Here is a 54,464-nt window from a genome sequence, read left to right as displayed (position 1 = left end):
GCCCGGAACATCTTGCACCTGTACCGGATCGGCCTCGTGGCGATCCCGGCTGCCGGGAGGGCAGTCGTCAGGCGCACCCGTGGCGCCAAGCCCGCCACCGCAAGGTAGGTGGGAACCTCCTTCCTGAGCCTGCGAAGGAAGGAGAGCACTTCAACAGTACGTACGCAACAAGAAGGAAAGAAGGACGAAAGGACGACGCCTTCCGCCGGCTCGCGGAGCGTCTGCACACGCAGGCGCTGGAGCGGGCGCGGCGGGCGGCCGCCGCCGAGGACACCCCCGTGGCCGAGCGCGTCCGAGGTGTCCTGGCCGCCAAACTCGACCTGGTGCTCCGCCTGGCCGGGGACTCTCCGCACTCCGCCGAGCTGCTCGACGCCAAGGCCCGGCTGTTCGGCGACATCTGCCACACGTTCACCGCAGATCTGCGCCGGCTGCTGACCGGCCTGTTCACGGAGGCGGGCACCCCTGCCTCCGTGGCGCCCGCCGAGGCCGCGGACATCTGCATCGCCCTGGTGGTCGGTCTGGAGTCGGTGTCCGACGCGCGGCAGTTGTTCACCCCGGCCGCGGACGCGCTGCTCGCAGGGCTCCTCACCAGCCCCCTGTCCGGGTGCACCCCGCGGGTGACAACGCCCGGCGGCGCGCCGCCCGGATCGGCGACGCACCCCGCCTGACCGGCCACACTGTGCCGACCGCAGGCCACCGCCGCGCTCTTTCCCCCCCACCGCCCCACGCTCGACCTCCCGCTCGACACCCGCCGGGCACCCCCTCGCAGGAGACCCCTCGTGACCGACATCGAAGACCTCGTCGCCCGCCTCCACGCCACCTCCGCCAGTGGCCGCACCAAGCCGCTCGCCTGGCGCAAGGAGCAGCTCACCCGGCTGCGCGCCCTGTTCACCGAGCACCGCGGTGACATCGCGGACGCCCTGTACGCCGATCTGCGCAAGCCGCGCGCCGACGCCTTCGCCACCGAAATCGACTTCCCCGTACGGGAGATCGACCACACCCTGCACCATCTCGACGAGTGGCTTCGCCCCCGGCCGGTGGCGTCCGGGGCCCTCGCCGGCCTGCCCGAGGGTTCGGCCGCAGGAACGCAGTACGACCCGCTCGGCACCGTCCTCATCATCGCGCCCTGGAACTACCCGGTGCAGTTGCTGCTCGTGCCGCTCGTGGGCGCCCTCGCGGCCGGCAACACCGTCGTCCTCAAGCCGAGCGAGGTCACCCCGGCGACGTCCGCGCTGATCGCCCGGCTGGTGCCCGAGTACCTCGACAAGGAGGCCGCCGCCGTCGTCGAGGGCGGCGTCCCGGAGACCACCGAGCTGCTCGCCCAGCGCTGGGACCACATCTTCTACACCGGCAACGGCACGGTCGGCCGCGTCGTCATGCGGGCCGCCGCCGAGCACCTCACTCCGGTCACCCTCGAACTGGGCGGCAAGTCACCGGTGTTCGTGGACCGCGACGTCGATCTGAACCGTGTCGCGGAGCGCCTCACGGGCGCCAAGTTCCGTAACGCCGGGCAGACATGTGTCGCCCCGGACTATGTGCTGACCGACCCGGAGACCGCCCCCGCGCTCGCCGACGCACTCGCCAAGGCGGTCGAGGCGATGTTCGGCACCGACCCGCAGACTTCGGACGCGTACGGCCGCATCGTCAATGAGCGGCACTTCGACCGGGTGTCCGCACTGCTCGACTCCGGGACGACGGCCTTCGGCGGGCAGACCGACCGCGACGACACCTACATCGCGCCGACCGTCCTCACCGGTGTGAAGCCCGACGAGCCGGTCATGCGCGAGGAGATCTTCGGCCCCGTCCTGCCCATCGTCGAGGTCGCCGGGCTCGACGAGGCCATCGAGTTCATCAACGACCGCGACAAGCCGCTCGCCCTCTACGGTTTCACCGAGAGCGAGAACACCCGGCGCCGCCTCGCCGACGAGACGTCCTCCGGCGGCATCGGGTTCGGGCTGCCGATGGCCCATCTCCGCGTCCCCGAGCTGCCGTTCGGCGGAGTCGGCGAGAGCGGCCTCGGCAACTACCACGGCCCGCACTCCATCGCGACGTTCAGCCACCGCAAGGCCCGGCTCGACGTACCGCTGGGCTGAGTCCGGCCGGGCGGGGCGGAGCCAGGCGGCCCGCCCCTCTCGCAGCCGCGAGCCGTGAGTCTCAACTGCCTCGCATACGCGAGTGTGTGGCAGTCATGTGGAGTTTGCCCGCACCGTGTGCCCCGCCCGCCTCCCGCGCCCTAGGCTCCCCGGTTGATCAACTCAATCCGTGCGCCGGGAGGCACCCCCATGGCAGAACAGAGCCGTTCGCCACGCGAGCCCGCAGAAGAGGCCGCACAAGCCGCACAACCTGAACGTCCCGATGGCCCCGGCGGTCCCGGACGGCGCAGGGTCCTCGCGTACCTGCTCGCCGCTCCCACACTGGCCGTCGGCGCGCGCCTCGGCCTGGACGCCGTGGGCGGCGAGTCCGCCGAGGCCGCGGTGCCTTCGCTGCCGCAGCCGGAGGAACTCTTCGACCTCGGTGACATGCAGACCCTGGCGGCGGCGCCCACGTCCGGTCTCATCTCCGTCCAGGTGCACTCGGACGGGACGGCGTCGTTCGCGGTCCCGCGCGCCGAGGTGGGCCAGGGCATGACCACGGCGGTCGCCATGATGATCGCCGAGGAGATGGATCTCCCCCTAACGAAGGTACGGGTGTCCCTGGCCGACGCGCGCCCGGAACTCCTGATGAACCAGCTGACCGGCGGCTCCAACTCGATGCGCAGCATCTACCTCCCGGTCCGCTCCGCGGCGGCCGTCGCCCGCCGGCGGCTCGTCGCCACGGCCGCGCAGCAGTGGGGCGTACCGGAGTCCGAACTGACCACGCGGGAAGGGGTGATCACGCACGGCGCCGCGAAGAGCGCGACGTACGGCTCGCTCGCCGAGGCCGCCGCCAGCGCGCGGACCGTCACCGCCTCCGCCCACCTCAAGTCCACGTCCGACTTCAGGATCCTGGGCACACCTCAGAACCGTATCGACGCAACGGACATCGTGACCGGCCGCAAGAAGTTCGGCATGGACCTTCACGTGCCCGACGCCAAGCCGACGATGGTGCGCAGGCCGCCCACGGTCAACGGCACGGTGGTCTCCGTCGCGAACGCCGACGCCGTCAGGAACATGCCGGGCATCACCGACGTCGTCACCGTCAAGCACGGTGTCGCGGTACGCGGTGAGACGTTCGGCCAGTGCATCGACGCAACGCGCGCGCTCGAAGTGACCTGGGGCCCCGGCACCGTGGACAAGGAGTCGGACGACACCGTCCTCGCCAAGCTCAGAGCCGCGGCGCTGCCCATGGTCGTGCCGCCGCTCCTCACGAAGAAGATCGACGCCGAGTTCACCTTCGCGTTCGCCAGCAACAGCCCCCTGGAACCGGACAACGCGATAGCCGACGTGCGCTCCGACCGCGCCGAGATCTGGGCGAGCCTCAAGGTGCCCATCGTGGCGCAGCGCGACATCGCCGACCGGCTCGGGCTGCCGCAGACGGCCGTCACGGTGCATGTGGTGGAGGGCGGCGGCTCGTTCGGGCGGCATCTCTTCCACGACGTGGCCGCCGAGGCCGCGGAGATCTCGCAGAAGATGGGCAAGCCGGTCAAGCTGTCGTGGTCGCGGACCGACAACTTCCGGCAGGGCAGGACCCATCCGATGTGCGTCTCACGGGTGCGCGCCACCTACGCGCTCGGCAACGTCGTCAGCTACGAGCACCGCCACACCAGTTCGCAGACCGACTTCGGGCACGGGCTCGGAGAGATGATCACGTCGACGGCGGCGAAGCTGCCCGTGGCCGGCAACCTCACGTTCGCCGAGACCATCTTCCAGCTGACCCAGTCCACGCCGTACAACTTCGGTGTCACCACGCAGCTCCTCAACGAGGTGCCGCTGAAGTTCAACACCGGCAGCATGCGCAACATCTACTCGCCCAATGTGGCGTGTGCGCGCGAGCTCGTCGTCGACCAACTGGCCGCGAAGATGGGCAAGGACCCCGTCGCCTTCCGTCGCGAGTTCCTCAAGGAGGAGCGCCTGCGCGCCGTCCTGGACAAGGCGGCCGAGGCCGGGGAGTGGGGCAGGTCGCTGCCCGCCGGTGTCGCACAGGGGATCGCCCTGCACACGGAGTACCGCGGCGCGGTCGCCTCGCTCGTCGAGATCGACTGCCGGCCCGAGACGGTGAACCGCAAGGTCAGGGACGGTGTCACCGGCCCGCGCGTGACCCGCGCCCTCATGGTCGTCGACGCCGGGTTCGCCATCAACCCCCGTGGGCTGGAAGCCCAGATGATGGGCGGGATGAACGACGCGCTCGCCATGGCCCTCACGTCCAGCCTGCACATCAAGGACGGCATCCCGCTGGAGGGCAGCTGGGACCACTACTTCTACACCCGGCAGTGGAACACCCCTCCCGACCTGCGCGTCATCGTCATGCCGTCCACCGGTGACAAGCCGTCAGGGGCAGGTGAGCTGGGGGTCGCGCCCGCGTTCGCCTCCATCGCCTGCGCCTACGCCCGCGCCACGGGCACGCTGCCGACGAGCTTCCCGATCAACCACGCCACCCTCTCCTTCGACCCGCTGCCGCTCGAACCGTCCACACCCCAGTCCCCCACCGACGGTCTCGACCGCGCCTTCTGAGGAGCCCCTCCATGCCCAGTCACACCTTCAAGCTCAACGGCGAGCAGATCACGGTCGAGGCCGAGGACGATGTCCGGCTGCTGTGGGTCCTGCGCGACCTGCTCGGCGTCACGGGACCCAAGTACGGCTGCGGCCTCGGCGTGTGCCAGGCCTGTACGTCGCACATCAACGGCAAGGCGTTCAACCCGTGTTCGGTGCCGGTGTCGAAGATCGCCCCCGACGACGAGGTCACCACCATCGAGGGTCTGCCCGCCACCGTGGGCAAGGACCTCCACCCGATGCAGGAGGCCTGGCTCGACCTCGACGTGGCGCAGTGCGGGTACTGCCAGCCGGGCCAGATCATGACGGCGGTCGCCAAGGTCCGGCGCGCCGCCGAGGAAGGCCGCGACATCACCGACGCGGACCTCGACGAGATCCGCAACATCTGCCGCTGCGGCACGTACACCCGCATCCGCGAGGCGATCAGGGCGGGCGCCGAGAACATGTGAGGAGCCACGACGCCGGCGGCCGGCTACGTCAGCGGCCGCGGCGGCGCGGGTCCCCTGCCGACGTCGCGTACGAGGTCCAGGCCGAGTACCCGGTCCACGTACGCGAAAGTCTCGAAGAGCGCTCCGGCCGGGGCGTCCCCCGAGTGCTCCAGGCGGTGCAGCGTGCGCAGCACCCCGGGCAGGTCGAGGTCGTCCTCCAGACAGTCACGAATGCTGTCGCGGGCAGGTCCCGGCATGGGCCGCGAAGGGCTGTCTGCCCAGGTGGCCACCGCGTGGCGCCAGCGCAGGAGCGTGTGATGGGCGACGGACACCGACGCGGGTGCGAGGCGCAGCGGCTCGGTGCGCGGCTCGGTCAGCAGGGCGAGGCGCAGGGCCAGGGGGTCGTCGGCCCTTTCCGCGACACCGTCGGTGGCGTGGGCGTCGGCGACAGCGAGCCGGATGACGTCCCCGTCCGCCTCGTCCGGTGCTTCCTCGCTCCGGCTCAGACGGACGGCGAACGGCCCGCCCAGCTCACCCTCCACGCCCCGCTCGTCGCCGTGGGCGGCGGCCGGGTGCATGCCGAGTTCGGCGGCCCTCACCTGGAGCGCCGCGCGTCGCTCGTCGGCCCCGTCCGGGCAGATCAGCCCCGTGTACGCGATGGTTCCCGACAGTTCCAGTACGCGGGTCAGGACGTCGGCGACGAGCATCGCCCGCACGTCGGAGAGCGCCTCGCCGCCCTCGGGAAGGGCCACGGGCACACCGATGCGCACCACGCTCCGGTGCATCACCGGAGCGACAGGAAGGCCCGAACAGACATCGACGAGGCGCAGCATGGCGCGAAGCCTATGCGCAACTCCCTCCGCCCGCCGAGACGTGCGGCCGAATCGGGACCTCGCGCGTCGCGGATCAAGGGTCCACGACCGGCACCCGGGCCCAACTGACGGACATCATGCCCGTGTTGGCGGCGCTGTCACTTGTGGCGGGCCCTGAGTCCGGTGACGGCCAGCAGGAGTACGGCCGCGGCCTGGATCGCGGCCACCACGACGATCAGCAAAGGGATCGAGGTGTCGTAGAGCACCCCGGTCAGTGCGCCTCCGGCGAACGCGGCCACACCCACGACCGCGGCGAAGACACCGTAGGCCGTCGCCCTGCGGCCCGGCGCGACGAGATCGGCCACGACGGCGCGCAGGGTGGACTCCTGCACACCGGTCGCCGCACCCCACACCAGGGCACCGAACACGACCGGCGCGAGGGAGTCGGTGAACGCGAGCGCGGGCACGGCCGCCGAGAGGGCCGGCAGGACGAGCAGCACCCGCGGCCCGACCCGGTCGTACACCCACCCGGTCGCCAGCGCGGCCAGCGCGTCGACGGCCATGGCGGCCGCGTAGAGCAGGGGAACGGCGGCGGTCGGGACGAGCCCGCGCGCGACGAGGTGGAAGGAGAGCACACCGAACGTCGCGAAGCCCGTCATCGTCGCGGCGGTGAAGGACGCGTACACCCAGAAGTCGCGCGGCAGCCGGGCGCCGGGTCGCGGCTGCTCGCGGCTGGGTGCGACCGCGCGTTCGTAGGCCGCCGGATCGGGGACCTGGCGCCGCAGCCGTACGAGCAGGGCGAGTACGGCGACGCCGGGCACCGCGAGGACCGCGAGCGCGGGCCCGTAGTCGTCGCCCGTCACAGCCAGCATCCCCGCCACCGTCAGCGGGCCGAGCAACGCGCCCACCTGGTCCAGCGCCTCGTGCACCGCGAACCCCTTGCCGAGCCCGGTGGCCGCCGCCGCGTGCGAGAGCAGCGTGTCCTTGGCGGGTGAGCGCACCGCCTTGCCGACCCGTTCGGCGATGACGAGCGCGCACGCCGCCCACAGCACTCCGGTCAGGCCGAGCATCGGGACGCTGGCGACGGTCAGCGCGTAACCGGCGATCGCCCACCCCCAGAACCGGCCGCTGCGGTCGGCCAGCGGCCCCGAGCCGAGGCGCAGCAGGAGCGCCGCCGCCTCACCCGCTCCCGTCACCGCGCCGACGACGGCCGCGGACGCGCCGAGCGAGGCGAGGAGCGGGCCGGTCACCGAGCGGGCGCCCTCGTAGACGAAGTCGGCGAGGAGGCTGACCACGCCGAACCAGACCACGAATCGCCAGGGCCTCATCGCTGTCGCCTCTTGGGGCATCCGGCTTCCTCCCCACCGTCTTTCGGGTGCGTCGGCGGCGCCCCGGCCGATGATTTCGCGCCGCGCGGGGAGTCTCCCCTCCGACACCACACTCGAGAAGGTGGATCGATGACCAGCTTGCAGGACATTTTCGCGCCGCACGTCCGTGACGGTTCACTGCCGGGGGCAGTGGCACTGGTGGCCCGTGGCGACCGGGTCGAGGTGGCGACCGCAGGCTCGGCCGCCCTCGGTGGCGGCTCCCCGATGGCCCGCGACTCGATCTTCCGGATCGCCTCGATCACCAAGCCCATCACGGCCGCCGCGGTGATGATGCTGGTCGACGAGGGACGGATCGCGCTCGACGACCCGGTCGACCGGTGGCTTCCCGAGATCGCGAAACCGGTCGTGGTCCGCACGCCGGACGCTCCTGTCGACGACGTGGTCCCGGCGGCCCGGCCGATCACGGTGGCCGATCTGCTGACGTTCCGCGCGGGATGGGGCTTCCCGTCCGACTTCTCGCTGCCGGCGGTCCAGTCCCTTCTCGGCCTCCAGAAACACGGCCTCTCCCCCCAGCTCGTCCCGGCGCCCGACGAGTGGATGGCGCATCTCGCCCGTATCCCGCTGCTCGACCAGCCGGGTGAGGCATGGCTGTACAACACGTGTTCCGACATCCAGGGGGTGCTGATCTCCCGGGTGTCGGGGAGCGCGCTGCCGGACTTCCTCGCCGAGCGTGTCTTCGAGCCGCTCGGGATGACCGACACCGGATTCGAGGTACCGGCCGGCAAGCTGGACCGGTTCACCACGTCCTACCGCCCGCGCGCGGAAGGCGGCCTCGAACCGGCGGACGCGCCGGACGGACAGTGGAGCAGCCTGCCCGCGTTCCCGTCCGGCGCGGGCGGGCTCGTCTCCACCGCCGACGACTGGTACGCCTTCGCCAGGATGCTGCTCGCGGAGGGGGTCGCGGGCGGCCGACGGATCCTGTCGTCCGACGCTGTACGGCAGATGACGACAGATCATCTGACGGCTGCTCAGCGCGAAGCCAGCGGCCTGTTCACGGAGGGCCAGGGCTGGGGCTTCGGCGGCTCGGTCGACGTGGCACCCGTCGATCGGTGGAACGTCATGGGCCGCTACGGCTGGGTCGGCGGCACCGGGACCGCGGCGCACCTCGTCCCGTCCACGGGCGCGGTCGGCATCCTGCTCACGCAAGTGGAAATGACCGGTCCGACCCCGCCCGCGCTGATGCGCGACTTCTGGCGGTACACGGCCGCCGAGACCGCCTGACCGTCAGTCGCCCGGCTGCGAGACGGCCGTCTGCACGCGGGCCCACACCGCTCGGCGAGACCCTGGACCGCACCCTCGCGTGGTGCGGCGAGTGGCTCGCCTCGCGGTGACGGACCCGGTGTTCAGTGCGCGATCGAGTCGATCAGCTCACGCGCCCCCTGGCGCAGCAGGGCCACGGCGACCGACGTGCCGAGGGTGGCGGGGTCGAGGGGGCCGGCCCACTCGTGCGCGTTGAGCACGGTCTTCCCGTCGAGGGTGAACACGCAGGCCCGCAGCGACAGATCACCGCTGCGCTCCGCCCTGGCGAACCCTGCGATCGGGCTGTTGCAGTGCCCCTGGAGCACGTGGAGGAACATGCGCTCCGCGCTCGCCTCGCGATGGGCGTCGGGGTCACCGAGCCCCGAGATCGTGTCGATCAGATCGGCGTCGCCCTCGCGGCACTGAAGGGCCAGGATCCCGGCGCCGATCGGCGGGCACATGACCTCGGCCGACAGGATCTCCGTGATCACGTCCGTACGACCGATACGTTCGAGGCCGGCGGCGGCAAGGAGGAGCGCGTCGGCGTCGCCCGCCGCGAGCTTCTCCAGGCGCCGGTTCGCGTTGCCGCGCATGGGCACGCACTCCAGGTGCGGGTACGCGGCGGCGAGCTGGGCGATGCGGCGCACAGACGACGTGCCGATCCGTGTGCCGGACGGGAGTTGATCGAGCGTCAGGCCGTCCGGGTGGATGAGGGCGTCCCTGATGTCGTCCCGCTTGAGGAACGCGGCGAACACCGTTCCGGCGGGCAGGGGGCGGTCGGCGGGCACGTCCTTGACGCAGTGCACCGCGAGGTCGGCCTCACCGGCGAGCAGCGCGGCGTCGACCTCCTTGGTGAACGCTCCCTTCCCCTCGACCAGGGACAGGTCGCCCATCCACTTGTCGCCGGTCGTCTTGACGGGGACGACCGTCGTGCGGATTTCCGGGTGCAGGGCGGCCAGTTCGGCGCGTACGCGCTCGACCTGGGCCAGCGCCATGGGCGAGTCGCGGGAGACGATACGGATCAGTTCAGGGGCGGACATGGCCCCAGGATAGGGGGTCATGTCCGCCCCGCCCGCGTGACGGGTTCAGCCTGCGGGCGTGAACTTGTCACCCGTCACCGTGACCTGGCGCCCGGCCGGTGTGTCGGTCGACGTGCTGCTGAGGCAGCTGCCGGACGTGGGGTCGGTGACGGTCGGGAGGCTTCCCGTGTACGTGTTACCTCCCTCCGCCCCTACGGGCTCGCCGTAGGTGACGGTGACCTGCTGCGCGCAGCCCGCCGTCAGATACGGCTCGATGAACCCCTGGTCGGCGGCCTTGAACCGGCCGGACGCCACCGGGAGCCTGAAGCTGCCGATGTGCGCGACGTCGGCGCCGGTCTCGGTGTTGACGACGTCACCGTTCATCAGCTGTGTCGTGCCGTCGTCACTCACACGCGAGAGCTCGACGGCGTACATCGTGCCCTTCGTGTAGGGGAACTGGACGGCGCAGCTGACGCCCGCGCCTCCGTCGGCGCCGTACGCGCAGTGGCTGTCCGTGGTGGTGGCGCTGGCGTTGAACGAGCTGAAGACGGCCTGGAGAGTGGGCTTTCCGTCGACGGCCGGCTTGGGCTGGAAGCCCGCGTACGGCCGGGTCCCGCTCTCCAGGGTGGTGTAGTACGCGAAGTAGATGCCGGACGCGTCGGGTGCCGACTCGAACGACATCGGCAGGGTCAGCTCGGTGACGGGCGTCGGTGCGCCCGTCGTCCAGCGGACGGTGGGCGTCGAGGCCCAGCTCTCGCCCGCCGCGCCCAACGTGAGCAGTACGGCGGCTCCGGCGGCTGTGGCCAGACGTAGCGGCTTCATCGTCTCTCCTCGGACTCGGTGGTGTGCGGGCTGCGCGACAGCATGTAAGCGTTTGCTATCCACTCGCAAGAGGGCTTGGAATGTTTCTGTCTTTTACTATGGCGGCGGGGATTTGACGGGTAGTAACCGCTCACATCGAGAGGGCGGGCCCGCACACCCAGCACCGGCACACGAGAGACGGGAAGTCCGTGGACGCGAGCCAGGCCCGGCACACCGACGGCGGCCTCACGGTCCGCAAGGGAGGGGCCGAGTTCATCGACCGCCTCGCGCCCCTGTGGCTCGCGCTGCACGCACATCACCGGTCCGCGCAGCCCGGGTTCACCTACTTCCCCGACGACAGCTCCTGGGAACTGCGCCGCGGCTGCTACCGGCGCTGGATCCTCGACGAGGGCTCGTTCGTCCTGCTCGCCGAACGGGACGGACAGCCCGTCGGCTACGCATTCGTACAGATCGAGGAAGGCCCCGACGACACCTGGGTGACCGGCGACCGCATCGCCGAACTCCAGACGCTGGCCGTCCTTCCGGCCGAGCGCGGCCACGGCATCGGCACGCTTCTGCTCGACCTGGTCGACGCCGAACTGGACCGCATGGGCGTCGCCGACCTGCTCATCGGCACACTGGCCGCGAACACCGGGGCGCAGCGCCTCTACGAACGCCGCGGTCTGCGCCCGGTGTTGGTGTACTACGCCCGGTTCGGCGCCGACGACGCGAAGCCGGCGTAGGAACTCATCCCTCGCTCGGCCGTGCCCGCACGTGGAGCCGTTCACCCTGGGGGCCGAACAGGGAGAGGAACTCGACCGGGTACGTGCCGGCGTTGGCGAAGCCGTGCGGGGTGCGGGTGTCGAATTCGGCGGCCTCGCCGGCCGTCAGGACGAGGTCGTGCTCGCCCAGGGCCAGATGCAGGCGGCCGGTGAGCACATAGAGCCACTCGTAGCCCTCGTGCGTCTTCTGTTCGGGCCGCACGCCCTCGCCGAGTTCGCGCACCGGCATGATCTGTTTGTAGGCGTGCAGGCCGCCGAGGTGCCGGGTCAGCGGGATGAAGGTGTGGCCGTGGCGGGTGATGGGGCGCGGGTGGATCCGGGGGTCGCCCGTGTCAGGGGCGCCGACCAGCTCGTCGAGCGCCACGCGGTGGGCCTTGGCCAGCGGCAGCAGCAGTTCCAGCGTGGGCTTGCGCTGCCCGGACTCCAGGCGCGAGAGGGTGCTCAGCGAGATCCCGGTCTCCTCGCTCAACTGGGCCAGGGTCGTCCCGCGCTCGTGCCGCAGGGCGCGCAGCCGCGGCCCCACGCCGGCCAGGACCGGGGTGAACTCGTCGTCGCTCATGCCTCGATTTTGCTCTTACGGCAAAGAACTTTGTCAATCGGAGCGGGGTCGGCGCAGTCTCGGTGGCGAATGGAGGCGATCCCCATGAGTGATCACCTGAGCGAGCAGGTCAGCCGGCAGACGAGGCAGCAGATGACGGGGCAGCAGATGGAGCCGACGGTGAGCGTTCACCCTTCGCAGGACGAGCAGCGCTACGACGTCGTGGTGATCGGCGGTGGAGCCGCCGGGCTGAGCGGGGCCCTGACCCTGGGGCGGGCCCGCCGCTCGGTCCTCGTGATCGACGCGGGCGAGCCGCGCAACGCCCCGGCCGACGGCGTGCACAACTACCTGGGCCGCGAGGGCACACCCCCCGGCGAGCTGGTGGCCGCCGGCCGCGGGGAGGTGCGCCGGTACGGCGGGGAGATCGTGGCGGGCCGCGTCACCACGGCCGAACGCGACGGCGACGGATTCCGGGTCGTGCTCGACGACGGCGGCGAGGTGCGGGCCTCCCGCCTGCTTGTCACGACGGGCCTGGTGGACGAGCTGCCCGAGGTGCCCGGCCTTGCCGCACTGTGGGGCTCGGACGTCCTGCACTGCCCGTACTGCCACGGCTGGGAGGTCCGCGACCAGGCGGTCGGTGTCCTCGGGACGGGACCGGCCGCGGTGCACCAGGCCCTGATGTGGCGGCAGTGGACCAAGAGCGTCACCCTCTTCCTGCACACGGCGCCCGAGCCCGGCGACGAGGAGTACGAGCAGCTCGCCGCCCGCGGCATCAGTGTGGTCGACGGAACGGTGAGCGCGCTGGAGAGCGAGAACGGCCGGCTGGCCGGGGTGCGCCTGGAGCGCGGGACGCTCGTGCCGGTCCAGGCGATGGTGGTCGCGCCCCGGTTCACCGCGCGCGCCGGCTTCCTCGGTGCCCTGGGGCTCGAAGCGACCGCGCAGGAGATGAACGGCATGGTGATCGGCACGCGCATCCCCGCCGACCCCACCGGTCGGACCGCGGTACCGGGCGTGTGGGCGGCGGGCAACGTCACCGAGCTCACCGAGCAGGTCATCGGCTCGGCCGCCGCGGGACTGCGTGCGGCCGCGGCCATCAACGCGGACCTGACGGCGGCGGAGACCCGGGCCGCCGTCGAGGCGCGGCGCGCCGACTTCTCCGCTGCGTCGGACGTCTCCGGCTTCTCCCCCGAGGCCGAACGCCGGGTGTCCGAGCGGGTTCTCGGCAGCCGGCGTCACGGCCTGTGACACGGGGAGGCCTCCTGTGCCCGCCCGACGTGAGCCGCGCATCGGCGCAGTGCGGCGCGCGTCCCGTCGTCCATGAACCCCGGCCTCGACGGCGGCCCATGGCGAGCGCGCGATGACAGCGGGCGTCGCGGGGGCCACCCGCGGACGCCTGCTGTCCCTGGCCCCGTCCGTCCCGCTGCTGATTTTCACCCGGACCGCGCAGCACGGCGGCCGGGCGGCCTGTCTCGCGAAGTGCATCGTCCGCGCCGGGGAACGGCTCTCGGTCAACCGGCCGCCGCAGTCGTAGGACGCCCGACGGGGCCCGCTACGGGGGCCGCGCGGCGTGACGGTCAGCCGCCGCCCAGCCCGCCCTGCGCGGCCACCATCGTCATGCCGAGGCCGCCGATCGCCTTGCCCAGGCCGGGGGTCACGGCGTCGAGCCGTCCCGTCAGTTCCTCGATGCGTTCCTTGCGGGCGTGGGCGTCCGCGCGGGAGACGACCGACCGGATGCCGCCGACAGCGGCCAGGGCCACCAGCGCGGCGTCGGCGGGCGCGATCAGCGCGGCGGGCTCGGTGCCGTGCAGGAGCCCGGCCGCCGTGGCCTGGAGCGAGGTGACGGCGGACGCGTCCCGCACCGTCACCTCGCGCCGGGACCGGCCGAAGGACCTCTTCTCCTCGACGGCGAGCACCCCCTGGGCGACGAGCCGGTCCTCGACCGCGAGCAGCGTCTCCCTGCGGTCGTGCCTGATCCAGGACTTCCAGCCGCGCCGGTCGCGCGCGACATGGTCGAGCGTCAGGTCGAGGACCGGGTCCCCGGTCGGCCCCGGCTCCGCGACGGACACATCGCCGTGGGAGGCGACGAGGTTCCCCCGGATCGCCAGCTCGGCCAGGACGGCGGCCCGCAGCAGGAACCCGGTCCTCGTACGGTCGTAGAGGTCGTGGGCGGGGGTGTCGTAGGCCGTCAGGTAGATCCGGCCGTACAGGGTCTGCGTCATGGCATCGACGCTACGACGCTCGTGGGCGGAAGTGATCCGCCCAGCGGGTGGAACGGCCCTGGGCACAACGGATGAGTGGGCCGCCGGGCGCTCGTCCTGACGGATGAGTCACGCCACCGGGTGTCAGGCAGTTTCCTTGACGTAGGCCTCCAGCCGGTCCACCAGCTCCATCGGGTGGCTCAGCGCCGCCAGATGGCCGCCCGGCACCTCGTCCGGGATGATGCCGAGCCGGTCCTCCGCCACCCGGCGCTGGAAGTCGGCGGGGAAGAAGCGGTCGTCGCGGCCGGTCACCACCCGGGTCTCCACCGCCGGCCACACGTCGAGGGTGAACGGTGTGGCGAAGGCCGCCTCGGACTCGTCCTGGTTGTGCTCCGCCGACGCGTCGATCTGTGCCTGCGACAGGTCGTGCAGGAAGTACGTCTGCAGGTCGGTCTCCGCGTCGGGGTCGCGGCCCTCGCGCGCGTCGTTCGCGCGGCGGGCCGCCTCCTGGCCGGTGTTGGCCCACCACTCCCCCGGTGTTTCGCCGGGCCGCGGGATCATCCCGTTGACCAGTACGAGGAGGGACACGGGCAGGCGCGGGCAGACCAGCGGCGCGGTGAACCCGCCGAGGGACTGCCCCACGACCACCAGGTCGGTCCGGTCACCGACCGCGTCGACGACCGTGTCCACGTACTCCGGAAGACCCGCCCGGACATCGTCCCCGGGCAGGTCCACGGAGACGACGTCCCGCCCGCGGCGGCCGAGCTCGTCACTGACCCCGTGCCAGTACCAGGCCGAGCCGCCGGCTCCGGGGATCAACACGTACGTGGTCATGGTGCACCCTCCACGATGGGACCGTCCGTCGTCTGTGTGACCGTCGCCGTGACGACCGTCCTCTCTCTGACTGTCGTTCCCCGCGGAACTCACCGCATGTCGACAGGCCTCTCCTTGGACTCGAACGGGAAGCGGCGGCGGAAGTCGTCGGCCGCGTCCTCCAGGGTGCAGAAGGAGACTCCCTCGTGGGCCGAGACGTAGTCGATGAAGCGTTCCAGCATCAGCAGCACCTGGGGGCGGCCCGAGACGTCCGGGTGCAGGGTCACCGGGACGACCGCGTAGTCGAGCTCGCGGTGGACCCAGTCGAACTGGTCCTTCCAGTCCTGTTCGAGCGCGCGCGGGGACACGTAGCCGTGGCTGTTGTGGGAGTGCTTGTTGAACATCATGGGCGGGAGGTCGTCCACGTACCAGTTGCCGCAGAACTCGACGAGGTCGACCTCGTGGCCGTGGATGAGGGGCTTCATCCAGTCCTTCGCCTCACCGGAGTAGTCGATCTTCGTCCAGGAGTCGCCGACGCGGGCGTAGAAGGGGGTGAAGTCACGGTAGTTCTGGGAGTGGTCGTAGGAGAAGCCGTACTTGTGGAGCAGTGCGGCGGTGGACTCGGACATCTCCCACCAGGGGGCGACGTAGCCCTTGGGCCTGCGGCCGGTGAACTGTTCGATCAGTTCGACGGACTTCGCGAGGACGTCCTCCTCCTGCTGGGGAGACATCGCGATGGGGTTCTCGTGGCTGTAGCCGTGCGCGCCGATCTCGTGGCCCGCCTCGACGACCATGCGGGTCTGCTCGGGGAACGTCTCGATCGAGTGGCCGGGGATGAACCACGACGTGCGGATGCCATGACGTTCGAACAGCTTGAGCAGGCGCGGGGTGCCGATCTCGCCGGCGAAGACACCGCGCTGGATGTCGTTCGGGGAGTCCTCCCCGCCGTAACTGCCGAGCCAGCCGGCGACGGCGTCGACGTCGACTCCGAGGGCGATCTTGATGTCCTTCATGGGGGCTGCTCCTAGCTCACAGGGCGGTACGGATGCGGGCGACGGCGTCGTCGAGCGCCGCGGTGTCGGTGGGCGTCCAGTCGCGTTCGGTCATGCTGTGGACGGAGATCCAGCCGGTCATGGCTCCGCCCGTCTCCACGGGGGCGAGCATCTGGGCCTGCACCCCGTAGACGTCGATGAGGGCCTGCGGCGGGTGGGGGTCCCCCTGGAAGTGGGGCTGGATCAGAGGCTTCCGGTGCTGTTCGAGCCACACGACGGTGTTCAGATTGCGCTGGTCGAGCGAGGCGTCGCGGCGGATCGGGCGGATGCCGGGGCGCAGCGCCTCTCCGGCGGTGAGGTCGACGTGCAGGCCGAGCTCGGGCAGGTCGACGCGGAACGTGGTGCGGTCGGCGCCGGTCGCGGCGAGGAGGCCGGTGAGGGTGTCCTGGATCAGGGCCCGCAGGCTGCCCGAGCGGAGCAGGTCGCCGTGGCCGGTGACGCGGGGCGCGACGCCCGCGAGGTCGAGGGCCTTCCAGAGGGTGACGGTGACCGAGTCCAACACCGGTATGCGCAGGGTCTGTTCGAGGCGTTCGGCCGCCGGTGCGCCGTGCACGTTCGTGCAGAGGACGGCCACCGCGTGCGTGTCGTCCTCGGCGGCCTGCTCGATCCGGCGGGCGACGTCGGCGGCGGGGATCCGGGCGAAGGCCTCGTTGTCGTCCTCGCCGAACGGCTCCGCGAGGGAGCAGGTGATCCCCTCCTTCGCGTAGGTGTCGACGATGCGCTCGCACACGTCCCGGGTGTAGGGCAGCGCGAGTCCGAGCCGGGTGACGCCGTACGCGGCGCAGGCGTCGAGGAGGGCGAGCGTGGAGGTGGTGGCGGGGATGCCGGTCTCGGCGGTGATCGCGGCGGCGAGTGCGCGGTCGCGTTCGATGCCGAGCCATGAACCCGAGGTGCCGTTCCACGCGATGACGTCGACCTTGGCGTCGGCCAGTCCGCGGGCCGCGGTCAGCATCGGGCTGGGGTCGAACTGGGCGTCGCTGTCCCCGTCCAGGGCGATCCGGGTGACCGGAACGCGCGCGAAGTGGGCACTCGCGGCGTTCGTGCCGTGCAGGAGGGCGTAGGTCTCCGGCTCCAGGGCGGTGTTGGACGACGGTGTGAGCATCCCGAGGCGGGGCGGTGCGTGACTGGTCATCGGGTGACGAGCCTCCTGGAGTAGTCGATGACGAGGGACGAGACGGTGAACAGGACTCCGGCGCCGACGAAGTAGAGCAGCGCCCAGGTGTAGGAGCCGGTGCCGCCGACGATGAACCCGACGGCGATGGGCGTGACGATTCCGGCGATGTTGCCGGAGAGGTTCATGGCGGCGCCGACGACGCCCGCGTTGGCCCGGCCGCCGAGGATCGAGGGCAGGGACCAGTACAGGCCGGCCCAGCGCAGGAAGAAGAGCACGCCGGAGAGCAGCGCGACGGCGGTCAGGGCGTCGGGGACGAGGACGACACCGAGGAGCCCGGCGACGACGGCGGCGCCCGCGATGCCCATCAGGGTGCGCATCACGCGGTTGGCTCCGGCGCCGGTGGCCTGCCAGCGGTCGGAGATCCAGCCGCCGGTCAGCTCGCCCACGAAGCCCGCGCCGAAGATGGCGAGGGTGGACCAGCCGATGGTCTTGATGTCGAAGCCCTTGGTCTCCGAGAGGTAGAGCGGGCCCCAGGTGAGGATGCCGTAGAAGACGCCGTTGAAGCCCATCCAGCCCAGGCACATGCCCCAGAACGAGCGGTACTTGAGGTAGGCGCCGAGACGGGCGCGGCGGTCGGTGCCGGCGGCGGCGTCCTCGGCGGCGTGGGCGCGGTCGATGTAGTCGGCCTCCGCCGCGTTGACGCGGCGATGGGCGCGCGGGGTGTCGCGCAGGAACCACAGGGCGAAGAAGCCGATGGCCGCGGTGAGGACACCGGCGACGACGAAGCTGATGCGCCAGCTGCCGGTCCAGGCGATGAGTCCGGAGATGGCGATGCCGCCGAGTGCGGAGCCGAGCGGTGCGCCGCCGTCCATGAGCACGGCGCCGCGGCCGCGTTCCTTCGCGGGCAGCCAGTTGGCGTTGAGCTTGCCGCCCGCGGGCATGACCGGGGCCTCCACCGCGCCGAGGAGCAGGCGGAACCCGAGGAGGGAGCCGACGCCGGTGGCCGCGCCGGTGAGTCCCGTCGCGACGCCCCAGCCGATGCAGGCGCCACCGGCCATGTAGCGGGGCCCGAAGCGGTCGATGAGCCAGCCGCTGGGGATCTGCATCAGGGCGTACGTCCAGAAGAACGCGCTGAGGACGAAGCCGGTGACCTCCTTGGAGAGGTGGAGGTCCTCGGTGATGAGGGGCAGCGCCACGGAGACGGAGCCGCGGTCGATGTAGTTGAGGGCCACGACGGCCAGGAGAAGGACGAAGACTTTCCAGCGGGTGCGTGTGGGCCGGGCGGCGGGGGCGGGCCCCGCGTCGGCCCCGGTTCTTTCATCTGTGCTGTGTACGGGGTTGACCTGCGACATGGCGGACCCTCGATTCGGCAGACTTCGGGTACGTGCTGACGTGCAACTTCCGCGCTATGGCATACCAAACAATGAAGGGAACCCCGCGGCCTCGTCAAGCGTTTGGTATACCGTAAGAGCAACTTTTCGGGGAGGACACATGACACAGGGCCAGACCCGGGACACCACGTCCCCGACCGGGACGGGGTGGCTGCGCGACCAGGTCTGCGAGGGGATCCGCGACCAGATCATCGGCGGCAGGCTCAAGCCGGGCGACCGCCTCGTCGAGCGGGACGTGGCCGAGGAGTTCGGCGTCTCCCGCATCCCGGTGCGCGAGGCCATCCGCGTCCTGATGAGCGAAGGGTTCCTCCAGGCCCTGTCCCCGCGGCGCATCGTCGTCAAGGAACTGTCACGCCAGGACGTGGCGAACCTCTTCGACCTGCGCGAGGCACTTGAGGTCCTCGCGGCGCGCCGCGCGGCGGAGAACGCGGACGAGGTTCAACTACGCCAGATGCAGCGCCTGCTGGAGAGCGCCCGCAAGGCCACGCTCGCCGGGCGCCCCGAGCGCGTGTCGCGCGCCAACACCGCGTTCCACCACCACATCGTCGAGATGGCGGGCAACGAACTCCTCGCCGCGACCCTCGAACCCCTGGAGGGCCGGCTGCGCTGGCTGTTCCATCAGATCGACGACCCCACGTCGGTGTGGGAGGAGCACCGACGCCTCTACGAGACGATCGCCGCGGCCGACCCCGAGGCGGCGGCCTCGTGCGCGCTCCGGCATGTGCGCCACTACAGGGAGGTGGCGCTGCGCCTCCTGTTCGACGCGCCCGACACCTACTGAGCCGCGGGGCCGGCCGCCCACCGGTCGGCCCACCGCGGCATCCCCTTCAACACCGCGCCGGCGCACAGGGCTTGGGCGTCGCGCCACGCGGAAGGACTCAGAAGGCGCGGGCGGTCAGTGTCCCGCGAGGAGCTTCACCCCCACCACACCGACCCCGATCACGGCGTCTACCACGGCCGCCAGGCTCGACGCGAGCAGCCCGCCGCCCATCCGGCGGCCCCCTTCGAAGCCCCAGGCGGCGAGGCCGGCGACGCCCACGCCGGCCGCGATCCACAGAGCGGTGTCGAGTTCGAGGGCGCCCGCCGCGGACAGGGCGTCCATCACCAGCGGGCCGGCCGCGGACGACAGGAGAGGGCTGCTGACGTACAGCATGTGCCGCGCCTCGGCGCGCGCCGGGAACCGCTTGTGCACGACGCGGTGCGACTGCACGTCCGCCACCAGCGTGGCCAGCCACAGGCCGACGGCGGTACCCGTCACATAGGCGGCAGCGGTCCAGTGCCCGGTGTGCGCGTTCTGCGCGAGGCCCACGACCACCGCGAGCATCGTGATCGCGGCGTAGATCCGCTCCTTCAGCCGCTCGCGCAGGGTGTTGAGCAACTCCCCTTTTTTCTCCACGTTCACTGCCATGCGCGAACAATAAATGCAGCGCCCGCCGGGAGATCACTCCCGCCGGACGCTGCACCGGTGTCCGCCGTGATGGGCCTACGGCTTGCGCGCCACCACGGCGTAGATTCCGCCGTCCTCCGCGAGCGGGGCGACCGTGCCCCGGAACCACTCCGTCGCCGTCACCAGGCCCGGCTCCACGAGTTCGAGCCCTTCGAAGAAGCGGCCGACCCCGTCGCGCGAACGGAACCCGAGCTCGATCCCGCCCTTGGCGTACTCGGCCGTCACCTGCGCGGAAAGCTCCGGAAAGATGTCGGACGACGCGTGCGACAGCACGAGATAACTTCCCGAGGGCAGCGCTTCCACCAGGGTGGAGACGATGTCGTACGGCTCCTGCTCCCCGGGCAGGAAGTGCATGAGCGCGATGAGCGAGAGCGCGATCGGCCGGTCGAAGTCGAGCAGCTTGCGGGCGTGGTCGAGGATCTCCCGGGGCGCGCGCACATCCCCCTGGACGTAGTCGGTCACGCCCTCGGGGCTGCTGACCAGCAGGGCCTCGGCGTGCCGCAGCACGATGGGGTCGTTGTCCGTGTAGACGACGCGCGACTCGGGGCGGATCCCCTGGACGATCTGGTGCAGGTTCGGCGCGGTCGGGATCCCGGTGCCGATGTCGAGGAACTGGTCGACGCCGTTGCCCGCCAGCCATGCGACGGCGCGGTGCATGAACTCACGGTTCTGGCGCGCCGCGTCCCGCGCCTGGGGAGGCAGTTGCTCCCCCACCTCCTCGTCGACGGGATAGTTGTCCTTGCCGCCGAGGAGATAGTCGTAGACACGGGCCGGGTGGGGCTTGCTGGTGTCTATCCGGGGGGTGGGTGGTGTCTCTGCCGTCATGGCCACGCAGTCTGCCACAGCAACTCGCTTGTCAGTACGGACGGTTGGCGGGTGACCTGCGGTCGGTCAGCTCACACTGACCGATGTGTCGTCGACGACGAACGACGTCTGGAGGGTGGACCCCTCCGTGCCGGTCAGTTTCACGGTCACCGACTGCCCCGCGTACGCGCCCAGGTTGAACGTCTTGAGCGCGTAGCCCGAGGCCGCGTCGAGGTTGGAGTACGTGCCGAGCGTCGACAGGACCGTGCCACCGCTGTTGAGGACCTGCACCTTGAGCGTGTCGTACGCCGTGGTGGCGGTGGTCTCGGCCGTGTCGATGTGGAGGTAGAGGCTGAGGGTGGCCGCGCAGCCGGTCGGGATGTTCACCGTCTGCGACAGGGTGTCGGTGTGGGCGGAGCCGTAACCGTCCATCCAGGCCTTGTAGGTGCCGGTGCGCGCGGGTTCGCCGGTGTCGTCGGTGATGACGCCGCTGGAGGCGGTCCAGGTGCTGCCGCCCGACTCGAAGCCCGGGTTGCCGAGGAGCTGGGCGGCGGCGCAGGTGCCACCGCCACCCCCGCTGCTGCCGGTGGCTCCGGAGAGCCACTCGGTGGCGTTCAGGGCGAGGGGCGCGTTCGTGCCCGCCGGGTCGTTCCAGCCGTCGTAGAGCGTGTTGCCGGACTGGCCCGTGCCGTCGTCGATCGGGGAGCTGTCGCCCCAGAACGCGACGCGGCCGCTGCCGAACGTGCTGGTGGCGAAGAAGGCGCCCGTGTTGCCGGAGGAGCCGGTGCGATAGACGAGGCCCTTGACCGAGGAGTTGTCGGCCGGCTTGAGCGTGGCCGTGGTGCCGCTGCGGATGATGCTGCCGCCGACCTTGCCGAACGACCCGTTGATGACGGGGTCGGTGGTGGAGGCGATGGCCTTCGGGTTGTCGGTGCTGATGCTCAGCGTGTCGACGGAGAAGCCGAACGGGTCCGTGGAGTCGACGGAGTTGTCGGTCATGAGGTCGTTGATGACCTCGACCGCGTCGATGCCGTCGTTGTTGCGGTCCGCGCCGGTGTGGTCGGAGATGAGGAAGAGACCGCCGCCGTTCTGGACGAACTTCATGACGGCGGTCTTCTCCGCCGCGCTGAGCAGCACGTTCGGCTCGGGCAGCACGAATGTGTCGAAGTTCTTGAGGTCCAGGGCCGACGAGGTCCCGTACGTGATGGTGTTGCCGGACGGCAGTGTCTTGAGCGCGTAGTCGCCGGTCTTCTGCAGGCCGACGCCCCATGCGGAGAGCGCGCCCGTCCAGTCGTTCTCGGCCGAGGGGGTCGCGTCCTGGCCGAGCGGGTCGGGCTGGCTGGTGCCGATGATCCAGTCGGCGTTGCCGGCGGTCTCGGCCTTGGTGTTGTCGAAGAGCACGCGGTGGGGAGTCGCGGCGGCGGCCGGGGGGGCGGCGGTCGCCCGACCTGCCGTCACACCGGCGAGGAGCATTCCGAGGACGGCGGCCGCGCAGGCGGCGCGGCGGCGGGGACGTCTGGATCCGAGCATCCGTCATACCTCCGTGAGGGGTGGGGAGAAGGCGGTGCGGGCGCTGAGTCTGCGCGCGTAGAACACCGACCGTGAGGAGGGAGAGCCACGCATGGTTGAACAGTACATGGCAATTCCGTGCCTCGACAGGGCATCGCCGGTCGACCGTCCGCGTCACCGCAAGCCGCGCCCCCGGGTCATTGCAGGCCGATACGCCGCGCGATCTCCTCGGTGTGCCGCAGGCGCGCCGGCGCGTCGTCGCCGAGCGCCGCGACAACTCCGGCGATGACGGTCTCGACCACGGCGAGGGTGGGCACGAAGCTGTCGTACGGCGACGGTGTCGTGACCAGACTGGACAGCACGACCTCGGCGTGCGCGGAGACCGGGGACAGCCATTTGTCGGTGAACAGGACGACCTTCGCGCCCTGCTCCAGGGCGAGTTGGGCCAGGGTGACCTTGTCCTGCTCGTAACGGCGGTAGTCGAAGACGACAAGGACGTCGCGGCGTGTGAGCCCGCCGAGTGCCGCGGTCCGCTCGACGTCGCCCGCGGGCAGGAGCCGGATGTCACCGCGCAACTGCATGAGGTGCAGCCCGAGGTACTGGGCGAGGAGATGGGTGAAGCGGCCACCGGCCAGGGTGATGCGCCGCTTGCCGTCGGCCAGGAGCGAGACGGCGTGTTCCAGATCGTGCGGCGGGAGTTCGGTGAGGGTCTGGGCGACGGCGGAGCTGAACAGCCGGCTGCCCCGCCCGAGAAGGGACGCGTCGCCGTCCGCCGCCTCGTCACTGCGGGAGCGGTCGGCGGATTCGTACAGGGACAGGGGTGAGGCGTTGCGTTCGTCGAGTTCCTCGCGCAGGGCGCTCTGGAAGTCGGGGAAGCCACGGTAGCCGAGCCGGTTGACGAAGCGGATGACGGTCGGGGCGCTGACGCCCGCCCGCTCGGCGAGGACGGCGACGGTCTCGAAGCCGGCGGAAGGGTAGTTGACCAGGAGGACGCGGGCGACTTTGCGCTCGGCCGGGCTGAGGTCGCCCAGCTTGTGCCGGATCACGTCGGCGAGTGCGCCGGAGGCCATCGCGGATTCCTTTCTCGGTCGTCGCGGGCGTGGGCCCGTGTGCCGAGCCTAATGCCGGTCGTCGGAGCCGCGGTCCCGGCCGTCGCCGCGCCCCGGGGCCACGACGGGTGCTCCCGCACCGGGCAACGGCGCGATCGAACCGGTGCGGGAGCGTCAGGGGGCAGCGTCAGTCGCTGCGGCTGTCACCGAGGTCGGCGATGAGAGAGGCGAGCAGGGCGACCCGGGCCGGGACCGAACTGACGTCGAGCCACTCCTCGGGGGTGTGGTCGGCGCCGCCGACCGGTCCCAGGCCGTCCAGTGTCGGGACTCCGGTGCCGGCGATGGTGTTGGCGTCCCCCACGCCACCCGTCGCCGTGGCCCCGAAGGACAGGCCCAGGCGTGCGCCGATGTCCTTGGCCCGGCCGAGCATCCGGCGGGAGGCGTCGGTGTCCTCCATCGGCGGGCAGGATTCGAGTTCTTCGACGGTGACGCGGGTGCCGGGGACGACAGGCCGCGCGGCGGCCTCCTCGATGGCGGCGGTGGCCTCGCGCATACCGCTGTCACTGGCCGAGCGGATCTCGACGAGGAGTTCCGCCTCGGGGCAGACGATGTTGAAACGGCTGCCCGCGCGGACGACGCCGACATTGAGGGTGACGCCCTCCCACATGCCGTTCAGCGCCTGGATCGCGATGACGAGGTGGGCGGCGGCCAGGGCCGCGTTCGCTCCGCGTTCGGGTTCGATGCCCGCGTGTGCGGCGCGTCCGGTGACGGTGAGCCTGAAGTCGGCCACGCCCTTCCGGGCGATGACCAGGTCGCCGTTCTCCCGGGCGCATTCGAGGGCGAGGGCGTAGTGCGCCCCCTCGGCGGCCCGCCGGATGACCGGTCGGCTGGCGGGTGAGCCGATCTCCTCGTCGGGCGTGGCGAGGAAGACGAGCTCCGCGTAGTCCTCGACCCCGGCCCGGGCGAGGATCTCGAGGGCGGCGAGTCCTGCGACCAGTCCTCCCTTGTCGTCGCTGACGCCGGGTCCGTGGGCGAGGGATCCGCTGAGGGAGAAGGGGCGTTCGGCAGCGGCCCCGTCGTCGAAGACGGTGTCCATGTGCGCCGCGAGCAGGAGTCTGCGGCCTCCATCGGCGACGGCGAGGCGACCGTGTCTGCGCCCGATGAGCACATCTCCGGTGCGGTGTCCGTGGGCCGGCGGCAGCGGGACGCGTTCCACGGAGAAGTCCAGCCGCTCGAGGCGGGCCCGGACCAGGTCGGCGACCCGGTTGACGCCGTCGGCGCTGTACGAGCCGGAGTCGATCGCGACGAGTTCGGCCAGCTCTTCGAGGTACCGCGCCTGGTGTGCGTGGGACAGGGCCAGCAGCGCCTCGTCGAGGGGCTGCCGCCGGGGCGGGGCGCTCACAGGACCTTCGAGAGGAAGGCGCGGGTGCGCTCCTGCTCCGGTTCGGCCAGGACCCGTCGGGGATCACCGGATTCGACGACGACGCCTTCGTCCATGAAGACGGCCAGGTCACCGACTTCGCGGGCGAAGCCGATCTCGTGCGTGACGACGACCATGGTCATGCCGTCGGCCGCGAGCCGGCGCATGACGTCGAGGACGTCACCGACGAGTTCGGGGTCGAGCGCCGATGTCGGTTCGTCGAACAGCATCAGTTTCGGCTTCATGGCGAGGGCGCGGGCTATGGCGACGCGCTGCTGCTGACCCCCGGAGAGCTCGGCCGGATAGTGACCCTCCCGGTCGGCGAGCCCCACCTGGCCCAGCAGAGCCCTCGCCTCGTCGCGGACCTGGTCCCTGGCGGCGCCTGCGACCTTTACGGGAGCCTCCATGACGTTCTCCAAGGCCGTCATGTGCGGGAAGAGGTTGAACCGCTGGAACACCATGCCGATGTCGCGCCGCCGGGCGGCGACCTCGCGCTCACGCAGCTCGTGGAGGCGGGCGCCCTGCGGCCGGTGGCCGACCGGTTCGCCGTCGACGGAAAGGCGGCCCCCGTCGATCTTCTCCAGATGGTTGATGCACCGCAGGAACGTGGACTTACCGGACCCCGAGGGCCCCAACAGGCAGCACACCTGGCCGCGTTCGACGGTCAGATCGATGCCCTTGAGGACCTGGAGCTTCCCGAAGTGTTTGCGCACGCCCTCGGCGTGCACCATGGGCGCGTTCAACGGCCCGCCTCCTTCTGTGTGCGGTTACGCAGGGCGGTGAGGGATCCGGCGCACAGGCGTCGCAGTGGGGAGACCTCGGCGCCGCGGGCCGTACCGCGCCCGTAGCGGCGTTCGAGCCACGCCTGCGGAACGCTCAGGACGCTGACCAGAGCCAGATACCAGAGGGATGCCACCACGAGCATGGGGATGACCTGGTAGTTCTGCCCGTACACGTCCTGGATGTTGGACATGAGGTCGTGCGCCGCGATCACCGACACCAGGGCGGTCATCTTGAGCATGTTGATCGTCTCGTTGCCCAGCGGCGGGATGATCACCCGCATCGCCTGGGGCAGCACGATCCGCCGCATGGTGAGCGCCGGGCGCATGCCGAGCGAGTGGGCCGCCTCGGTCTGCCCGGCGTCGACGGAGCGGATCCCGGCGCGGACGATCTCCGAGGCGTACGCGGCCTCGTTCAGGCCGAGCGCGAGCAGGGCCGCGACGGCCGGGGTGAGCAGGGTGTTGGTGTCAGCCTGGAAGAAGGTGACGCCGCTGAACGGGATACCGATCATCACGTTCTGGTAGAGGGCTCCGGCGTATCCCCAGAAGATGATCTGTACGAGCAGTGGAGTGCCGCGGAAGACCCAGACGAACAGCGACGAGAGGCCGTACAGGACCGGGTCGTCGGAGAGCCGCATGACAGCCACGAGGGTGCCGAGGACGAGGCCGAGGGTCATCGCGGCGACGGTCAGCCACAACGTGGTGGCCAGGCCGTCGAAGATGAGCCCGGCGAACAGGTAGTGGCCGACGACGTCCCAGTGCAGGTTGCCGTTCTTGGCGAGCGAGCCGATGAGGCCGGCCAGCGCGGCGACGGCGGCCACCGCGGAGATCCAGCGACCCCAGTGGCGGACAGGGACGATCTCGAAGGCGTCGGGTGCGGGGGTCTCGCCCGTGCGTCGCGTGCCCGTGGGGGTGGTGGTGGCCATCTCTAGTCCACCGCCGCGTTCTTGGTGGCTTCCTTCACGGCGATGGAGGCGACGCCGTACTTGTCGCAGATCTTGGTGAGGGTGCCGTCGTCGATCAGGGCCTGGAGCGCCCGCCGGATCGCTTCGGTCAGGAGCGGAAGTTGTCTGGTGACCGCGATGCCGTTGGGTGAGGACCGGTAGCCTGCGGGCGCTTCGGGGTCCTCGGCCAGGTCGAAGGCGTTGCCGCCGTCGGCGGTCTTGGCCGACCAGGCGGCGGCAGGTTTGGTGACGACCTCGGCTGTCACCTTGCCCGAGCGCAGGGCGAGTTGGGCGTCCGAGTCCTTGGGGAAGGTCTGGATGTCGGCCGCCTTCCGGCCGGCCGCCCGGCATTCGGCCTGGTGGGCCTTGAGAAGCTTGTACTGGTTGGTCGCCGCCTGGACTCCGACCTTTCGGCCGCAGAGGTCGTCCAGCGTGCTGATCTTCGCCGGGTTGCCCTCCGTCACCAGGATGCCCGAGCCGGATCTCGAGTAGTCGACGAAGTCGACGACCTTCTGCCGCTCCTTGTTGTCGGTCAGGGCCGACATCGCGGCGTCGAACTTGCCGGCCTGGAGGGCGGGCACGATGCCGTCGAACTTCGTCGGGGTGAAGTCGAACCTGACGCCGAGCTTCGCGCCCAGGGCCTGGCCGAGGTCGTAGTCCAGGCCGGTCAGCCGGTCCTTCCCCTCGGTGACGAACATCGCGAACGGGGGGTAGGGGACGTCCGTGGCCACACGCACGGTGCCCGCCTTCCTGATCCGCTCGGGCAGGGCCTCGTGCAGTGCCGCATCCCGCGTGACCGTGACCCCGGCGACCTTGTCCCGGGACGCCGGCTCAGCTCCTCCGGCGCCGCTCGCGCCGCAGCCGGAGACCACTGCCAGAGCCATGCAGGCCAGCACGGCAGTCGCCCCGCGGCGGGGCACAGAGATGTACATCAACATCGTTCCCTCTCGGACGTCCGAAGCACGCGGAATCGCCTGCGCCGATGTCCCAGAAGTTACACATCAATGTCGTCGATGGCTAGATGTAATAGACGTTACGCATCGAGCGCGCGCTCGGGGAGGAGTCTGTTCCGTGTCCCGGCGGCAGGTATGCGGCCCGACGCGCCCATCAGCACCCGGGCGAGCGTCCTCGTCGAGGACGGCATGCGGGCGTGCAGGGCTGACGGTCTCGGTCTACGCGGCCACGGAGGCCGGCGCGGGAGCGGGCGGGCGAACGTCCGCCATGCGGCGCTCGGGTCCACGCCGCCGCAGCACCAGATGACCGACGAACGCGGCGGGCCCGAAGAAGATCTGCGCGGGCACGATCTCGGGGAGATGCCCGGTGAGCGCCTCGACCGTGACCGGGGTGAGGGTCGGCAGCAGCGCGCCGAACACGGCGACGAGGCCGAGAGCGGTGGCGAGACCGGACCGCCCGTAGGCCTTGTACGCGACAGTGCTGTAGAGGGCGTACACAAGGAGGTCGCCCATGCCGAGCACCGCGCCGAGATCTCCGACGCGCAGACCCGCGGAGGGCGCGAAGGCGTAGCCCTGCACGGCGTCGAAGAGCCGCTGTGTGATGGGCACGGCGGTGGCGAAGAACAGGTCGTACGCGGCGAGGGCGAGCGCGAACCGGGCGACGTGGCGCAGGCGGAGACCGCCCTGGGCGTTGAGGTTGGCGGCGCCGACCGCCATCAGCACGATGACGGTGCTGTTGATCAGCCAGTACGGCAGCGCATGGGTCGGGTCGTGTGCGGCGGAGCGCGCGGCGAACCAGTCGGCCGCGAGGAGCGCGGCGATGAGAAGCCACCGGAGCCGGGCGCTTCGGACCACGGGGCCGTACGCGACGGCGAGGCCGCCCGCCAGGGTGAGGCCGAGGACGGGCGGCAGGAGCGCGCCGGGCAGGGCCAGGTAGAGGAACGGCAGGGCGATGACGAAGCCCATCATGATGACCATGTCGTTGCCGTTGAAGGCTCCGACTGCCGGCCTCGGCAGGGTGACGAGGCGGAAGTACGCGACGCCGGCGAGCGAGACGCCCAGGGCGATGCCCAGCGTGACGAGGGTGAAGAACACGGACTGCGCGGCGCTCACGAGGCCCTCCCGGCGAAGCTGTGCTCGACCAAGTCGCAGCGGTACCGCCGCAGTTGGTGTCCCCCGGCATCGGTGAGCGCGACGGTCGCGTCGATGCCCGCCGCGGCGAGGCGGCCGGCGATGTCGGCCGGACCGTTGTCCGCGGCGCACGCGGCGGCGAGTTCGATCCGTAGCCGGCCGTCGGTGACGTCGGTCCGGTAGCGCATGGGCCACCGCGCGCCCGGCAGCGCGTCGAGGACCTCGATGAGGTCGCGCGGCATCACGGCCCCGGAGCGGGTGCTCAGCACATGGTCGGCCTTGCCGAGGATGTGCGAGGTGGCCGGGACGTTCGCCATCTCGCAGGTGAGGGGCGCGTCGGGCAGGCGCCGCACGAGATCGCGGGTGTCGTAGCGGAAGAGCGGCATGCACTCCCGGTAGGGGTAGAACGGGGTGGCGACGATGGTGCCGAGCGCGCCGGGCCCGGCCGGTTCCCCGGTCTCCAGGTCACACACCTCGACCAGACCGATCCCGGCGTCGATGTGCAGATGCCGCTGCGCGCAGATCGCGCCGGCGACCGGAGTCACCTCGGTCATGCCGTAGCCGTCGTGCACCGGGGCGCCGAAGGTCTCCTCGGCGGCCGAGGCAAGGGCGGGCGACAGGACTTCGCTTCCCACGTTGATGCGCCGCAGCCGGAAGTCGGCGGGCCCGAGGCCCCGTTCACGCGCGAGGATGACCAACTGGCCCAGGTAGCTCGGGTAGGTGACCATCAGGGTCGGAGCGGGGGCGTCGGTGCCGACGGTGAGGTCGAGGGTCTCGGCAGGGGGCACCAGGCCGACCATGCGGATCGCGGCCCCGGCCATGCGGGCCACCTGCATCTCCGCGTACGCGGTGCCAGTGGCGCGGGAGCTGATGTTGAACTGGACGAGGTCCGTGGTGCGTACGTTGCCGCGCAGGACCTGCGAGAGAGCCACCAGAGCGGGCCACAGCCGCTCCTCGTAACGGGAGTACCAGACCTCGGCGGGGCGGCCCGTCGTGCCGGTGGTGCGCGAGGCGAGGAACGGCTCACCGCACAGGAAGTCACGGGACCGCTTGACGAGGTCCGTCTTCGTGGTGACGGGGACGCGGCCCATGGTGCCGATGGTCAGCGTGGCGGGGTCGACGCCCGCGGCCTCGAAGTGCTCTGCGTAGAAAGGTGACTTGTCGGCCAGGCGCCTGGCGGTGCGGCGCAGGGCCTTGTCCGTCAGGTCGGCGCGCAGTTGCGGGTCGGCGGCCGCGCCCCGCAGGAGTTGCTCGACATCCTCTCCCGGCGCGCCGAACTCGGCGATCGTCGCCAGGGCGTCCTCCACCAGCCGCTCGGCGGACCGTACGTCGATGGGGCGGCCGAGCACCATCGCGAGCGCCATTCGGAACTGCCGGATCCCCGTGTCGAACATGGTTCCTCCCCCGCCTGCGACACCTCGCGCACCGTGAACCGTGACCCCCTGAGACGGGGCAGAGAGACGGGGCGGACGGCCGTGGCCGCCCGCCCCGTCGTCGCGTCAGCTGGGGCAGTTGGTGAAGAGCACCGCCGCCAGCGAACCCATGACGTACTTGGTGTGCTTGAGCGTGGAAACGATCGCGGACATTCGTAAACCCCCTCCATCGTTCGGATGACCTCCACCGGCTGGTGAAAGCACAACGATGCTCATTGCGGCAAACTCTCCTGTCAAGAACGAGTCCAGCGATCCATTGTCCGCGCCGAAACATGCAATCGGACGAGATCGTCCCGCGTCCGGCCGCTCCCGCGTTCAAGAGATGAGTTCCGGCGCCGCTCACGGTCATACACGGAGCAGCACCCCCGACAGAACAGAGCTCCCGATGAACACCCCCGTATCGGCGTCGGTCTGCCGAGCTTCGGACCGTACGCAGGGCCCGAGGCCGTCGCCGACGCGGCGCGCGCCACCGAGCGTCTCGGCTTCGACAGCGTGTCCCTGTCCGAGCGGCTGCTGCTGCCTGCCGATCCTCGCGGCCTCCCAGGACACTCCCGATCCGGTGGCCACACTTGTCGACGGCGCACCTGAGCAACGGAAGCGGTGCGTGGAGCTGGGCGCGGACGAGATCCAGTGGGGCGACCTCAATCCGGCGGAGGTATCCGTCGAGGACCAGGTGGAGGTGATGGCGGCGGCCCTGGATCTCATCCCCTCCTGAGGGCCACTGCGCCCGACCGGCCTCGGTGTGCTGCCTCTACGATGGCGAAATACCGCCGCTCATGTGCCGGCGGGCCGCCGGTCGGGAGGGGCCACCAATGATCATTTTCGGTACTCGGGGATATCTGTACCAGCTCGCGATGCTCACGTTCGTCTGTGGCAACTGCGGCAATCCCGCGGCGCACGCGCTGCGCAAGTACGTCACGAAGTTCACGCTGTTCTTCGTGCCGCTGTTCCCCATCTCCACCAAGTACCGCTCGCAGTGCACGTTCTGCGGGATCGAGCACCAGCTCGCCAAGGAGCAGGCGGAGGCGCTGCTCGCGCAGGCCGCCGCCCCCGCCGGTTACCCGGCGCAGGGTCAGCAGCAGCCGGGCCAGCCGCTCGGCCAGAACCCGTACCAGCAGTAGTCGTTCAGGGGCTGGCGGCGAACGGCGCCGTGAGGCGCAACCGCCAGTCCCCGCCGGTGCGGACCACGAGATCGACGCGCCAGGCCGTCACGCGCAGCGGGAGCAGCGGCCGCACCCGGTCCCGCACGCGTTCCGCCTCCTCGTCCGTGGCTCCCGTCGCCAGCGTGACATGCGGCTGGGGACGCTCCCCGAACCGGCCGCCGTACGGGGTGATGTGCGGCCAGCGTGCGCAGAACGCGTCGGCCACGGGCTGCAGCGCGGGCACGGGGACGGCGACGAAGCGCGGCGCCGCCACGAAGTCCTTCAGATCCGTCTCGACCGCGGGCAGTGACGCCGCGAGATCGCGCACCTCGGCGTCGACGTCCGCCGTCAGCTCCGCCGCGGGCAGGAACGGGTAGAGCAGCGAGACATGGGCGGGCAGGCCCTTTCTCACCAGCGCGGGATTGACCTCCGCCGCGGCTTCGAGCAGCGGGTTCGCGATGGGCAGGGTGATGACCAGAGCGCTCCGGTCCTCCGGGGCGCGCCCCTCGCCGACGGCCGTCATGGCCACCTCACCTCCGTGCTGGGACATGCGTGTGGGGGCGGACCGGGAACGGCCCGCCCCCACACATGTTCTCAGCCCTGAGCGGCGCTGCGGCGCTTGCGCGTCGCCCACACGAGGCCGCCACCCGCGACGATCACCACGGCGGCCGCACCGCCGATGAGCGGCGTGGCGCTGGACGAGCCCGTCTCGGCGAGGTCGCCCGAGTCGGCGCTCGGCTTGGACGAGGGCACCGCGGCAGCGGAGCTCGTCGCCGTACTGGGCTTGTCGCTCGGCGTGGGAGACGCCGTGTCGGCCGGCTTGGACGGCGTCGGAGTCGGCCTCGGCGTGTCCGACGGCTTGGGCGTGCTGCCCTCGCACACCGGGGCCGTCTTCGTCTCGTCACGCGAGTACTGGTCCCCGTCGCTCGCCTTGACGACCAGGCGGACCTGGAGTTCCTTGCTGTGCTCGGGCAGGTCCAGCTTCTTGTGGAAGTCGTTCTGGAACTTCTCGGCGGGCAGCAGGTCCTTTCCGTCCACCGTGACCGTCACCGTGTTGTCGGACCGCGACCCGTAGTTGGTCAGGTCGAGGCTGACCTGGGAGCAGGTCACCTCCCACACGGGGGTGTGCGCCTGCGCCGGGCTCGCGAAGAGCCCCACGCCGAACGCACCCGCCGTGGCGGCCGCTATGAGGGCGCCCGACGTCCGCCACGTCTTCTTGTTCTCAACCACCGAATTTTCCTCCGCGATGTGTTCGCCCCGTTTGACAGTGCGCGCACCCTACTCCTGACACACCAGGAGCTCGCAACCGCCTCCCCCTTATCTCCCGCCCCATGGTTCAGAGGGAGTTGGGAGCGTCCCCGAAGTCCGGGATGTCCAGGCGTGCACCCCCGCGCAGGGCCGACTCGTGGGCGACGATGCCGGGCAGGGTGTAGCGGGCGGCCACCCACGCGTTCACCGACGGCAGGGTCCTCGTGGCGACGGCGGTGACGAAGTCGTCGACGAGGAAGTGGTGGCTTCCCTCGTGGCCGTTGGGCATGTGGTCGAACTCGCGGGGCAGCCGGGCGCGGTCGTGCACGGGCGCCGAGCCGGAGGTGAACGCGTCCCTGAGGGCGGGCGCGATGTGCTGGAGCGAGGGGTCGTCGGCCGGCAGCGTCGGCTTGGGCTGGAGGAGTTCCGAGATGTCCTGCACCCCCTTCTTGTCCTGCCAGAAGCTGACCGTGGCCAGCTGCTCCATGCTGGCGTCGGTGCCGAAGAACCGGAACCGCGATTCGCGGATGTGTGACGGATAGCCGACCCTGCGGAACTCGTTCGTGCGGAACGAGCCGCCACCCGCGACCTCGAAGAGGGCCGTCGCGTTCGACAGGTCGTTGCCGAACTGGCTGACCTCCTTGTCGAAGACCCCGTCACCGCGCTCGTCGGGCACACCGATCGCGGAGACGCTCACGGCGTGGGTCTGCCAGGCGCCGAGCACACCGCCGACGGAGTGCGTCGGGTAGAGCAGGGGCGGATAGCTGGCGGTGGCCTTCCAGTCGTCGCCGCCGCTGTACCGGTAGGCGTCGTAGAAGCCGAGGTCCATGTCGTGGACGTAGTCGCCCTCCGCGTAGAAGAGCCGTCCGAAGGCGCCGTCGGCGATCTGGTTGCGGGCGTGCACCGTCGCCGGGTTGTACTGGCTGGTCTCGCCCATCATGTACGTCAGCCCCGTGTCGCGCACGGCGTCGATGATGGCGGCGATCTCGTCCTCGGTGATCGCCATCGGCACCGCCGAGTACACGTGCTTCCCGGCGCGCAACGCCCGCAGGACGAGCGGGCCGTGGGTCCAGCGCTGGGTGAAGACCGCCACGGCGTCGACCGCGTCGGACTCCAGCATGGCGTCGAACGAGGGGAAAGTGCCGGTGAGCCGCTCGGCGGCGACGAGGCGTTCGGCGCGCTCCGGCAGCAGGTCCGTGACGTGGATGTCGCCGACACCGGGGTGGGCGCGGAACAGTTTGGCGAACTGCCCGGAGAACTGCCCGGCGCCGACGATGCCGATGGAGAACGTCATGAGGATCCCTTCACAGACTGAACTTCACTGAACTTCACTGAGATTCGCTGGACTTCGCTGGACTTCACTGGACTTCGCTGGACTTCGCTGGACTTCACTGCGAGAGAAGGAGGTTGATCTGGCTGTTGGTGCGGTCGAGGCCACCGACGGGCGCGTCGTTGGCGTAGATGTCCTGCATGGCGGGCCGCATCAACGCGTAGACGTCCGCCGCGTAGTTGGTGATCGGGAAGGAGAAGGTCGTCTTGTCGGCGACCGGCTTGGTGAACGCCGTGACGTCGATGCCGTCCTTCTTGTACGCGGCCACGGCCGCCGCCGTGCCGTCCTTGGTGGCCGGGAACACAATCCCGTGCTCACCGACCGTCCGCTGGCAGGCATGGGACGCGAGGTAGGCCACCCACTTCTCGGCGCCCGGCTTGTTGCGCGCGTTCTTGGTGATGGAGTCCGCGAGGCCGTTCATCATGGTGGCGCGCTTGCCGCTCGGGCCGACGGGGGTGACGGCGGTGCCGGTCCGGATGCCCTTGAACCCGTAGTACGTCTTGATCATCCAGGAGCCGTTGAGCGAGGTCGCCGCGGTGCCCGAACCGAACTGCACATCGGGCCCGTTGGTCTGGGAGAAGTCCTTCTGGGGCGGGAGGTAGCCCTTCTTGGCGAGGCCGAAGTACCAGTCGATCGCGGCCTTGAACCTCTCGTCGTCGTAGTTGTAGTGGGTGCCCCAGGCCGGCTGGTCGGTGTAGCGCCAGCCCATGGATGCGGCGAACGCGCTCCACTGGGTCTGGCCGTCGCCGTCGCCCGCGTCGTTCGTGGCGAGGCCGTAGACCTTGACGTGGTTCTTGTCGAAGCCCTTCTCGTCGCCGCGCACGCCGCTCCTGTCGACGGTCAGATGCGCGATCGCCTTCTCGAAGGTGCCGCCGTCCTGAGGGTTCCAGGTGAGGTTGTTCAGCTGACCGGCGGTCAGTCCGGCCTCGCGTGCCATCTTCTTGTTGTAGAAAAGGGCGACGGTGTCCCAGTCCTTGGGAGCGCCGTAGCGGTGCCCGTCCTGGCCGACCCAGGAGGCGGCGAGCCCGGGCTGGTAGTCCGCGTCCTTGATGGCGCGCGTATGGGGCAGCTTGTCGAGGGGCGCGAGCACCTCCAGGTCGGCGAACTGGGCGAACTTCTGGATGTGGTCGGTGAACACGTCGGGCTGGGTGCCCGCGATGAAGCTCGCGGTGAGCTTGGTCCAGTAGTCGTTCCACCCCATCTGCGTGATCCGTACGTCGAGGCCCGGGTTCTCCTTCTCGAAGTCCTTGGCGCAGGCCTCGTAAGCGGGCAGCTGGTTGGCATCCCACAGCCAGTACGTGACGGTGTGCGAGTCCGGGCCGGAGGAGGATCCCGCCGAACAGCCGGACACCAGCGAGAGGGCGAGCGCCCCCGCGAGGGCGGTGAAGGCACGCAGTCGCATCAGGTTCCTGCCTCTCTACTTGATCCCGCTGAAGCCGATGGAGTTGACGATGCGCCGAGCGAAGCAGCCGAAGAGCACGAGCATCGGGAGCGCGGCCACGAGCGTCGCCGCCATCAGGCCCGACCAGTCGGTGCCGGACTGCGGGGTCTGCGCGCGGAAGATGCTCAGCGCGACGGTGAGCACGCGCGAGCTGTCGCTGTACGACACCATCAGCGGCCAGAAGTAGTCGTTCCAGGCAGTGATGTACGTGAGGACGCCCAGGGTGACGACGGGGGTCGACGCCATCGGCAGCAGCACGCGGAAGAAGATCCGCACTTTGCCGGCGCCGTCGAGCAGTGCGGCCTCCTCGACCTCGCGGGGCAGGTTCATGAAGAACTGCCGCAGGAAGAACACCGCGAAGGGCGTCATGAACAGGCTGGGCAGAGCGATCCCGAGCAGGGTGTCGACCAGGCCCAGCTGCTTGATCAGGACGAAGTTCGGCAGGAACGTGAAGATGGTCGGCACCATGAGCCCGGCGAGGAACAGGCCGAACATCCGGTCCCTGCCGCGCCAGCGCAGCCGGGCGAAGGCGTACGCGGCCATGGCGGAGAACAGGATCTGGCAGACGGTGATCAGGGTCGAGACGACCACGGAGTTCAGCAGATAGCGCCAGAAGTCGATCGACCCGCCCGCGCCGCCCTGGGCAAGAGCCTCCTTCGTGCTCTGCTGCCCGAAGACCCGGGCGAAGCCGCCGCCCGTGAGGCCGGTGGGCAGCGGGGACGAAGGGTCCGCGGTGAGTCCGGCGTTGGAGGACAGGGCGGTGCGCAGGATCCAGTAGAACGGCACCAGGGTGATGACGACGATCGCGGTCATCACGGCCCAGGCGAGGGCGCGTCCGGGCGAGATCCTGCGCCGGGCGGGTGTGCGGGGCGCTGTGGTGGTCACGGCGGCCATGGCGATGGCTCCTTTCTCTCGCTCGTCGCTAGCCGAGGTCGGTGTGTCCGGCGCGGGTGAGCCGGTACTGGATGACGGTGATCACGCTGAGGACCACCAGGAGGGCCACGGACATGGCGGAGGCGTAGCCGAACTGGAAGCGGCCGAACGCGGAGCCGTAGATGTACAGCTGAAGGACGTTCGTGGCGTTGGCGGGCCCGCCGCCCGTGGTCACGGCGACGGAGTCGAAGACCTGGAACGAGCCGATGACGGTCATGATCAGGACGACGGCGAGCACCGGCCGCAGGAGCGGCAGCGTGACGCGCCAGAACATCCGCCACTCGCTCGCGCCGTCGACCTTCGCCGCCTCGTAGACGTCGGAGGGGATGGCCTGGAGCCCGGCGAACAGGAGCAGCGCGGTGTAGCCGACGTGGCGCCACACGTTGATCAGCGCGATGGTCGGTATCGCCCAGGTCTCGTCGGTCAGGAAGGGGATGTGGTCGAAGCCGAACGCGCCGATGACGCGGTTGCCGATGCCGAGCTGGGTGTCGAGCATCCACAGCCAGACGATGCCGGCGACGACGTTCGACACGAGGTAGGGCGTCAGGACGATGCCCCGCAGCAGCGCCGACTTCGTCAGCCGCTGCATCAGGACGGCGATGGCGAGCGCCGCGACCGTCTGGATGCCGATGTTGATGACCACGTACTCGACGGTGACCTTCAACGACCCCCAGAAAATGGGGTCGTTGACCATGCGCACATAGTTGTCGAGGCCGACCCACTCGGCGGGCGTGAGCAGGTTGAAGCGGGTGAAGCTCAGATAGATCCCGCGCAGCGTGGGCCAGAGCAGGAAGACCAGGAAACCGAGCAGCGCCGGGGCGATGAAGACCGCCGCGAGGGCGCCGTCCCCGCCGCTGCCGCCACCGTCGCGCTCCCTGATCCGGTCCTTGGTCTTCCGCCTAGCTGCTTCGGCACCAGGCAGCCGCACTCGGGTGGGTGGGCTGCTTGAGGCGACAGTCATCTGAGACTCCCTCGTCCGCGACTCGTCCTCGCGCCGATTACTTTTGATGCGGAACAATCGTGGCGTCAAGTGGCCTGCACCGACCTTCTCGAAGGCGCCCCACACGAGATTCGGCCTTGACATTGCTTCCGTCTCGGAATAATTCTTTGTCACAGGCTGTGACAGACTCAGGCCCGCACGCCACCCCCTTCGACAACCAGCGCGAGGAGCCCATGAGCGCACGTACCGCGAGCTGGCTGCCCCTGAGCCCCGGTGAACGCGCGGTGGCGATCGAGGTGTTGACGCACGGCCCGCTGTCCCGCAGCGAGATCGCCAAGCGGCTCAGCCTGTCCCCCGGCAGCCTCACCCGTCTGACCAAGCCGCTCATCGAGTCCGGGCTGCTGGTCGAGGAGGCCACGACAGCGGCCTCCCTGCGCCAGGGACGCCCCTCGCAGCCGCTCGACATCGTGGCCGGGTCGCAGAACTTCGCCGGGTTCAAGATCACGGGTGACGCGGTCTACGGCGTGGTCACCACCCTCAGGAGCGAGATCGTCGCCCGCCGCTCCGAGCCCCTGGACACGCACGACCCCGAGGAGGTCGCGGACCTCCTGCACCGGATGACCACCGGTTTCCAGGAGAGCTTCCCCCGCCTCGCCGGAATCGGCATCGGCGTGGGCGGCAACGTCAGACACCGGGCGACCGTCGTCGCGAACGCGTTCCTCGGCTGGGAGGAAGTACCGCTCGCCGAGATGGTCGAGGGGCGCACGGGGCTGCCCGTCGTCGTCGACAGCGACGTGGCGGCACTGATCGAGGCCGAGGCCTGGTTCGGCGCCGGCCGCGGCCTCGACCGGTTCGCGGTCCTCACCATCGGCGCGGGCATCGGCTACGGCCTGATGCTCGGCGGACGCCTGGTCCGCACCGGCGAGGACGGCCACGGGGTCGGCAAGCGCTGGATCATCAACGCCAACGGCCCGCTCACCCCGGAGGGCGAACGGGGCAGCGCCACCGCCCTGTTGACCATCCCCAGCATCTGCTACCAGGTCCGCGCGGCCACCGGCCGGGACGTGACGTACGAGGAGATCCTGGCCGCCGCCGCGTCCGGTGACCCGCTCTGCTCCCGCGTGATCGGCGAGGCGGCGCGGGCCCTGGGCACGCTGGTCGCACAGATCGCCAACTTCGCGATGCCGGAGAAGATCCTGCTGGCGGGCGAGGGGGTGGGGCTCGCCGATGTCGCGGGCGGCGTGGTCCACGAGGCGATCCTCGCCAACCGCCATCCCATGGCGGACCCCGTCCATCTGGAGACGAAGGTCTCCGACTTCCACGAGTGGGCCCGCGGCGCCGCGGTCCTGGCCATCCAGGTACTGGTACTGGGAACGAACGAGGGGTGAGGGGCGCGCCCTAGCGGGAGCCCCTGGCCGGGCCGAGCAGGACGCCGGCGATCAGATCGTGGACCAGGAACTCGCCCGGCGCACAGTTCTCCTTGAGCCGGTCCAGGTCGGCGGCACCGAACCAGCCGTACGCGGAGTGCTTGGACCACTCCAGAGCGGGGTGGTCCAGATCCCCGTCGACCTCGACGACCCAGTCGGCCTCGTGCCGCCGGCCGCCACCGTCGTCGCCGGTCCAGGTGGAGACACCGAGGAACGTGCCCACCCGCCGCAAGCGCCAGCCCGTCTCCTCCTCGATCTCGCGGGCCAGGGCGCCGAGGAGACTCTCGCCGGGCTCGACATGGCCGCCGACGATGTCCCACGTGTCGGGAAAGAGGCGCCGGTCGGGGCTTCGCCTCTGCGCGAAAGCCTGCCCCCGCGCATTGAGGATCACGGCACCCACGGTCCACACCTCGCCCTGCCTCATCACGGGAGGGGCGGGTGTCACGGCGATCCGTTCGTCCTGCTCGCGCGACGGCACGGCGCCACTCTAGAGGGACGCCGACGCGACCCGGCAGGACGGCGGGAGCCGGGACTGACAGGGAACTGACAGCGTCCGTGCGCTACTGGTCGGAAGAGCCCCGGTACGTGGCATCGTGGAAGGTGAGCGCACCGCCGGTCCCGCTCCGCGTGAGCGGCCCGTACGGCGGCGCGCACCGCGGAGCGAAGGCGGTGACGGCTGTGGCAACCACCCTCAAGGCCGGAGGGAGCCGGTTCAAGGCCGACCGGCAACTGACCGCGCGCATGCTGGTCACCGTGTTCCTGCTGGGCCTGCTGTACGTGGCGTTCATCGCCGCGCTCCTGGTCCTGCTCAAGTCGACGCTCCTGGTCGTCGTGATCGCCGCGGGACTCCTCGGGTCGCAGTACTGGTTCTCCGACCGGATCGCCCTGTACGCCATGCACGGCCGCATCGTGACCCGTGAGGAGCAGCCCCAGCTGCACGGCGTCATCGACCGGCTGTGCGCGACCGCCGACATGCCGAAACCGCAGGTGGCCATTGCCGGCACCGACCTGCCGAACGCCTTCGCCACCGGCCGCAACGCCGATCACGCGGTGCTGTGCGTGACCACGGGCCTGCTGCGCCGCCTGGAGCCCGACGAGCTGGAGGGCGTCCTCGCGCACGAGCTGTCCCATGTGGCGCACCGCGACGTCGCCGTGATCACGGTGGCCTCGTTCCTCGGTGTGGTCGCCGGCATCGTCGTGCGCTTCGCGTTCTACTCCGAGCTGCTCGGCGGCCGCCGCAGGACCGACCAGAACACGCTGGTGGTCCTCGCGGTGGTCATGGGCGTCTCGATCGCCGTCTACGCGATCAGCTTCGTCCTCATCCGGGCACTGTCCCGGTACCGGGAGCTGGCCGCCGACCGGGCCGCGGCACTGCTCACCGGCCGGCCGTCGGCGCTGGCGTCCGCGCTGACCAAGCTCGACGGGGACATCGCCCGCATCCCGACCAAGGATCTGCGCACGGCCCGCGCGTTCAACGCGTTCTACTTCATCCCCGCGCTGTCGAGGAACGCCCCGCTGCCCCGGCTCTTCTCCACGCACCCCTCGCTCGAACAGCGCCTCGACCAGCTGGCGGCGATCTCCGCCGACCTCGGCCGCCCGGCCTGAGCCCCCGAAGGGATCCACATGGGCTTCCTGGACATCCTGCTCGGGCGCACCAGGCCCGCCCCACCCGACCTCGACCGGCTCTTCGGTCTGCCGTCGGCCGCGATCACCCTGGAGGCGGCCGCCGGGTTCACGCCGACCGGCCTGGGCTCGGTGTGCTTCACGACGGTGGAAGGAACGGCCTTCGACACGATCCGAGAGGACGTAGGGGCGCTGCTGAACGCCGACACGGAGCGTGGCGCCGCGGTGGAGTTCAGCCAGGACGAATACGGCTACACATGGCTGCTCTCCCGACGAGCCCCCTCGGACCTCCCGGGGCTGGTCGGCGATCTGCACGCCGTGAACGCCACGCTCGAAGGCAACGGCTTCGGCCCCCAACTCCTCTGCTCCCTGGCGGGCTTCCGCAACGCTGGGGGCCACTCGCTGGCGCTCGTCTACCTCTACAAGCGGGGCACGTTCTACCCCTTCGCCCCCCTCCCCGGAGAAAGGCGCGACAACGCCCTGGAACTACGCGCACGCGCAGTGATCGGCGACGACCTCCGCATGGAACCGGACCTGGAACGCTGGTTCCCGGTGTGGGGCGCCCCCGGCCTGGGAGACACCGGAACCTGACGCACCTGCGAGGGACGCTGCCCGCTCCCTGAACCCGTTCCGCCCCCACAAGACGGAGCACGGCGTCGAGCCCACGACGGGCCCCGGGGGGGCCGCCCCGGCGAACCCCGTCAACGAACTCCGACCATCACGCAATCGCGACCATCACGCGCGCAGAGCGACAACGGCCTCGTCCGTGTACATCAGGAACGTCAGCGTCTCCTGGAAGTACAGCTCGACGCCGGTCGCGTCGTGCGAGGTGTAACCGATCGAAAGATCCTGGCCGATACGGAGTTCGTAGTCGCCGCCGCGGGTGGACAGGACGAAGGCGCCGTTGATCGCGGGTGCCCAGATCAGTTCGCCGTCCAGGAGCCGGGCGATGTGGCCGGACACCGGGAATCCGTGGTCGGTGGTCTCGCTGACCGCCGTGTACGCCTCGGCGCCGAGCAGCAGCGAGTACGGGCCGTCGACGCCTGCGAGGCGCAGGGCGCTCAGAGCCCTCGCGATGGTGTCGGGATAGTCGCGGGGTTCGGCCGGCAGACTCAGAACGGGGTTGGACGTGCGCTCGCGGACACCTTCGATCTGCGCCGCGGCGTAGCCGTCGAAGATGGCCTGGTCCTCGGCGAACGCCATGGTGCGGGCCGCGTCCTTGACCGGCTGCCAGTCGGAGTCGTCGGAGCCACGGGCGACGTCGTCCACGGCCTCGCGGCTGACGGTGAAGGGAACGCGCAGTTCGACCAGCGGCTGGGCCTCGCGCAGCCGCGCCGTGACTCCCGGGGCGGGCGGCGTGACGGACCGCAGATGCCCGGTGCCGACGGCGGCGAGTTCGAGCCCGTCGGGGCCGGTGACGTCGAGGACTCGGCGCCCCGCGACATGGCGCTGGAAGGTGCGGCCGGCCTCTTGCTCGATCTCCGCCCAGGCGGCTTCGCTGATGGGGGCGAGTTCGCGGTGCAGGTTGTTCATGACGCGGGGGCTCCTTTGAGGCCGCCGATGCCCAACGAGCCGTCGGGCGGGGCGACGACGGGCTGCGGTGACGCGGCAGGGGCGGGAACTTCGCGTGCGGCGTCCGGCAGAGCGGGCGGGTCCGGCAGGTTGTCGAGGAAGTCTGCGGTGGGAACGAAGAACAGGTTTCCCGTGACGGCGGTGGAGAAGTCGAGGATCCGGTCGGTGTTGCCGGGAGGGCTGCCGATGAACATGTTCTCGAGCATCTGCTCGGTGACTTCGGGGGTTCGCGCGTATCCGATGAAGTACGTCCCGAACTCGCCGCGCCCCAGAGTCCCGAACGGCATGTTCTGACGGACGATCTTCCGTTCCTCGCCGTCCTCCGTGATGGTGTTCAGGGCGACGTGGGAGTTGGCGGGCTTGGTCTCGTCGGACATCTCGATGTTGTCGGCCTTCGAACGGCCGATGACCTTCTCCTGGTCCTCCGTCGACAGGGCATTCCAGGCAGCCATGTCGTGGAGATACTTCTGCACCACGACGTAACTGCCGCCCGCGAACGGTGCGTCCTCATCGCCGATGAACACGGCAGAGCGTGCCGCGTCACCGGTCGGGTTCTCGCTGCCGTCGACGAAGCCGAGCAGGTCCCGGTCGTCGAAGTAGTTGAAGCCGTGCACCTCGTCGACAACGGTCGCGGCGTCGCCGAGCTGTCCGACGATGTGGCCGGCCAGCTCGAAACAGAGGTCCATGCGACGCGCCCGCACATGAAAGAGCAGATCCCCCGGAGTGGCGACGGCCCGGTGCCGATCGCCGTTCAGCTCACGAAAGGGATGCAGCCCGACAGGACGCGGCCCGCCGAACAACCGGTCCCAGACAACAGAACCGATCCCGACGGTGCACGACAGGAACGAGTCGGGAGAGCGGAACGAGACCGACCGCAGCAGCCCGTTCACATCACCGAGCTGGTCCCGTACGCGAGGTTCGGCGCCGGGTGCCGTGGTCATCACGAGAAAGAGGGCCGCTGTCGAGTACGGCGCCATGACGGGCTGCGTTTGCGTCACTGACTCTCCCGCAGGGGTGCGATGCAGTCGGCTGACTTCCGTCACACTAAGCCGGGCTCACCTCTCCCGCACGGTCAGTCGGTGACCCGCCGCGGATCACGCCCTCTGCGGACGTCCTCCACGAGGTGCATCGCGGCCTCCTCGGCGGACGCGGCCGCGCCGTCGATCCCGACGTCCTCGGCGAACAGCTCGCTCTCCTCGCTCTTACGGACCCCTTTGTCGGGCGCCACCAGCCGACCGGCGCGCTCGGCACCCACCTCGTCGTCGAGCGGTTCGCCGTCGGTGTCCCAGGTGTCTCCGATGCCGTCGTCGTCCGGCACAGCCAGGTCGGGGACCTCCTCGGACAGACGCTCGTCGAGCGTCTCGCCGAGCCGCTGCTCCGAGCAGGTGACACCGGTGTGCTCGACCCCCCAGGGCCGCTCGGGTGGCGAATAGCCCTGGTCGAGCGGATCGGTGACGCCGCCGCCGAGCAGGGTGTCCTCCTGGTCGAGGAGACCCTCGTCGTCCTGGACCTCGGACCCGTCGGGCTGGTAGACGTCGTCTCCCCGCCCTTGATCGTCGATGTCCACGTCGCCTCCTTCAGCGGTGGCCTCTGCCTCCATTGTGGGCGGCGAGTGGGTGGCACGTCCTGCTGAAGGGATCCCGGACATGAAGGTGCCCCGACCGTGACGGGGGATCACGGCCGGGGCGGTCTGTGCGGGCACGGATGGCGGTCGCCTCGCGGCGGGGGCTCCACAAGGCATCAGCCGAACGATCGTCCTTGCAGGCGAATGAGATGAGGCCCGGGGACACAGTTCCATCCGCGTCCACGCCTCCTTTAACGACGAACCACCCCCGGGAATTCCCCGCCCCCCCAGCACGCCCTATGCCCACGTCACGACCCACCCCGCGCACCGAACCAGCCAGGACCTGACACAGCAAGGGCAGCCCCACCGAGCGGTCGGCCACGCACGAGACATGGACCGGCGAACGGAACCAGCCCCACCGGCGGTGGGACGCCGACGAGACGGGAGGGGACGCGGGGGCATGTGCGCGCGGAGCCACCAGCACCACGCACAGGCAATCAGCTCGCCGACGTACACCCGTAGAACAGCGAGCACGTACATGCCCCCGCGGCCCCGCACCCGAAAACACACCGGCCACCAACAGCCCGCACCCGGGAAGGCACCGCCACCCACCCACCCACCCACTCTTCCGTCACTGCGTCGCAGGCACGTTCTCCAGCGCCGAGATCCGCCGGCCGATCGCCTCCAGCGCGCCGGGCCGCCGCCCGGGAACCGCACGCCGCAACCGCGTGAGAGTCGCGGCAAGCGCACGGGCCTGCGCCGGATCACCGAGCTGCTCCCACTGATGATGGGCGCGATCCACGGCGGCCTCGACATCCTCCGTGCCCGCCACCTCCCCGCGCGCCAGCCGAGCCGTGGCCGCAGCCATCCACAGTTCGCAACTGCGCCCGGGATCCTGCGCGAGCCGCGCAAGATCCGCCCGTACCTCGAGCCAGTGGAGCGCCTCCGGCGACCCCGCGCCATGAGTGCGCAGAGCGGTGCTCTCCCACATGGCCGCGATGGCCGCGGCCTCACCGTGCCGCCCGGACTGCGCGGCGGCGAGGATCGCCGGGTGCGGATCGGCATCGGGGCGAGCCTCGACAGCTGGGGCCGCCTCTTGCCGAGCGGCCGGCACGGGCGGCCGGGGAGCCACCGGCATACTCCCCGGCCCACCGTCGACCGCGAGGAACACCGCATCGCCGGGACCTGCCTCCCCAGCCGCCTGAGCATGAAGCTGCGCAAGCGGCGGGCGGTGCCCGTTGCGCCATATCGAGGCGTAGGTCTTGAGATAGCCGGGCACGGCGGTGGAACGGCGCGGAGGAGGAGGCGAGACCCGCCCGAAGAGACGAACCCCGGGCCCCACGCCGAACCCCCCGCCCCGCATCTGCCCCCAGGCATCACCGTCGGCCACCAGATCGAGGACCACCGTCGTGGTGTCGGGCCGCCGGAGCGCGAGTTCGCCGGTGAGCCAGTGCCAGGGCAGTGCGGTGTACCGCAGGGTCGACGGAGTCGTACGGGCCAGGGCGAGATGAAGCAGACGCTGGCGGTGATCCAGATGGAGCTGCCCGGTCACGTACAGGACGAGAGGGCCGGGCGCGGCGGCCGCGGTGCGGATGCGGGTGAGGACGGTCTGCGGGTCGACGGGGTCGGCGAGTTCGACGACGCTCGCGGCGGCGGTGCCGGTCAGCGCGCTGGGTGGTACGGCCGCGAGCGCGGGCAGTACGGAAGCCGCGTCGATGAGGCAGCTCTTGTTCGCCGGGGCGGCCGCGAGGAGCAGCGCGGTTCCGGTCACTGTCTGTTCCCCGTTGTCCTGCTGAGTGATCACCACTACAGCACCGTAACTGGTCCATCTCTGTCACGGGTGACCGGTAGCAGGAGCTCGACTGGGGCCAATACAGGGCGATTTGGACGCAATCGGGAAGTGGCTGCCGCACGCGCGAGGGTTCCGCCATTGTTGACGGAGCGAGAACGAGCCACCCCGTCCCGTTCCGCCCCGCATCCGACCGCGACGCACGCCACGCGTCCGGTGCCGGTTCCGCGCCCGGGTGCGGAGCCGATTCACGTCACGGAAGCTGAGGACTATGGACGAACCTGAAGGATTTCCCCCTGTGATCGTGCACGCCTCCCAGCCCGGCGGCCGCCGGGTGACCATCCGCGGCGAGGACGCCGGACTGGCGACCGGGCAGGAGGACGTGCTCGAGTTCCTGCGGCGAGCGGGCCTGGAGGACGCGCGGCTGGACGACCCCGAGCTGGTCGAGTGGCGGGGTGGCGGTACGCAGGTGTGGCCGGCACAGATCTGAAAAGACGCCGCCGAGCCCACACCCGAGACGCCCCACAGCCCACAGCCCACAGCCCACAGCCCACATCCCAGCGTCAGCGGTAAGAGCTCGCGTCGGCCGGCTTGCCCGGGTCCTGCACCTCGACGAGATAGCGCCAGGCGTCCGGCCGGCTCCCGTCGACGTCGGTGAACCCGTACGCCTGGGCAAGTGCCCCGCTGGACGTCGACCGACCGTTCCAGCGGGCCACTTCGGGGTCGGCGGCGAGCGCGGCGACGGCCCGGCCGACATAGAACGGGGTCTCGGAGATCGCGAAGTGCGGCACCTGTTCCAGGGCGTCGCGCCAGTTCTCCTCGGTGACGCCGAAGTGGCCGAGCATGATCTCCGAGCGGAGCCAGCCCGGGGTGAGAGCGAGGGCTGTAGCGCCGCGTGGGCCCAGTTCCTGCCCGAGGGCGAAGCCCATACGCAGGACGGAACTCTTGGCGAGATCGTAGAAGAACGAGACGCGGTAGTTGTCACGGTTGTACTCGGCCGTGCCGTCGGTCACCTCGACGACGAGACCACCGGGGTTGCGGAGCAGGAGCGGCAGCGCGTGGTGGCTGGTGATGGCGTGCGTCTCGACGGCGAGGCGGAGCAGGCGAAGCCCGTCGTCGAGGTCGTGCTCCCAGACGGGGGTGTCCCAGGCGAAGAGGTTCTCGCCTCCCCAGATGTCGTTGACCAGAACGTCGAGCCGCCCCTGTTCGGTGGCGATGCGGTCGACGAGGGCCTTGACCTGGGCGGGGTCGAGGTGGTCGGTGGGCACGGCGATTCCGCGCCCGCCGGCCGCGGTCACCAGGTCCGCCGTGTCCTCGATGGTCTCCGGCCGGTCGTACTCGGAGCGCCGGGCCCGCGTGGTGCGGCCGGTCACGTACACCGTGGCGCCGGCCGCGCCGAGTTCCACGGCGATGCCCCGTCCCGCGCCACGGGTCGCGCCCGCCACGAGGGCGACCTTGCCGTCCAGCCGGGCACTTCCGGTCCCGGGTTCCTGCGTCATGGAGCCGCCTCCTCGCTGCCGCCGGACGGGCCGCCGTGGCCCGCCCTCGGTTCGAGCATGACCCGAAATCAGGACACCGAGTGTCGCCATTCCTGAGCGGATGACGACCACAACGCGAATGACGCAGATGCCGCGAAGGACGCGGACGACGGCCAGGACGGGAATCGCGTTCTCACCCATCGGTCACATTCCAGGGCCGGCCCGTGTCATAACAGTGACCAGGGAACCCGCCCGATGTGACAGGGAGACGCCGATGCCGGCCGTCCGGACCGCGAAGCAGCGCAAGCAGGACACCCTCGACAGGCTCGAACGCGACGAGGACGTATGGGTGGCCACGGCCGACGGGGAGAACGCGACGCCGTATCTCGTACCGCTGTCGTTCCTGTGGGACGGCGCGACGCTGCTGCTCGCCACTCCGGCGGCCAGCCCCACGGGACGCAATCTGCGGGCCACGGGGCGGGTCCGGCTCGGCGTCGGCCCGACGCGTGACGTCGTCATGATCGAGGGCACGGCGCAGACGCTGACGGCCGCCGGGCTCCCGGACGACGTCGGAGACGCGTTCGCGCAGAAGACAGGGTTCGACCCGCGCACGCTGACCTCGGAGTACCTCTACTTCCGCGTCACACCGCGGCGGGTCCAGGCCTGGCGGGAGGCCAACGAGCTGGCGGGCCGGGACCTGATGCGGGAGGGCGAGTGGATCGAGGCCTGAACCACCCGCGCCGCAGCCCGGGTTGAGAACGGACTGCGGAGCCGGCCAAGAGCCGACCCCACCCACGGCAGCCCACCCACCGCGGCCCGACAACGCGGGACGCGCCCGCCGAAGAGTCCTCCGACGGGCGCGCCCGGTGCCACACGCTCAGCGGGTCGACCCGACCGACCCGAGTCAGCCGGCGGCAGGCTCCAGCTCCTTCTCCTCACCGCCCGGCCGCGCCGTCTCGTTCTCGGCATGCCAGTCCTCGTTGTCGGCGAGCGGCTTCTCCTTCAGCACGAAGGCGAGGACGAGACCGACCGCGAAGACGGGCACCAGGTACAGGAAGATCGGCACGAGTGCCTCCTGGTACGAGGAGACGACCGTGGCGCGCAGGTCGGCCGGCAGGGCCCGTACGAGCGCGGGTGTCAGCGAGTCGCTGTCGCCGACCTTCGAGGCGGCGTCCGCCGGCAGGCGCGTGGCGAGCTGGTCGGTGAGGCGGCTGGCGAAGACCGCGCCGACGACGGCGGTGCCCAGGGTCGCGCCGATCTCCCGGAAGAAGTTGTTCGCGGACGTCGCGGTGCCGACCTCGGCGCCCGGGAAGCCGTTCTGCACGGCGAGTACGAGGGTCTGCATCATCAGGCCGACGCCGGCGCCCGCGAGTCCCACGTACAGGCAGACCAGCCAGACCGGGTCGCTCACGTCGAGGCGGGACATCAGGAAGGCGACGAGCATGATGATGACCGTGCCGACGATCGGATAGATCTTGTAGCGGCCGGTCTTGCTCATGATGGCGCCGGACGGCAGCGCCGTGGCCATGATGCCGACGACCATCGGGATGAGCAGCAGCCCCGACTCGGTGGCCGTCTTGCCGTAGACCATCTGGAGATACGTGGGCATGTAGCCGACGATCGCGAACATGCCGAGGCCGATCACGATCATGCCGAGGAGCGTGGCGACGTTGAAGATCGGGCTGCGGAAGAGGTGCAGCGGGATGACCGGCTCGGCGGCCCGCTTCTCGGCCACGAAGAACAGCACCCAGGCGACGGCCGCGCCGATGCCGAGGCCGATGACCAGCGGGTCGGACCACTCGTACTGCGTGCCGCCCCAGCTGGCGAACAGCACGGTGCAGGTGACGGCGGCGGCCATCAGTGCGGTGCCGAGGTAGTCGAGGGTGACCTTGACGGCCTTGCGCGGCAGCTTGATTGCGACGGCCGCGACGAAGAAGGCGAGGATGCCGAGCGGCAGGTTCACCCAGAACGCCCAGCGCCACGAGTGCTCGTCGGTGAACCAGCCGCCGAGCAGCGGCCCGACGACCGAGGAGAGACCGAACACGGCGCCCATGGGGGCCATGTACTTGGCGCGTTCCCGGGGCGGTACGAGGTCGGCGATGATCGCCTGCGAGGTGATCATGAGGCCACCGCCGCCGAGGCCCTGGAGGGCGCGGCCCGCGACGAGCGTGCCCATGTTCTGGGCGAGCCCGCAGACCACGGAGCCGACCAGGAAGAGCGCGATGCCCGCGAGGAATATGTTCTTGCGGCCCATGAGGTCGCCGAGCTTGCCGTAGACCGGCATGCCGATGGTGGCGGCGAGGATGTACGCGGTGGTGATCCACGCCATGTGCTCGATGCCGTTGAGCTCGCCGACGATGGTCGGCAGGGCGGTGCTGACGATGGTCTGGTCGAGCGCGCCGAGCAGCATCGTCAGCATCAGAGCGCCGAAGATCAGCCCGAAGTTGTGCGGCTTGTCCATTCCGTCCTCAGGGGCGGGATCGGTGCCCGCCGGTGCGGGGGCGTGGGTCATGCTCAGGTCTCCGTACGTGAAGGGATGGGATGCGCGGCGCGCGAGCGGTCGCCGCCCGGGGAGTTCGGGGAGTCTTCGGGGCTGGGGTGGGGAGTCGTGTGGGGGCCTTGCGCGGGGAGCGCTCGCACCGGTGCCGTGGGGGCGGCGGCCGGGTTGCGCTGCGTGAGCCGCGCCTCAGGCCTCCCGGCCGGTGGTGGTGGCCTGTGGGGTGTGCGCGGGGGCGAGGAGGCCGCGCAGAGCGGTGAAGGAGTCGCGCACCGAGGCCGCGGGGCCGTCGGGGTGCTGCTTGTCGCGGGCCCATCGCATGAGGCCGTTGCGTACGGCCGTCATGGCGATCCCCGCCAGCAGCGCGACGGTCTGCCCGTCAGGGGCGTCTCCGGTGCGGCGGGCGATGGCGCCGGCGAGGTCCCGTTCGAGCGCGTCGCACTCGGCGAGGAACGCGCCGAGTGCCGAGGGCACCTTCTCGACGACGGCGAGGACGTCCTCGAACGCTCCGGCGCCGGGCTGCATCTCGTCGACGTGCGTGGCGAACACGTCGCCCAGGTCCCGCAGTACGGCGTCCGGGCCGCGGCCGGGCGCGGAGACGAACTGCTCCGCCTCGGCCTCGGTCAGGCCGCCGGGCCAGGCGAAGAGCGCGGTCTCCTTGGTGCGGAAGTAGTTGAAGAAGGTCCGCGGGGAGACGCCGGCCTCCTTGCTGATCATCTCGACCGTGACGTGTTCGAGGCCGTGTTCACGGGCCAGGCGGACCGTGACGGTGTGCAGTTCGGCGCGGGTCTGGCGCCGTCGCCGGGCGCGCAGCCCTTCGGCCGGCGCCTGCTCGCGGACCGCCGACGCCGCGGTGCCTGATGTCATCACGGGGAAGATTCTTGCACACACTGCAATCTTTGCGCGCACTGCATCAAGGTGCTCACAAACCCCCGATCCAGGCGCCCGCGAAGCCTCTGGCGCCTGCGGTCGCGCCAGGGGCGCGGGCGCCGACGTGGGCAGACGCATTCATCCGGGTTACTCTCCATAAGCGTTGTTTCGGGTGAAATGTGAAAGTCATCGTTCGCCGGGAGACCAGACTGATGCTCACTCGCACCGTCCTTGCCGCCTCCGCCGCCGCGCTGCTCGCGTCCGCCACCGGCCTGTCCGCCGCCGCGGCGTCGACCCACATCCGCCCCGCGCACCCCGCCGCCGCACCGGCCGCCGTCAAGCCCTGCGCGGAGAGCGCGCTGACGGTGAAGGCGACCTCGTCGGGCCGGGACCACGTCCTGCGCCTCAGCGTCAAGAACCACTCCTCGCGCGCCTGCCTTGTGGACCGCGTGCCGCTGGTCACGTACGGCGATCTGGACGGGGCCGCCGTCCCGTTCCCGCTCTCCGGCAGCTCCGCTTACACGCTCGGCGCCGGGAAGACCGCCCATGCCGATGTGCGGTCCCTGTCCGCGAGCGGTGACAGCGACGCCCGGTCGGTCGGCTACATCGAGGTGGCGGCGAATCCGGAACACCACGGCAAGAAGTTCACCGCCGCCTCGCTCTCCGAGCCGGGCGGGCTGCGCGTCTGGGCGCCGGTGACGACTCTGTGGCAGCCGACGCGGAACCTGGCGGACGAGGCTCTGGCCGAGTCCGACGGCGCGGGGGTCCTGAAGGTCTGACCCCTCGCCCGCCTGGCATCAGGCCGCGGCGCGGACCGCGAGAAGCGAGGCGTCGTCCTGGAGCCGGCCCTCCGCGTGGCGCAGCAGGTCGGCGGCGAGGGCGTCGGTGAAGTCTTCGAGGGCCGCGTTCCCCAGGGCGGCGGCCCGCTCCGCCAGCGGGTAGAACGCACCGCGCGCGTCCCTGGCCTCGCTCACCCCGTCCGTGTAGAGCAGCATGCACTCCCAGGCGGTGGCCGGCACCGGCTGGGCGGCGCACCATCCGGAGTGCAGGTCGAGCAGGCCGAGCGGCGGCGCGGGCGCGGGGACAGCGGCGTGGACGGCGGCGCCGTCGCGCAGCAGGACAGGCGGCGGGTGTCCGCAGCAGACCAGTTGGGCGGATCCGTCGGACTCGACGCTGAGCAGGGTCGCTGTGACGAAGCGGTCGGGTTCGTCCGAGTGCGCGACCAGCGAGTGCAGCCGCACGGCGATGCCTTCCAACCGCGCCTCGCAGGCGGCGAGATCGCGCCAGGCGCGTAAGACGTTGTCCGCGGTGCGGGCGAGCGCGCGGCCCTTGCCCATGACGTCACCCATCAACAGACGGGTGCCGTAAGGGGATTCAACGGCTCCGTACACGTCGCCGCCCGCCCCCGCGGGGCTTCTCTCCACTGGCGAGACGGTGACGTTCGCCAGGTGCCGGGCACTGACGCGCAGCGCGCCGACCCGCTCGGGGAGAGGAGAGACCGGCTGGGAACGGGCAGGCATGCAGGGACCTTCCGGGGTGCGGCCGGACGTGCTGCCCGACGTGTCGCGCCGCGCAAGTGTAGCCAGTCGAGCGCTCCCGGTAACCGATTGTCACCGAATCCGCCCCACCGGATCCCGCCGACCGGAGACCGTCAACTTCGCATGGACGGCCGCCAGTTCACATGACGGCGCTGCGGGCCCTCAGTCGGTGAGGTCGGCCCGCAGCGTCAGCAGATTCGTGCCGAGGGCGCGCACGGCGGCGCTGTTGTACCGCGGCAAATTCTTCAGCCGCGCGCGGGCGTCGTCGTCCGGCAGCAGATGTGCCGTGCCGGTGTGCCAGCGTCCCTTGATCCGGACACGGATCCGGGGGTCGGCCTGGATGTTGCGTACGTACTGCGACTTGTCGCCGTACTCGGACACCCACCAGAACTCGCGGCCGACGAGGCGGCCGCCGACCGGGGTGCGCCGGGGCAGCCCTGACGTGCGGCCGGTGGTCTCCAGCAGGATCTGGCCGGGGAGCCGGGAGAGGAGAGGGTTGCCGATACGCCGCTGGAACGACGTCACGGCCCTGAACTTGAGCTCGCGGTACCGCGACATACGCGTCCCTCCGCCGGCACGGTGACTGTCCGCCGCACTCTAGGTGACCCGGTGGACCACCGGCTCAGGCGGGCCCCTTCGCCGGGGCCGCGGTGGCGGGTGCCGGGCGGGGCAGGGCCAGGGCCGCCGCCGCCGCGAGCGCCCCGACGACCGCGGCGGTCAGCCAGCCGTGGCGGAACGCGGTGAGGGCCGCTTCCGCTGTGCGGGGCTCGCCGATGAGGCCGACCATCATGGCCACTCCGAGGACGGCGCCCGTCTGCCTGGCCATCGTCGTGACCGCGGAGCCGGTGGCGAACCGGGCGGGCGGCAGTGCCGTGGCGGCCGCTCCCACGAGGGTCGGCAGGGCGAACCCGACCCCGACGCCGGTGATGAGCATGCCGGGCAGGAACGCGGCGGCGTAGTGCGGCGCCGTGTCCAGGGCGAGGGCCCACCACACGAGACCGCCGGCGAAGAGAAGACAGCCGGCCGCCGCCGTGCGACCCGCGCCGAGACGTCGCACGACGGGTCCCGAAGCGATGGCGAGCACGGGGACGACCAGCGGTCCCGGCGCGATGGCCAGGCCCGTGCGGATCGCCGAGTAGCCCCACACCTGCCGGCACCACAGGACGGAGGTGAGCAGCATCGCGGCGAACGCCACCGTGAAGAGGAGTGCGGCGAGCGTGGCGAACGCGAAGGCGGGGATGCGAAGGAGCGGGAGTTCGACGATGGGGACCGGATGCCGGGCCGACCGCAGCCAGAACACCGCGGCGAGGATCACCGCGGCGGCCAGCGAGCCGAGCACACGGGTCGAACTCCAGCCCCATGCCTCGGCCTTGACGAGGCCGAGCGCAAGGGTACCGATGGAGAGGGTGAGGAGGACGGCGCCCGTCAGGTCGGGCAGCGGGCCGCTGCGGTCGGGACGGTCGGCGGGCAGCAGCCGGATACCGGCCACGAGGCCGGCGGCGCCGACGGGCACGTTGACGAGGAAGACCCAGCGCCAGTCGGCCTCCACGAGCAGCCCGCCCGCGACGGGGCCGAGGCCGGCGGCGATGCCCCCGATGGCGGCCCAACTGCGAATGGCGCGCGGGCGGCGCTCCGCCGGGGTCCCGACGAGCAGCAGCGCGAGCGACGTCGGCATGAGGGCGGCGGCGCCCGCGGCCTGGAGGGCACGCGCCGCGACGAGCCAGCCGACGCCGGGGGCGACGGCGCACAGTGCGGAGGCGACGGTGAACACCGCGAGTCCCAGCAGGAACCCCCGGCGGTGTCCGTATCGGTCGGCGAGGCGTCCGGCGGCCACGAGCAGGGCCGCGAACACGATCGCGTAGGCGTTCAGGACCCAGGACAGGGAGGCGAGCGAGGCGTCGCCGAAAGAGGTGGCGAGGGCGGGCACGGCGACGTTGACGATGAACAGGTCGAGGTTCACCACGAAGACGCCCGCGGAGACGATCCAGCGGGTGGCCGAACCGGTCCTGCCGGGGGCCGGCGCGCCCGAACCCGAGCCCGCCGCGGAACCGGAGGCCGAGGCGGCGCCCGGGCTCCCGGCAGACGCGTCCGCCACAGCAGGTGAGTTTGATTTTCCAACTATCATGCACGGCAACCTAGCGCGAGCGAGTTTGATATGACAACCCTGCAGTTGGGCACGGCAGGTGGGTGCTCGCCGCCCTCACCCCGACGCGCCGTGCCGTCGTCGCCGCCGCCGACCGGACACCCCGCCGCAACGTCCCTCTCGCCCACCCCCGAGCGAAGGACCCTCTCATGCGCACCCCCTTCCACGTCCGGCTCGCGACGCTCGCCGTCGTGGCACTGGCCGGACTCGCCGGACCCGCCGCCGTCCCGGCGCAGGCCACGGACAACGTGCCGTGCCACACCACCGTCAAGCGAGACCTGGTCGACCCGTCGTCGGGACGCACCTGGCCCGGGACCGGCGTCATGTACTGCAATCTCACGCGCGGCCACGTCCCGGTCCACGCGAGCCCCCCCGGTTCCCCGGTGGTGAACAGGGCGGCGCGGCCAACTGGTTCGTCACCGAGATGAGGGGCGAGACGTACCGGGACGGTGCCGCGGAGAACAACTGGTGGGCCAGCACCCGGGCGGACAACGGCCGTTGGGGCTGGACGCCCGAGGTCTACTTCGCGGGTGGCGGCAACTACGAGGACGACGCGGGCCTGTTGATGCCGGGTTCCTACACCTGCGCAAACACCTGTGCTCCCGCGCCCTTCTGGGCGCGCTGACTTCACGGCGCACCGGGGGCGGGGCCGGGGTGCCCCGCCCCCTCTTCGAAAAGCCCTCTTCGACAAGCCCTCTTCGAGAAGCCCGGTTCGACAAGCCCGGTTCGACAAGCCCGGTTCGACAAGCCCGGTTCGACAAGCCCGCCCATGATCATCAAGACTGAGGATCATGCGATTCGGCGTGAACCTTCTCAACTTCGGCTCCGACACGACCCCGCGAACCCTCGAGCGCCAGGCGACGGACGCCCGCGCGCTGGGCTTCACATTCGCGATGATCTCCGACCACATAGCCGTCACCCCCGACGTCCACGAGGTGTACCCCGCCCCGTTCTACGACCAGTTCGTCCTGGCCGCGCATCTCGCGGGGCGGGTCCCTGGGCTTCGGCTCGGCACGACCATCACCGTGATCCCGTACCGGCACCCGCTCCAGACGGCGCGGCTCGCGGCCAACATCGACCAGCTCAACGACGCCGGGTTCATCCTCGGCGCGGGCGTCGGCTGGTCGGCCGCCGAGTACCGCGCACTGGGCGTCCCGTTCGAGGAGCGCGGCGCCATCACCGACGAGTACCTGGCCG

59 protein-coding genes (2 of these 59 only partly in view) are annotated in these 54,464 nt (G+C 70.8%); 21 read left to right on the top strand and 38 right to left on the bottom strand.

Translation table 11 applies throughout. The features are described from left to right. The 5 genes from OHO83_RS40510 to OHO83_RS40490 form a co-directional block, all read left to right on the top strand. Positions 1 to 108, top strand: partial view of an RNA-guided endonuclease InsQ/TnpB family protein gene (locus OHO83_RS40510; RefSeq protein ID WP_330280617.1) — the 3' end only. It extends 1,212 nt beyond the left edge of the window; only the last 108 of its 1,320 coding nucleotides appear in the window; the start codon falls outside the window, past its left edge; the stop codon is at positions 106 to 108. A gap of 170 nt (positions 109 to 278) precedes the next feature. Then, positions 279 to 668 (top strand): hypothetical protein, encoded by a 390-nt coding sequence (locus OHO83_RS40505; protein WP_266666717.1) that lies wholly within the window; start codon positions 279 to 281, stop codon positions 666 to 668. 111 nt (positions 669 to 779) lie between these two features. Next, on the top strand, positions 780 to 2,093 hold the full coding sequence (locus OHO83_RS40500; RefSeq protein WP_266666719.1) for an aldehyde dehydrogenase family protein: 1,314 nt from the start codon (positions 780 to 782) through the stop codon (positions 2,091 to 2,093). A 189-nt stretch (positions 2,094 to 2,282) separates the two neighbouring features. Further along, complete coding sequence (locus OHO83_RS40495; RefSeq protein WP_330280616.1) at positions 2,283 to 4,649, top strand: xanthine dehydrogenase family protein molybdopterin-binding subunit; 2,367 nt, start codon at positions 2,283 to 2,285, stop codon at positions 4,647 to 4,649. 11 nt (positions 4,650 to 4,660) lie between these two features. Next, complete coding sequence (locus OHO83_RS40490) at positions 4,661 to 5,137, top strand: (2Fe-2S)-binding protein (RefSeq protein WP_266666723.1); 477 nt, start codon at positions 4,661 to 4,663, stop codon at positions 5,135 to 5,137. 23 nt (positions 5,138 to 5,160) lie between these two features. On the opposite strand, the gene OHO83_RS40485 is transcribed toward OHO83_RS40490, so the two are convergent. Further along, entirely contained in the window at positions 5,161 to 5,949 is a 789-nt protein-coding gene (locus OHO83_RS40485; protein ID WP_266666725.1) for a hypothetical protein, read from the bottom strand. 137 nt (positions 5,950 to 6,086) lie between these two features. Then, entirely contained in the window at positions 6,087 to 7,256 is a 1,170-nt protein-coding gene (locus OHO83_RS40480; RefSeq protein WP_266666727.1) for an MFS transporter, read from the bottom strand. A gap of 129 nt (positions 7,257 to 7,385) precedes the next feature. On the opposite strand from OHO83_RS40480, the gene OHO83_RS40475 reads away from it, so the two are divergent. After that, positions 7,386 to 8,537, top strand: coding sequence for a serine hydrolase domain-containing protein (locus OHO83_RS40475; RefSeq protein WP_266666729.1), 1,152 nt, complete (start codon positions 7,386 to 7,388; stop codon positions 8,535 to 8,537). A 122-nt stretch (positions 8,538 to 8,659) separates the two neighbouring features. Here the strand turns inward: OHO83_RS40475 and hemC are convergent, their stop codons facing one another. Next, complete coding sequence (gene hemC, locus OHO83_RS40470; RefSeq protein WP_266666731.1) at positions 8,660 to 9,595, bottom strand: hydroxymethylbilane synthase; 936 nt, start codon at positions 9,593 to 9,595, stop codon at positions 8,660 to 8,662. Positions 9,596 to 9,640: 45 nt separating this feature from the next. Continuing rightward, positions 9,641 to 10,396, bottom strand: a complete 756-nt coding sequence (locus tag OHO83_RS40465) for a hypothetical protein (protein WP_266666733.1) — start codon at positions 10,394 to 10,396, stop codon at positions 9,641 to 9,643. Positions 10,397 to 10,584: 188 nt separating this feature from the next. On the opposite strand from OHO83_RS40465, the gene OHO83_RS40460 reads away from it, so the two are divergent. Beyond that, the gene (locus OHO83_RS40460) at positions 10,585 to 11,118 is read left to right on the top strand and encodes a GNAT family N-acetyltransferase (protein WP_266666735.1); all 534 of its coding nucleotides are present in this window, start codon (positions 10,585 to 10,587) and stop codon (positions 11,116 to 11,118) included. A gap of 4 nt (positions 11,119 to 11,122) precedes the next feature. Here OHO83_RS40460 and OHO83_RS40455 read toward each other — a convergent pair whose 3' ends face one another. Further along, positions 11,123 to 11,716, bottom strand: coding sequence for a helix-turn-helix domain-containing protein (locus OHO83_RS40455; RefSeq protein WP_266666737.1), 594 nt, complete (start codon positions 11,714 to 11,716; stop codon positions 11,123 to 11,125). A 147-nt stretch (positions 11,717 to 11,863) separates the two neighbouring features. On the opposite strand from OHO83_RS40455, the gene OHO83_RS40450 reads away from it, so the two are divergent. Both OHO83_RS40450 and OHO83_RS40445 read left to right on the top strand, forming a co-directional pair. After that, on the top strand, positions 11,864 to 12,940 hold the full coding sequence (locus OHO83_RS40450) for an NAD(P)/FAD-dependent oxidoreductase (protein ID WP_266676102.1): 1,077 nt from the start codon (positions 11,864 to 11,866) through the stop codon (positions 12,938 to 12,940). Between the two features lie 112 nt (positions 12,941 to 13,052). Continuing rightward, positions 13,053 to 13,226, top strand: a complete 174-nt coding sequence (locus OHO83_RS40445) for a hypothetical protein (RefSeq protein ID WP_266666739.1) — start codon at positions 13,053 to 13,055, stop codon at positions 13,224 to 13,226. Between the two features lie 43 nt (positions 13,227 to 13,269). Here OHO83_RS40445 and OHO83_RS40440 read toward each other — a convergent pair whose 3' ends face one another. The 5 genes from OHO83_RS40440 to OHO83_RS40420 all read right to left on the bottom strand — a co-directional run bounded on the left by OHO83_RS40440 (position 13,270) and on the right by OHO83_RS40420 (position 18,224). Further along, positions 13,270 to 13,914, bottom strand: a complete 645-nt coding sequence (locus tag OHO83_RS40440) for a GOLPH3/VPS74 family protein (RefSeq protein ID WP_266666741.1) — start codon at positions 13,912 to 13,914, stop codon at positions 13,270 to 13,272. A gap of 123 nt (positions 13,915 to 14,037) precedes the next feature. Next, the gene (locus OHO83_RS40435) at positions 14,038 to 14,727 is read right to left on the bottom strand and encodes an alpha/beta fold hydrolase (protein ID WP_266666743.1); all 690 of its coding nucleotides are present in this window, start codon (positions 14,725 to 14,727) and stop codon (positions 14,038 to 14,040) included. An 89-nt stretch (positions 14,728 to 14,816) separates the two neighbouring features. Continuing rightward, the gene (locus OHO83_RS40430; protein ID WP_266666745.1) at positions 14,817 to 15,719 is read right to left on the bottom strand and encodes a polysaccharide deacetylase family protein; all 903 of its coding nucleotides are present in this window, start codon (positions 15,717 to 15,719) and stop codon (positions 14,817 to 14,819) included. Positions 15,720 to 15,735: 16 nt separating this feature from the next. Continuing rightward, positions 15,736 to 16,890, bottom strand: coding sequence for a maleate cis-trans isomerase family protein (locus OHO83_RS40425; RefSeq protein ID WP_266666747.1), 1,155 nt, complete (start codon positions 16,888 to 16,890; stop codon positions 15,736 to 15,738). Further along, positions 16,887 to 18,224, bottom strand: coding sequence for an MFS transporter (locus OHO83_RS40420; protein ID WP_266666749.1), 1,338 nt, complete (start codon positions 18,222 to 18,224; stop codon positions 16,887 to 16,889). Before OHO83_RS40420 ends, OHO83_RS40425 begins: the two co-directional genes overlap by 4 nt. Positions 18,225 to 18,363: 139 nt before the next feature. Between OHO83_RS40420 and OHO83_RS40415 the strand changes: the two genes are divergently transcribed. Continuing rightward, entirely contained in the window at positions 18,364 to 19,044 is a 681-nt protein-coding gene (locus OHO83_RS40415) for a GntR family transcriptional regulator (protein WP_266666751.1), read from the top strand. A gap of 114 nt (positions 19,045 to 19,158) precedes the next feature. Here OHO83_RS40415 and OHO83_RS40410 read toward each other — a convergent pair whose 3' ends face one another. The 11 genes from OHO83_RS40410 to OHO83_RS40360 all read right to left on the bottom strand — a co-directional run bounded on the left by OHO83_RS40410 (position 19,159) and on the right by OHO83_RS40360 (position 29,948). Beyond that, positions 19,159 to 19,671, bottom strand: a complete 513-nt coding sequence (locus tag OHO83_RS40410) for a hypothetical protein (protein WP_266666753.1) — start codon at positions 19,669 to 19,671, stop codon at positions 19,159 to 19,161. Between the two features lie 75 nt (positions 19,672 to 19,746). Beyond that, on the bottom strand, positions 19,747 to 20,535 hold the full coding sequence (locus OHO83_RS40405; protein ID WP_266666755.1) for an SAM-dependent methyltransferase: 789 nt from the start codon (positions 20,533 to 20,535) through the stop codon (positions 19,747 to 19,749). Between the two features lie 66 nt (positions 20,536 to 20,601). Next, entirely contained in the window at positions 20,602 to 22,044 is a 1,443-nt protein-coding gene (locus OHO83_RS40400) for a hydrolase (RefSeq protein ID WP_266666757.1), read from the bottom strand. 176 nt (positions 22,045 to 22,220) lie between these two features. Then, positions 22,221 to 23,093, bottom strand: a complete 873-nt coding sequence (locus OHO83_RS40395; protein ID WP_266666759.1) for a MurR/RpiR family transcriptional regulator — start codon at positions 23,091 to 23,093, stop codon at positions 22,221 to 22,223. A gap of 166 nt (positions 23,094 to 23,259) precedes the next feature. Beyond that, the gene (locus OHO83_RS40390) at positions 23,260 to 24,474 is read right to left on the bottom strand and encodes a M20 family metallopeptidase (protein WP_266666761.1); all 1,215 of its coding nucleotides are present in this window, start codon (positions 24,472 to 24,474) and stop codon (positions 23,260 to 23,262) included. Further along, positions 24,471 to 25,223: an amino acid ABC transporter ATP-binding protein gene (locus tag OHO83_RS40385; RefSeq protein ID WP_266676104.1), complete on the bottom strand. Its 753-nt coding sequence runs from the start codon at positions 25,221 to 25,223 to the stop codon at positions 24,471 to 24,473. The genes OHO83_RS40390 and OHO83_RS40385 overlap by 4 nt, the downstream gene beginning before the upstream one ends. A gap of 8 nt (positions 25,224 to 25,231) precedes the next feature. Then, on the bottom strand, positions 25,232 to 26,197 hold the full coding sequence (locus OHO83_RS40380; RefSeq protein WP_266666763.1) for an amino acid ABC transporter permease: 966 nt from the start codon (positions 26,195 to 26,197) through the stop codon (positions 25,232 to 25,234). 2 nt (positions 26,198 to 26,199) lie between these two features. Next, positions 26,200 to 27,099, bottom strand: a complete 900-nt coding sequence (locus OHO83_RS40375; protein ID WP_266666765.1) for an ABC transporter substrate-binding protein — start codon at positions 27,097 to 27,099, stop codon at positions 26,200 to 26,202. Between the two features lie 288 nt (positions 27,100 to 27,387). Beyond that, on the bottom strand, positions 27,388 to 28,281 hold the full coding sequence (locus OHO83_RS40370) for a hypothetical protein (RefSeq protein ID WP_266666767.1): 894 nt from the start codon (positions 28,279 to 28,281) through the stop codon (positions 27,388 to 27,390). Continuing rightward, entirely contained in the window at positions 28,278 to 29,693 is a 1,416-nt protein-coding gene (locus OHO83_RS40365) for a phenylacetate--CoA ligase family protein (RefSeq protein WP_266666769.1), read from the bottom strand. Before OHO83_RS40365 ends, OHO83_RS40370 begins: the two co-directional genes overlap by 4 nt. A 105-nt stretch (positions 29,694 to 29,798) precedes the next feature. Beyond that, positions 29,799 to 29,948, bottom strand: coding sequence for a hypothetical protein (locus OHO83_RS40360; RefSeq protein WP_266666771.1), 150 nt, complete (start codon positions 29,946 to 29,948; stop codon positions 29,799 to 29,801). Positions 29,949 to 30,291: 343 nt separating this feature from the next. Between OHO83_RS40360 and OHO83_RS40355 the strand changes: the two genes are divergently transcribed. Next, on the top strand, positions 30,292 to 30,447 hold the full coding sequence (locus tag OHO83_RS40355) for a hypothetical protein (RefSeq protein ID WP_266666773.1): 156 nt from the start codon (positions 30,292 to 30,294) through the stop codon (positions 30,445 to 30,447). Between the two features lie 97 nt (positions 30,448 to 30,544). Continuing rightward, a complete protein-coding gene (locus OHO83_RS40350; protein ID WP_266568386.1) occupies positions 30,545 to 30,853 on the top strand; it encodes a zinc-ribbon domain-containing protein in 309 nt (102 codons plus the stop codon). Positions 30,854 to 30,857: 4 nt separating this feature from the next. Here OHO83_RS40350 and OHO83_RS40345 read toward each other — a convergent pair whose 3' ends face one another. From OHO83_RS40345 to OHO83_RS40320, 6 genes are all read right to left on the bottom strand, one after another. Next, the gene (locus OHO83_RS40345; protein WP_266666777.1) at positions 30,858 to 31,397 is read right to left on the bottom strand and encodes a 2'-5' RNA ligase family protein; all 540 of its coding nucleotides are present in this window, start codon (positions 31,395 to 31,397) and stop codon (positions 30,858 to 30,860) included. A 71-nt stretch (positions 31,398 to 31,468) separates the two neighbouring features. Then, entirely contained in the window at positions 31,469 to 32,104 is a 636-nt protein-coding gene (locus tag OHO83_RS40340) for an LAETG motif-containing sortase-dependent surface protein (protein WP_266666779.1), read from the bottom strand. Positions 32,105 to 32,210: 106 nt separating this feature from the next. Next, positions 32,211 to 33,416 (bottom strand): Gfo/Idh/MocA family protein, encoded by a 1,206-nt coding sequence (locus OHO83_RS40335; RefSeq protein WP_266666781.1) that lies wholly within the window; start codon positions 33,414 to 33,416, stop codon positions 32,211 to 32,213. Between the two features lie 94 nt (positions 33,417 to 33,510). Then, positions 33,511 to 34,854 carry an ABC transporter substrate-binding protein gene (locus OHO83_RS40330; protein WP_330280615.1) on the bottom strand — a complete coding sequence of 448 codons (1,344 nt, stop codon included), beginning with the start codon at positions 34,852 to 34,854 and terminating at the stop codon, positions 33,511 to 33,513. Between the two features lie 15 nt (positions 34,855 to 34,869). Further along, on the bottom strand, positions 34,870 to 35,787 hold the full coding sequence (locus OHO83_RS40325) for a carbohydrate ABC transporter permease (protein ID WP_266666785.1): 918 nt from the start codon (positions 35,785 to 35,787) through the stop codon (positions 34,870 to 34,872). A gap of 28 nt (positions 35,788 to 35,815) precedes the next feature. Next, complete coding sequence (locus tag OHO83_RS40320; protein ID WP_266666787.1) at positions 35,816 to 36,787, bottom strand: carbohydrate ABC transporter permease; 972 nt, start codon at positions 36,785 to 36,787, stop codon at positions 35,816 to 35,818. A 212-nt stretch (positions 36,788 to 36,999) separates the two neighbouring features. Between OHO83_RS40320 and OHO83_RS40315 the strand changes: the two genes are divergently transcribed. Then, the gene (locus OHO83_RS40315) at positions 37,000 to 38,154 is read left to right on the top strand and encodes an ROK family transcriptional regulator (protein WP_266666790.1); all 1,155 of its coding nucleotides are present in this window, start codon (positions 37,000 to 37,002) and stop codon (positions 38,152 to 38,154) included. 10 nt (positions 38,155 to 38,164) lie between these two features. Here OHO83_RS40315 and OHO83_RS40310 read toward each other — a convergent pair whose 3' ends face one another. Next, on the bottom strand, positions 38,165 to 38,617 hold the full coding sequence (locus tag OHO83_RS40310; RefSeq protein ID WP_266676105.1) for an NUDIX hydrolase: 453 nt from the start codon (positions 38,615 to 38,617) through the stop codon (positions 38,165 to 38,167). Between the two features lie 254 nt (positions 38,618 to 38,871). Here OHO83_RS40310 and htpX point away from each other — a divergent pair, with 254 nt between their 5' ends. Both htpX and pspAB read left to right on the top strand, forming a co-directional pair. After that, positions 38,872 to 39,798, top strand: a complete 927-nt coding sequence (htpX, locus tag OHO83_RS40305; protein ID WP_266676106.1) for a zinc metalloprotease HtpX — start codon at positions 38,872 to 38,874, stop codon at positions 39,796 to 39,798. 18 nt (positions 39,799 to 39,816) lie between these two features. After that, positions 39,817 to 40,407 (top strand): PspA-associated protein PspAB, encoded by a 591-nt coding sequence (gene pspAB, locus OHO83_RS40300; protein WP_266666791.1) that lies wholly within the window; start codon positions 39,817 to 39,819, stop codon positions 40,405 to 40,407. 144 nt (positions 40,408 to 40,551) lie between these two features. On the opposite strand, the gene OHO83_RS40295 is transcribed toward pspAB, so the two are convergent. The 4 genes from OHO83_RS40295 to OHO83_RS40280 form a co-directional block, all read right to left on the bottom strand. Beyond that, positions 40,552 to 41,349 (bottom strand): family 1 encapsulin nanocompartment shell protein, encoded by a 798-nt coding sequence (locus OHO83_RS40295; protein ID WP_266666793.1) that lies wholly within the window; start codon positions 41,347 to 41,349, stop codon positions 40,552 to 40,554. Then, positions 41,346 to 42,386, bottom strand: coding sequence for a Dyp-type peroxidase (locus OHO83_RS40290; protein ID WP_266666795.1), 1,041 nt, complete (start codon positions 42,384 to 42,386; stop codon positions 41,346 to 41,348). Before OHO83_RS40290 ends, OHO83_RS40295 begins: the two co-directional genes overlap by 4 nt. A gap of 74 nt (positions 42,387 to 42,460) precedes the next feature. After that, positions 42,461 to 42,955: a DUF5709 domain-containing protein gene (locus OHO83_RS40285; RefSeq protein WP_266666797.1), complete on the bottom strand. Its 495-nt coding sequence runs from the start codon at positions 42,953 to 42,955 to the stop codon at positions 42,461 to 42,463. Positions 42,956 to 43,583: 628 nt separating this feature from the next. Continuing rightward, positions 43,584 to 44,759 (bottom strand): hypothetical protein, encoded by a 1,176-nt coding sequence (locus OHO83_RS40280; RefSeq protein ID WP_266666798.1) that lies wholly within the window; start codon positions 44,757 to 44,759, stop codon positions 43,584 to 43,586. Positions 44,760 to 45,012: 253 nt separating this feature from the next. Between OHO83_RS40280 and OHO83_RS40275 the strand changes: the two genes are divergently transcribed. Further along, on the top strand, positions 45,013 to 45,231 hold the full coding sequence (locus OHO83_RS40275) for a hypothetical protein (protein WP_266666800.1): 219 nt from the start codon (positions 45,013 to 45,015) through the stop codon (positions 45,229 to 45,231). A 73-nt stretch (positions 45,232 to 45,304) separates the two neighbouring features. On the opposite strand, the gene OHO83_RS40270 is transcribed toward OHO83_RS40275, so the two are convergent. After that, the gene (locus OHO83_RS40270; protein WP_266666802.1) at positions 45,305 to 46,240 is read right to left on the bottom strand and encodes an SDR family oxidoreductase; all 936 of its coding nucleotides are present in this window, start codon (positions 46,238 to 46,240) and stop codon (positions 45,305 to 45,307) included. 253 nt (positions 46,241 to 46,493) lie between these two features. Here OHO83_RS40270 and OHO83_RS40265 point away from each other — a divergent pair, with 253 nt between their 5' ends. After that, complete coding sequence (locus OHO83_RS40265) at positions 46,494 to 46,949, top strand: pyridoxamine 5'-phosphate oxidase family protein (protein WP_266666803.1); 456 nt, start codon at positions 46,494 to 46,496, stop codon at positions 46,947 to 46,949. A gap of 174 nt (positions 46,950 to 47,123) precedes the next feature. Here the strand turns inward: OHO83_RS40265 and OHO83_RS40260 are convergent, their stop codons facing one another. Together OHO83_RS40260 and OHO83_RS40255 are read right to left on the bottom strand one after the other, a co-directional pair. Further along, on the bottom strand, positions 47,124 to 48,731 hold the full coding sequence (locus OHO83_RS40260; RefSeq protein ID WP_266666804.1) for an MDR family MFS transporter: 1,608 nt from the start codon (positions 48,729 to 48,731) through the stop codon (positions 47,124 to 47,126). A gap of 174 nt (positions 48,732 to 48,905) precedes the next feature. Beyond that, positions 48,906 to 49,583, bottom strand: a complete 678-nt coding sequence (locus OHO83_RS40255; RefSeq protein WP_266666805.1) for a TetR/AcrR family transcriptional regulator — start codon at positions 49,581 to 49,583, stop codon at positions 48,906 to 48,908. Positions 49,584 to 49,798: 215 nt separating this feature from the next. On the opposite strand from OHO83_RS40255, the gene OHO83_RS40250 reads away from it, so the two are divergent. After that, positions 49,799 to 50,365: a DUF4232 domain-containing protein gene (locus OHO83_RS40250; RefSeq protein ID WP_266666806.1), complete on the top strand. Its 567-nt coding sequence runs from the start codon at positions 49,799 to 49,801 to the stop codon at positions 50,363 to 50,365. A gap of 18 nt (positions 50,366 to 50,383) precedes the next feature. On the opposite strand, the gene OHO83_RS40245 is transcribed toward OHO83_RS40250, so the two are convergent. From OHO83_RS40245 to OHO83_RS40235, 3 genes are all read right to left on the bottom strand, one after another. Continuing rightward, positions 50,384 to 51,106 (bottom strand): PP2C family protein-serine/threonine phosphatase, encoded by a 723-nt coding sequence (locus OHO83_RS40245; protein ID WP_266666807.1) that lies wholly within the window; start codon positions 51,104 to 51,106, stop codon positions 50,384 to 50,386. 180 nt (positions 51,107 to 51,286) lie between these two features. Beyond that, positions 51,287 to 51,682: a nitroreductase/quinone reductase family protein gene (locus tag OHO83_RS40240; RefSeq protein ID WP_266666809.1), complete on the bottom strand. Its 396-nt coding sequence runs from the start codon at positions 51,680 to 51,682 to the stop codon at positions 51,287 to 51,289. A gap of 64 nt (positions 51,683 to 51,746) precedes the next feature. Next, positions 51,747 to 53,219: an MFS transporter gene (locus OHO83_RS40235; protein ID WP_266666811.1), complete on the bottom strand. Its 1,473-nt coding sequence runs from the start codon at positions 53,217 to 53,219 to the stop codon at positions 51,747 to 51,749. Positions 53,220 to 53,416: 197 nt separating this feature from the next. On the opposite strand from OHO83_RS40235, the gene OHO83_RS40230 reads away from it, so the two are divergent. From OHO83_RS40230 to OHO83_RS40220, 3 genes are all read left to right on the top strand, one after another. Then, positions 53,417 to 53,695, top strand: a complete 279-nt coding sequence (locus OHO83_RS40230) for a hypothetical protein (RefSeq protein ID WP_330280614.1) — start codon at positions 53,417 to 53,419, stop codon at positions 53,693 to 53,695. After that, positions 53,692 to 53,892 (top strand): hypothetical protein, encoded by a 201-nt coding sequence (locus tag OHO83_RS40225; RefSeq protein WP_266666815.1) that lies wholly within the window; start codon positions 53,692 to 53,694, stop codon positions 53,890 to 53,892. The genes OHO83_RS40230 and OHO83_RS40225 overlap by 4 nt, the downstream gene beginning before the upstream one ends. 166 nt (positions 53,893 to 54,058) lie before the next feature. After that, positions 54,059 to 54,464, top strand: partial view of a TIGR03619 family F420-dependent LLM class oxidoreductase gene (locus tag OHO83_RS40220; protein ID WP_266666817.1) — the 5' end (the start) only. It continues 503 nt past the right edge of the window; only the first 406 of its 909 coding nucleotides appear in the window; the start codon lies at positions 54,059 to 54,061; its stop codon lies beyond the right edge, outside the window.

The organism is Streptomyces sp. NBC_00569 (genome assembly GCF_036345255.1).
In the GTDB taxonomy this organism is placed as follows: domain Bacteria; phylum Actinomycetota; class Actinomycetes; order Streptomycetales; family Streptomycetaceae; genus Streptomyces.
Note: the sequence above shows the minus strand (reverse complement) of the source record. Positions and strands in the feature narration are given on the sequence as shown.

Excerpts from the sequence above, each read along its gene's own strand:
- OHO83_RS40475 (WP_266666729.1), top strand. The coding sequence starts at position 7,386 with ATGACCAGCTTGCAGGACATTTTCGCGCCGCACGTCCGTGACGGTTCA.
- OHO83_RS40295 (WP_266666793.1), bottom strand. The coding sequence starts at position 41,349 with ATGAACAACCTGCACCGCGAACTCGCCCCCATCAGCGAAGCCGCCTGG.
- OHO83_RS40450 (WP_266676102.1), top strand. The coding sequence starts at position 11,864 with ATGGAGCCGACGGTGAGCGTTCACCCTTCGCAGGACGAGCAGCGCTAC.
- OHO83_RS40445 (WP_266666739.1), top strand. The coding sequence starts at position 13,053 with ATGACAGCGGGCGTCGCGGGGGCCACCCGCGGACGCCTGCTGTCCCTG.
- OHO83_RS40230 (WP_330280614.1), top strand. The coding sequence starts at position 53,417 with ATGCGCACCCCCTTCCACGTCCGGCTCGCGACGCTCGCCGTCGTGGCA.
- OHO83_RS40335 (WP_266666781.1), bottom strand. The coding sequence starts at position 33,416 with ATGACGTTCTCCATCGGCATCGTCGGCGCCGGGCAGTTCTCCGGGCAG.
- OHO83_RS40425 (WP_266666747.1), bottom strand. The coding sequence starts at position 16,890 with ATGACCAGTCACGCACCGCCCCGCCTCGGGATGCTCACACCGTCGTCC.
- OHO83_RS40315 (WP_266666790.1), top strand. The coding sequence starts at position 37,000 with ATGAGCGCACGTACCGCGAGCTGGCTGCCCCTGAGCCCCGGTGAACGC.
- OHO83_RS40330 (WP_330280615.1), bottom strand. The coding sequence starts at position 34,854 with ATGCGACTGCGTGCCTTCACCGCCCTCGCGGGGGCGCTCGCCCTCTCG.
- OHO83_RS40345 (WP_266666777.1), bottom strand. The coding sequence starts at position 31,397 with ATGACGGCCGTCGGCGAGGGGCGCGCCCCGGAGGACCGGAGCGCTCTG.
- hemC (WP_266666731.1), bottom strand. The coding sequence starts at position 9,595 with ATGTCCGCCCCTGAACTGATCCGTATCGTCTCCCGCGACTCGCCCATG.
- OHO83_RS40380 (WP_266666763.1), bottom strand. The coding sequence starts at position 26,197 with ATGGCCACCACCACCCCCACGGGCACGCGACGCACGGGCGAGACCCCC.
- OHO83_RS40415 (WP_266666751.1), top strand. The coding sequence starts at position 18,364 with ATGACACAGGGCCAGACCCGGGACACCACGTCCCCGACCGGGACGGGG.
- OHO83_RS40400 (WP_266666757.1), bottom strand. The coding sequence starts at position 22,044 with ATGCTCGGATCCAGACGTCCCCGCCGCCGCGCCGCCTGCGCGGCCGCC.
- OHO83_RS40410 (WP_266666753.1), bottom strand. The coding sequence starts at position 19,671 with ATGGCAGTGAACGTGGAGAAAAAAGGGGAGTTGCTCAACACCCTGCGC.
- OHO83_RS40350 (WP_266568386.1), top strand. The coding sequence starts at position 30,545 with ATGATCATTTTCGGTACTCGGGGATATCTGTACCAGCTCGCGATGCTC.
- OHO83_RS40435 (WP_266666743.1), bottom strand. The coding sequence starts at position 14,727 with ATGACCACGTACGTGTTGATCCCCGGAGCCGGCGGCTCGGCCTGGTAC.
- OHO83_RS40225 (WP_266666815.1), top strand. The coding sequence starts at position 53,692 with ATGAGGGGCGAGACGTACCGGGACGGTGCCGCGGAGAACAACTGGTGG.
- OHO83_RS40455 (WP_266666737.1), bottom strand. The coding sequence starts at position 11,716 with ATGAGCGACGACGAGTTCACCCCGGTCCTGGCCGGCGTGGGGCCGCGG.
- OHO83_RS40405 (WP_266666755.1), bottom strand. The coding sequence starts at position 20,535 with ATGACGGCAGAGACACCACCCACCCCCCGGATAGACACCAGCAAGCCC.
- OHO83_RS40385 (WP_266676104.1), bottom strand. The coding sequence starts at position 25,223 with ATGGTGCACGCCGAGGGCGTGCGCAAACACTTCGGGAAGCTCCAGGTC.
- OHO83_RS40265 (WP_266666803.1), top strand. The coding sequence starts at position 46,494 with ATGCCGGCCGTCCGGACCGCGAAGCAGCGCAAGCAGGACACCCTCGAC.
- OHO83_RS40365 (WP_266666769.1), bottom strand. The coding sequence starts at position 29,693 with ATGTTCGACACGGGGATCCGGCAGTTCCGAATGGCGCTCGCGATGGTG.
- OHO83_RS40260 (WP_266666804.1), bottom strand. The coding sequence starts at position 48,731 with ATGACCCACGCCCCCGCACCGGCGGGCACCGATCCCGCCCCTGAGGAC.
- OHO83_RS40360 (WP_266666771.1), bottom strand. The coding sequence starts at position 29,948 with ATGAGCATCGTTGTGCTTTCACCAGCCGGTGGAGGTCATCCGAACGAT.
- OHO83_RS40240 (WP_266666809.1), bottom strand. The coding sequence starts at position 51,682 with ATGTCGCGGTACCGCGAGCTCAAGTTCAGGGCCGTGACGTCGTTCCAG.
- OHO83_RS40320 (WP_266666787.1), bottom strand. The coding sequence starts at position 36,787 with ATGACTGTCGCCTCAAGCAGCCCACCCACCCGAGTGCGGCTGCCTGGT.
- OHO83_RS40325 (WP_266666785.1), bottom strand. The coding sequence starts at position 35,787 with ATGGCCGCCGTGACCACCACAGCGCCCCGCACACCCGCCCGGCGCAGG.
- OHO83_RS40250 (WP_266666806.1), top strand. The coding sequence starts at position 49,799 with ATGCTCACTCGCACCGTCCTTGCCGCCTCCGCCGCCGCGCTGCTCGCG.
- OHO83_RS40275 (WP_266666800.1), top strand. The coding sequence starts at position 45,013 with ATGGACGAACCTGAAGGATTTCCCCCTGTGATCGTGCACGCCTCCCAG.
- OHO83_RS40440 (WP_266666741.1), bottom strand. The coding sequence starts at position 13,914 with ATGACGCAGACCCTGTACGGCCGGATCTACCTGACGGCCTACGACACC.
- OHO83_RS40270 (WP_266666802.1), bottom strand. The coding sequence starts at position 46,240 with ATGACGCAGGAACCCGGGACCGGAAGTGCCCGGCTGGACGGCAAGGTC.
- OHO83_RS40395 (WP_266666759.1), bottom strand. The coding sequence starts at position 23,093 with ATGGCCTCCGGCGCACTCGCCGACGTGATCCGGCACAAGCTGGGCGAC.
- OHO83_RS40485 (WP_266666725.1), bottom strand. The coding sequence starts at position 5,949 with ATGCTGCGCCTCGTCGATGTCTGTTCGGGCCTTCCTGTCGCTCCGGTG.
- OHO83_RS40245 (WP_266666807.1), bottom strand. The coding sequence starts at position 51,106 with ATGCCTGCCCGTTCCCAGCCGGTCTCTCCTCTCCCCGAGCGGGTCGGC.
- OHO83_RS40310 (WP_266676105.1), bottom strand. The coding sequence starts at position 38,617 with ATGAGGCAGGGCGAGGTGTGGACCGTGGGTGCCGTGATCCTCAATGCG.
- pspAB (WP_266666791.1), top strand. The coding sequence starts at position 39,817 with ATGGGCTTCCTGGACATCCTGCTCGGGCGCACCAGGCCCGCCCCACCC.
- OHO83_RS40430 (WP_266666745.1), bottom strand. The coding sequence starts at position 15,719 with ATGAAGGACATCAAGATCGCCCTCGGAGTCGACGTCGACGCCGTCGCC.
- OHO83_RS40255 (WP_266666805.1), bottom strand. The coding sequence starts at position 49,583 with ATGACATCAGGCACCGCGGCGTCGGCGGTCCGCGAGCAGGCGCCGGCC.
- OHO83_RS40480 (WP_266666727.1), bottom strand. The coding sequence starts at position 7,256 with ATGAGGCCCTGGCGATTCGTGGTCTGGTTCGGCGTGGTCAGCCTCCTC.
- OHO83_RS40375 (WP_266666765.1), bottom strand. The coding sequence starts at position 27,099 with ATGGCTCTGGCAGTGGTCTCCGGCTGCGGCGCGAGCGGCGCCGGAGGA.
- OHO83_RS40490 (WP_266666723.1), top strand. The coding sequence starts at position 4,661 with ATGCCCAGTCACACCTTCAAGCTCAACGGCGAGCAGATCACGGTCGAG.
- OHO83_RS40420 (WP_266666749.1), bottom strand. The coding sequence starts at position 18,224 with ATGTCGCAGGTCAACCCCGTACACAGCACAGATGAAAGAACCGGGGCC.
- OHO83_RS40495 (WP_330280616.1), top strand. The coding sequence starts at position 2,283 with ATGGCAGAACAGAGCCGTTCGCCACGCGAGCCCGCAGAAGAGGCCGCA.
- OHO83_RS40465 (WP_266666733.1), bottom strand. The coding sequence starts at position 10,396 with ATGAAGCCGCTACGTCTGGCCACAGCCGCCGGAGCCGCCGTACTGCTC.